At 45.4% G+C, this 57,671-nt stretch carries 50 protein-coding genes and 1 pseudogene; 9 read left to right on the top strand and 42 right to left on the bottom strand.

Going from position 1 to position 57,671, the window contains the following annotated elements; translation table 11 throughout:
* Positions 1–48: 48 nt before the first annotated feature.
* Complete coding sequence (locus A6049_RS04545) at positions 49–663, top strand: TetR/AcrR family transcriptional regulator (RefSeq protein ID WP_240321306.1); 615 nt, start codon at positions 49–51, stop codon at positions 661–663.
* 255 nt (positions 664–918) lie between these two features.
* On the opposite strand, the gene A6049_RS04540 is transcribed toward A6049_RS04545, so the two are convergent.
* Positions 919–1,194 carry a hypothetical protein gene (locus A6049_RS04540; protein ID WP_063563467.1) on the bottom strand — a complete coding sequence of 92 codons (276 nt, stop codon included), beginning with the start codon at positions 1,192–1,194 and terminating at the stop codon, positions 919–921.
* 130 nt (positions 1,195–1,324) lie between these two features.
* Here A6049_RS04540 and A6049_RS04535 point away from each other — a divergent pair, with 130 nt between their 5' ends.
* Complete coding sequence (locus A6049_RS04535) at positions 1,325–1,957, top strand: nitroreductase family protein (RefSeq protein WP_063563466.1); 633 nt, start codon at positions 1,325–1,327, stop codon at positions 1,955–1,957.
* Between the two features lie 211 nt (positions 1,958–2,168).
* Positions 2,169–2,633: an AraC family transcriptional regulator gene (locus A6049_RS04530; RefSeq protein WP_063563465.1), complete on the top strand. Its 465-nt coding sequence runs from the start codon at positions 2,169–2,171 to the stop codon at positions 2,631–2,633.
* Between the two features lie 94 nt (positions 2,634–2,727).
* On the opposite strand, the gene A6049_RS04525 is transcribed toward A6049_RS04530, so the two are convergent.
* The 3 genes from A6049_RS04525 to A6049_RS04515 form a co-directional block, all read right to left on the bottom strand.
* Positions 2,728–3,972 carry an aminopeptidase gene (locus A6049_RS04525; RefSeq protein WP_063563464.1) on the bottom strand — a complete coding sequence of 415 codons (1,245 nt, stop codon included), beginning with the start codon at positions 3,970–3,972 and terminating at the stop codon, positions 2,728–2,730.
* A 111-nt stretch (positions 3,973–4,083) separates the two neighbouring features.
* Positions 4,084–5,625, bottom strand: a complete 1,542-nt coding sequence (locus tag A6049_RS04520) for an acetate--CoA ligase (RefSeq protein ID WP_240321313.1) — start codon at positions 5,623–5,625, stop codon at positions 4,084–4,086.
* 343 nt (positions 5,626–5,968) lie between these two features.
* Positions 5,969–6,973 (bottom strand): aldo/keto reductase, encoded by a 1,005-nt coding sequence (locus A6049_RS04515; protein WP_063563462.1) that lies wholly within the window; start codon positions 6,971–6,973, stop codon positions 5,969–5,971.
* A gap of 203 nt (positions 6,974–7,176) precedes the next feature.
* On the opposite strand from A6049_RS04515, the gene A6049_RS04510 reads away from it, so the two are divergent.
* Positions 7,177–8,022, top strand: coding sequence for an AraC family transcriptional regulator (locus A6049_RS04510; protein ID WP_063563461.1), 846 nt, complete (start codon positions 7,177–7,179; stop codon positions 8,020–8,022).
* A gap of 86 nt (positions 8,023–8,108) precedes the next feature.
* On the opposite strand, the gene A6049_RS04505 is transcribed toward A6049_RS04510, so the two are convergent.
* The 13 genes from A6049_RS04505 to A6049_RS04445 all read right to left on the bottom strand — a co-directional run bounded on the left by A6049_RS04505 (position 8,109) and on the right by A6049_RS04445 (position 24,166).
* Positions 8,109–8,507, bottom strand: coding sequence for an Asp23/Gls24 family envelope stress response protein (locus tag A6049_RS04505; RefSeq protein WP_063563460.1), 399 nt, complete (start codon positions 8,505–8,507; stop codon positions 8,109–8,111).
* A gap of 33 nt (positions 8,508–8,540) precedes the next feature.
* Positions 8,541–9,620 (bottom strand): AI-2E family transporter, encoded by a 1,080-nt coding sequence (locus A6049_RS04500; RefSeq protein WP_063563459.1) that lies wholly within the window; start codon positions 9,618–9,620, stop codon positions 8,541–8,543.
* Positions 9,621–9,719: 99 nt separating this feature from the next.
* Positions 9,720–11,171: a sensor histidine kinase gene (locus tag A6049_RS04495; RefSeq protein ID WP_063563458.1), complete on the bottom strand. Its 1,452-nt coding sequence runs from the start codon at positions 11,169–11,171 to the stop codon at positions 9,720–9,722.
* Positions 11,149–11,856 carry a response regulator transcription factor gene (locus A6049_RS04490; RefSeq protein WP_063563457.1) on the bottom strand — a complete coding sequence of 236 codons (708 nt, stop codon included), beginning with the start codon at positions 11,854–11,856 and terminating at the stop codon, positions 11,149–11,151. The genes A6049_RS04495 and A6049_RS04490 overlap by 23 nt, the downstream gene beginning before the upstream one ends.
* A gap of 220 nt (positions 11,857–12,076) precedes the next feature.
* On the bottom strand, positions 12,077–13,504 hold the full coding sequence (locus tag A6049_RS04485) for a 4-hydroxyphenylacetate 3-hydroxylase family protein (RefSeq protein WP_063563623.1): 1,428 nt from the start codon (positions 13,502–13,504) through the stop codon (positions 12,077–12,079).
* Between the two features lie 196 nt (positions 13,505–13,700).
* Positions 13,701–15,653 carry an ABC transporter permease gene (locus A6049_RS04480; protein WP_063563456.1) on the bottom strand — a complete coding sequence of 651 codons (1,953 nt, stop codon included), beginning with the start codon at positions 15,651–15,653 and terminating at the stop codon, positions 13,701–13,703.
* Entirely contained in the window at positions 15,628–16,398 is a 771-nt protein-coding gene (locus A6049_RS04475) for an ABC transporter ATP-binding protein (RefSeq protein ID WP_063563455.1), read from the bottom strand. The genes A6049_RS04480 and A6049_RS04475 overlap by 26 nt, the downstream gene beginning before the upstream one ends.
* A 277-nt stretch (positions 16,399–16,675) precedes the next feature.
* Complete coding sequence (locus A6049_RS04470) at positions 16,676–17,662, bottom strand: sensor histidine kinase (RefSeq protein WP_063563454.1); 987 nt, start codon at positions 17,660–17,662, stop codon at positions 16,676–16,678.
* Positions 17,659–18,363, bottom strand: coding sequence for a response regulator transcription factor (locus tag A6049_RS04465; protein ID WP_063563453.1), 705 nt, complete (start codon positions 18,361–18,363; stop codon positions 17,659–17,661). The genes A6049_RS04470 and A6049_RS04465 overlap by 4 nt, the downstream gene beginning before the upstream one ends.
* A gap of 74 nt (positions 18,364–18,437) precedes the next feature.
* Positions 18,438–19,766: a beta-N-acetylhexosaminidase gene (gene nagZ, locus A6049_RS04460; RefSeq protein WP_240321305.1), complete on the bottom strand. Its 1,329-nt coding sequence runs from the start codon at positions 19,764–19,766 to the stop codon at positions 18,438–18,440.
* A 330-nt stretch (positions 19,767–20,096) separates the two neighbouring features.
* The gene (locus A6049_RS04455) at positions 20,097–21,197 is read right to left on the bottom strand and encodes an NADH:flavin oxidoreductase (RefSeq protein WP_063563452.1); all 1,101 of its coding nucleotides are present in this window, start codon (positions 21,195–21,197) and stop codon (positions 20,097–20,099) included.
* 323 nt (positions 21,198–21,520) lie between these two features.
* Positions 21,521–22,834 (bottom strand): hypothetical protein, encoded by a 1,314-nt coding sequence (locus tag A6049_RS04450; RefSeq protein ID WP_063563451.1) that lies wholly within the window; start codon positions 22,832–22,834, stop codon positions 21,521–21,523.
* Between the two features lie 282 nt (positions 22,835–23,116).
* Complete coding sequence (locus tag A6049_RS04445) at positions 23,117–24,166, bottom strand: 2,3-butanediol dehydrogenase (protein WP_063563450.1); 1,050 nt, start codon at positions 24,164–24,166, stop codon at positions 23,117–23,119.
* A gap of 418 nt (positions 24,167–24,584) precedes the next feature.
* On the opposite strand from A6049_RS04445, the gene A6049_RS04440 reads away from it, so the two are divergent.
* Positions 24,585–25,622: a LacI family DNA-binding transcriptional regulator gene (locus A6049_RS04440; RefSeq protein ID WP_063563449.1), complete on the top strand. Its 1,038-nt coding sequence runs from the start codon at positions 24,585–24,587 to the stop codon at positions 25,620–25,622.
* A 147-nt stretch (positions 25,623–25,769) separates the two neighbouring features.
* Here A6049_RS04440 and A6049_RS04435 read toward each other — a convergent pair whose 3' ends face one another.
* The 3 genes from A6049_RS04435 to A6049_RS04425 all read right to left on the bottom strand — a co-directional run bounded on the left by A6049_RS04435 (position 25,770) and on the right by A6049_RS04425 (position 27,804).
* On the bottom strand, positions 25,770–26,744 hold the full coding sequence (locus tag A6049_RS04435) for a D-2-hydroxyacid dehydrogenase family protein (protein ID WP_063563448.1): 975 nt from the start codon (positions 26,742–26,744) through the stop codon (positions 25,770–25,772).
* A gap of 190 nt (positions 26,745–26,934) precedes the next feature.
* Complete coding sequence (locus A6049_RS04430) at positions 26,935–27,186, bottom strand: hypothetical protein (RefSeq protein ID WP_063563447.1); 252 nt, start codon at positions 27,184–27,186, stop codon at positions 26,935–26,937.
* 33 nt (positions 27,187–27,219) lie between these two features.
* Positions 27,220–27,804, bottom strand: coding sequence for a TetR/AcrR family transcriptional regulator (locus A6049_RS04425; protein WP_063563446.1), 585 nt, complete (start codon positions 27,802–27,804; stop codon positions 27,220–27,222).
* Between the two features lie 245 nt (positions 27,805–28,049).
* Here A6049_RS04425 and A6049_RS04420 point away from each other — a divergent pair, with 245 nt between their 5' ends.
* Complete coding sequence (locus A6049_RS04420) at positions 28,050–29,270, top strand: MFS transporter (RefSeq protein ID WP_063563445.1); 1,221 nt, start codon at positions 28,050–28,052, stop codon at positions 29,268–29,270.
* A 6-nt stretch (positions 29,271–29,276) separates the two neighbouring features.
* On the opposite strand, the gene A6049_RS33180 is transcribed toward A6049_RS04420, so the two are convergent.
* From A6049_RS33180 to A6049_RS04360, 13 genes and pseudogenes are all read right to left on the bottom strand, one after another.
* Positions 29,277–29,438 (bottom strand): hypothetical protein, encoded by a 162-nt coding sequence (locus tag A6049_RS33180; protein WP_161490544.1) that lies wholly within the window; start codon positions 29,436–29,438, stop codon positions 29,277–29,279.
* A 27-nt stretch (positions 29,439–29,465) separates the two neighbouring features.
* On the bottom strand, positions 29,466–29,915 hold the full coding sequence (locus A6049_RS04415) for an SRPBCC family protein (RefSeq protein ID WP_342671810.1): 450 nt from the start codon (positions 29,913–29,915) through the stop codon (positions 29,466–29,468).
* 269 nt (positions 29,916–30,184) lie between these two features.
* Positions 30,185–31,099, bottom strand: a complete 915-nt coding sequence (locus tag A6049_RS04410; RefSeq protein ID WP_063563443.1) for a phosphotransferase — start codon at positions 31,097–31,099, stop codon at positions 30,185–30,187.
* Between the two features lie 107 nt (positions 31,100–31,206).
* Positions 31,207–31,375, bottom strand: a pseudogene (locus A6049_RS34535) (IS1595 family transposase); the annotation flags it as partial.
* A 321-nt stretch (positions 31,376–31,696) separates the two neighbouring features.
* A complete protein-coding gene (locus tag A6049_RS04400; protein WP_063563441.1) occupies positions 31,697–32,788 on the bottom strand; it encodes an HD-GYP domain-containing protein in 1,092 nt (363 codons plus the stop codon).
* Positions 32,789–33,065: 277 nt separating this feature from the next.
* Complete coding sequence (locus A6049_RS04395; RefSeq protein WP_063563440.1) at positions 33,066–34,901, bottom strand: UbiD family decarboxylase; 1,836 nt, start codon at positions 34,899–34,901, stop codon at positions 33,066–33,068.
* A 277-nt stretch (positions 34,902–35,178) separates the two neighbouring features.
* Complete coding sequence (locus A6049_RS04390; RefSeq protein WP_095205963.1) at positions 35,179–36,516, bottom strand: sensor histidine kinase; 1,338 nt, start codon at positions 36,514–36,516, stop codon at positions 35,179–35,181.
* A complete protein-coding gene (locus tag A6049_RS04385; RefSeq protein WP_063563439.1) occupies positions 36,513–37,181 on the bottom strand; it encodes a response regulator transcription factor in 669 nt (222 codons plus the stop codon). The genes A6049_RS04390 and A6049_RS04385 overlap by 4 nt, the downstream gene beginning before the upstream one ends.
* 45 nt (positions 37,182–37,226) lie before the next feature.
* A complete protein-coding gene (locus A6049_RS04380) occupies positions 37,227–39,191 on the bottom strand; it encodes an ABC transporter ATP-binding protein/permease (protein ID WP_063563438.1) in 1,965 nt (654 codons plus the stop codon).
* Positions 39,192–39,394: 203 nt separating this feature from the next.
* Positions 39,395–40,687 carry an amidohydrolase gene (locus A6049_RS04375; RefSeq protein WP_063563437.1) on the bottom strand — a complete coding sequence of 431 codons (1,293 nt, stop codon included), beginning with the start codon at positions 40,685–40,687 and terminating at the stop codon, positions 39,395–39,397.
* A gap of 80 nt (positions 40,688–40,767) precedes the next feature.
* Positions 40,768–41,061, bottom strand: a complete 294-nt coding sequence (locus A6049_RS04370) for a hypothetical protein (protein ID WP_063563436.1) — start codon at positions 41,059–41,061, stop codon at positions 40,768–40,770.
* 88 nt (positions 41,062–41,149) lie between these two features.
* Positions 41,150–42,247, bottom strand: coding sequence for a saccharopine dehydrogenase family protein (locus A6049_RS04365; protein ID WP_063563435.1), 1,098 nt, complete (start codon positions 42,245–42,247; stop codon positions 41,150–41,152).
* Positions 42,231–42,938 (bottom strand): class I SAM-dependent methyltransferase, encoded by a 708-nt coding sequence (locus A6049_RS04360; protein ID WP_095205962.1) that lies wholly within the window; start codon positions 42,936–42,938, stop codon positions 42,231–42,233. The genes A6049_RS04365 and A6049_RS04360 overlap by 17 nt, the downstream gene beginning before the upstream one ends.
* Positions 42,939–43,067: 129 nt before the next feature.
* Between A6049_RS04360 and A6049_RS04355 the strand changes: the two genes are divergently transcribed.
* Positions 43,068–44,183 carry a helix-turn-helix transcriptional regulator gene (locus tag A6049_RS04355; RefSeq protein WP_063563433.1) on the top strand — a complete coding sequence of 372 codons (1,116 nt, stop codon included), beginning with the start codon at positions 43,068–43,070 and terminating at the stop codon, positions 44,181–44,183.
* Positions 44,184–44,328: 145 nt separating this feature from the next.
* Here the strand turns inward: A6049_RS04355 and yidC are convergent, their stop codons facing one another.
* From yidC to A6049_RS04345, 3 genes are all read right to left on the bottom strand, one after another.
* Positions 44,329–45,195: a membrane protein insertase YidC gene (gene yidC / locus A6049_RS04350; RefSeq protein WP_063563432.1), complete on the bottom strand. Its 867-nt coding sequence runs from the start codon at positions 45,193–45,195 to the stop codon at positions 44,329–44,331.
* Positions 45,132–45,482 carry a hypothetical protein gene (locus A6049_RS32460; protein ID WP_177031107.1) on the bottom strand — a complete coding sequence of 117 codons (351 nt, stop codon included), beginning with the start codon at positions 45,480–45,482 and terminating at the stop codon, positions 45,132–45,134. The genes yidC and A6049_RS32460 overlap by 64 nt, the downstream gene beginning before the upstream one ends.
* A gap of 92 nt (positions 45,483–45,574) precedes the next feature.
* A complete protein-coding gene (locus A6049_RS04345; RefSeq protein WP_063563431.1) occupies positions 45,575–47,221 on the bottom strand; it encodes a DUF4153 domain-containing protein in 1,647 nt (548 codons plus the stop codon).
* A gap of 134 nt (positions 47,222–47,355) precedes the next feature.
* Here A6049_RS04345 and A6049_RS04340 point away from each other — a divergent pair, with 134 nt between their 5' ends.
* On the top strand, positions 47,356–49,134 hold the full coding sequence (locus A6049_RS04340; protein WP_063563430.1) for an ABC transporter substrate-binding protein: 1,779 nt from the start codon (positions 47,356–47,358) through the stop codon (positions 49,132–49,134).
* 61 nt (positions 49,135–49,195) lie between these two features.
* Here A6049_RS04340 and A6049_RS04335 read toward each other — a convergent pair whose 3' ends face one another.
* Entirely contained in the window at positions 49,196–50,545 is a 1,350-nt protein-coding gene (locus A6049_RS04335) for an FtsW/RodA/SpoVE family cell cycle protein (RefSeq protein ID WP_063563429.1), read from the bottom strand.
* Positions 50,542–50,877 (bottom strand): PadR family transcriptional regulator, encoded by a 336-nt coding sequence (locus A6049_RS04330; protein ID WP_024631897.1) that lies wholly within the window; start codon positions 50,875–50,877, stop codon positions 50,542–50,544. The genes A6049_RS04335 and A6049_RS04330 overlap by 4 nt, the downstream gene beginning before the upstream one ends.
* Positions 50,878–51,176: 299 nt before the next feature.
* Here A6049_RS04330 and A6049_RS04325 point away from each other — a divergent pair, with 299 nt between their 5' ends.
* Positions 51,177–51,761, top strand: a complete 585-nt coding sequence (locus A6049_RS04325; RefSeq protein ID WP_063563428.1) for a P-loop nucleotide/nucleoside kinase family protein — start codon at positions 51,177–51,179, stop codon at positions 51,759–51,761.
* Between the two features lie 176 nt (positions 51,762–51,937).
* Here the strand turns inward: A6049_RS04325 and A6049_RS04320 are convergent, their stop codons facing one another.
* The 4 genes from A6049_RS04320 to A6049_RS04305 form a co-directional block, all read right to left on the bottom strand.
* Positions 51,938–54,100, bottom strand: coding sequence for a hypothetical protein (locus A6049_RS04320; protein ID WP_063563427.1), 2,163 nt, complete (start codon positions 54,098–54,100; stop codon positions 51,938–51,940).
* A gap of 309 nt (positions 54,101–54,409) precedes the next feature.
* Positions 54,410–55,375 (bottom strand): sugar phosphate isomerase/epimerase family protein, encoded by a 966-nt coding sequence (locus A6049_RS04315; protein ID WP_063563426.1) that lies wholly within the window; start codon positions 55,373–55,375, stop codon positions 54,410–54,412.
* Between the two features lie 107 nt (positions 55,376–55,482).
* On the bottom strand, positions 55,483–56,679 hold the full coding sequence (locus tag A6049_RS04310; RefSeq protein WP_063563425.1) for an ROK family transcriptional regulator: 1,197 nt from the start codon (positions 56,677–56,679) through the stop codon (positions 55,483–55,485).
* Positions 56,680–56,902: 223 nt separating this feature from the next.
* On the bottom strand, positions 56,903–57,671 hold a 769-nt coding region (locus A6049_RS04305), incomplete at its 5' end, for a YitT family protein (RefSeq protein ID WP_063563620.1).

Genomic DNA, 57,671 nt, shown 5'->3' with positions numbered 1-57,671 from the left:
ATTCAATGGATAAGTTGTCATAAAATATTCACGGAGGTAATGATGAAAATGAATACAGATTCACAACGCTTACCAGGAAGACCCAAACAAGCAGAAGATGATTTACCCGTACAAGAAATAATTCTTCAAACGGCCGCCAAACTCTTTATGGAGCATGGTTACGAACCTGTTTCACTCCAACAAATCGCTAAAGCTTGCAATGTGTCTAAACCATCCATTTATTATCACTTCACCAGTAAACCGGAACTTTTTAAGATCGCGGTTACGACCATGTTTAAACATGTGCACCAAGCTACGTCACGATTATTAAGAGAAGCAGACAATCTGGAAACAGGACTGCTACATGTGGCAGAAGCAAGGTTAGCTAATCCTCATGCGGAGATTGAGACTCTGCTCAAAGATGCGGAGAGATATTTGAGTGAGAAACAGATTGAGGAAATCAGAGCAGCGGAAAATAAAATTTACGTAGAGCTGGCTGATTATTTTAAAGATGCGATGGATAATAACCTTCTTCGAAGCAACAATTCCATGCTTCTCGCGCAAACTTTCTCAACAATGATGGTCATCGGCAATAAGGTAGATACATTAAGAGAACATGATTCCACTTTAAATTTAGGTAAGGAGATTGTCGGAATTTTTTTGCGAGGTACAATGGTGAGATGACTGGCCTCCAGACTTATATAAAAATGGCGTTCCTCTCTCCTCGTTCGGGGTTGGAGCAGAAGACATGGAGTGTAAAAAAAAGATGAGACGTGTATGAGAGGTTGAAGAAGCGCCTGCAAAATGCTAAGGAACCTCAGACACGTTATAACGGGGTTTAGGCCATATGTAACGTTTTTGGAGCATTTTAGGAAATAACGTGTCCGGTGTCCCTTGCAATTGAAAAAGAGAGCCAGGGGCCCATAAGCCGTCTATTCCTTAAGTAAAGAACATGCTCATGATGCCTGAACCTTCCTGCCGACCTGCTATTTTTCTGAAAACGACTGGCAGCCTCTTCACACTCTCCGTCCCGGCCCAGGAACCAACGCCAGCCAGAAGTGCATTATGAAACAGATACAGTGCAACATTGTAAGCGAGGGTACCCAATACCATCTCCACCACCAAAAAACGTTTCAACGTGGAGGATTCGATGACGTATACCTGAAATTCATTTCGCGACTTTCCAGCTCTGTACCTAGTGATGAATGTTTTCATGAATCACCTCTTCTGTTTTATTTTATCGTATGGTAGGCAGATCTTGTCTTATTCGAAAATAATACTTACATAAAGTAACTTAGTGTGTTATAGTCAGTTTATAAACCATACATAAGCGAGGGAAACTACCATGAGTGAATTGGAGAATCTGGTCAAAAACCGTAGATCGGCCGTTATTTTTGAAGAAGGAATTGAGATTCCAGAGTCAGAATTGCAAGAGATGTTTGCCTTGAACAAATTCGCACCTTCCGCCTTTAACCTCCAGCATACGCACTATCTTGTGCTGACGGACCCGGCTCAGAAAGAAAAAGTCTATGAAGCTTCCCAGCAATATAAAGTAAAAACGGCCTCTGCGGTCATTGTTGTCCTCGGCGATGTCAACGCACACCATCACATCCGCACAATCAATGAGGGCCTGCTGAACCTTGGTGCGATGACTCCGTTTCAATACGAGCAAGAATCACAGAGTGTCATCGAATTTTACGAAACGCGGGGAAGGTTCTTCCAGAGGGAAGATGCAATTCGTAATGCCAGCCTGTCAGCGATGCAATTGATGCTTATCGCTCAGGATCGTGGTTGGGACACCTGCCCCATGATTGGCTTCGACGCGGAAGAGTTGCAACGCAGTTTGGATATTCCCGACCATTATGTACCTGCCATGCTAATTACAATCGGCAAAAAGTCCGAAGCCAAACAACGTCCGCGCGGATACCGCAAACCGATTAACGAATATGTAAGCTTCAACAAAATGCATGCCGAATAACTTGGGAATGTGACATCCGTAACTTTTCACTGATTCCATTACAAAAGAGAGGTCGATGATCAGATCATCGGCCTCTTTCCTATTTCCCCAGAATAAACAAATCGCACGTCAAACCAATCTCTCTTTCCCCAAAAATACATATGAATATTTTTTTATACCATGATAGCATTCGAGATGTAACCCATAATCGTAACGAAAGGAATGAACTCCAATGGAATTCCACATCGAAAACCTGACAACATCCCGAATTGCTTATGTACGACAAGTCGGTCCGTATGGTCCTGCTAACAGTCACGCGATGGAAACATTAAAGAACTGGGCAAGATCCCAAGGCCTGCTTACAAGCTCGACCATCTTGTTCGGCATTCCGCAGGATAACCCGGAAACCACCCTCCCCTCTCAATGCAGGTATGATGCATGTATTGTCATATCAGAGGATTACTGCCTGGATGAGTCGACTCCCCAACTTGAAGAAGCTGAACTTCCTGGCAGGCAATATCTGGTTTGCAAAGTCAAACACACAGCAGAAGATGTGCAGCAAGCCTGGACCGAGATTTTCCCGTATTTGCAGAGCAATGGTTGTACCATGGACAACAAACCCATCTTGGAAAGGTATGCCGGTGATCTGCTTCTTCTGGATTTTTGCGAAATATGTGTACCCGTTAAGCCGCTATAAATCATTCATAGTTGTTGAGGATGCCAAAAAGAACGAAGGCGACTTCAATGTTGAAGTCGCCTTTGTTTCTAACTTATTGCCTTGTTTTCACCAATTAAAATGCCCAGTTCCCTTTGCGGAATACAGGTTCCACCGTTCCATCCTGCAATTCACCATCAATGTCGAGTTCTGCGGAGCCGATCATAAAGTCCACATGGGTCAGACTGACGTTGCATTCATGTTTCAGCAATTCCTCATTAGACATCGTCGTACCATCCTTCATATTGAATGGATATGCACTTCCTACGGCCAGATGGCAAGATGCATTCTCATCAATACCGGTATTATAGAAAATACGATTCAAGTTGGAGATTGGCGAATCATGCGGCACGAGGGCAACTTCGCCAAGATAACGTGCACCTTCATCGGTGGCAAACAGGTTTTTCAGATGCTCTTCACCCGAAGCTGCTGTAAACGCAACAACCTGTCCATCCTTAAACGTAATTCTCATCTGGTCTACAAGTTGTCCATTCAGGTTCAGCGGCATCGTGCTGCTGACAAATCCGTTGACTCCACTGCGCTTCGGCATGGTAAATACTTCTTCTGTCGGCATGTTCGCAACGGTATACACACCTTGCTTGTTTTCGCTACCGCCGCCACCCCAGATGTGGTTGTTCACCAGTTCGATTTTCAAATCCGTTCCGGGTGCGCGGTAGTGCAGGCTTTTATAATTTTTCTTGTTCAGCAAATCACTCATGGCATTCAGGGTGTCCAGATGTTTTTTCCAGTTCTGAATAGCGTCTCCGCCATCGACACGGTTCATTTTGAAGATGGTTTCCCACATCACGTTAATGCGATCTTCCTCTGGAATGTCGGCAAACACTTTGTTCGCCCACGCCTTGGTTGGCGCTTTGATCAGACACCAGCTAATTTCGTGGTTACGCGTATATTTCGAATATCCGCGACGTGCATGAGCCGCCGCTTTGGTTGCACGCGACACGTTGTCGGAATTGATGCCTTTGTACAATTCAGGGTCAGGTACTTTGATCGTGAGCGTAGCGCCGCCTGTTTCTGCAAACTTCTCCATCATTTCCGCCTTCCAGGCCGGGTAATAATCGAAGCTGTCATCAGAGCCATGTTCAAAACGACTGCGTGTAATATCGTCATCATCAAAATCAACCTGTACATACTTGGCGCCAGCCGCATACGCTTTTTGCACGATCAGACGGGTGAATTCCAATGTTTCGATGGGTGCCGTTACGAGCAGATCCTGGCCTTTCTGAATATTTACGCCGATTTTGACAACCAGCTCTGCGTATTGTTCCAACGATTTTTCGAAGGTTTGTTCAAAATTACTCATGGTTGTGTTCACTCCTATTTCATATTTAAACGAGTATTGCTGCACAATGATTTGAGATCTGCCCAGTGGCCGTTACAGTGAAGGATCGTTCTTTCGAGCACTGTTTTTCATTTAAGCCTTGCGTTTTTCCTGCTCACGCAGCTCGATCCGGCGGATTTTACCTGAGTTTGTTTTTGGCAGATCGGCTACAAACTCGATTTTGCGTGGATATTTGTAGGGTGCTGTCCATTCCTTCACATGCTTTTGCAGTTCACGCGCAAGTTCCGGTGATGCGAGGGACTCGTCTCTCAGCACTACAAATGCTTTCACTACGTTACCACGGATCTCATCAGGACTTGCTACGACCGCACATTCCTTCACGCTGGCGTGTTTCATCAGCGCTTCTTCCACCTCAAACGGTCCAATCGTGTAACCTGAGCTGATGATGATATCGTCACTGCGACCTTCAAACCAGAAGTAGCCTTCTTCGTCTTTACGTGCGCGGTCACCTGTTACAAAATAATCCCCACGCTGATTCGCTTCCTTCCGTCCCTCATCCTGATAATAAGCACGGAACAAGGCTGGCATATCCTTATGCACAGCAATATCTCCTACTTCACCAGCAGGTACAGGTTGTCCCTCTTCATTGACGATCTCAATAAGGCCTGGTGTAATGGACTGCCCCATAGAACCGATTCGTACGGGAGCCTCTTTTAAACTGCCGATCAGCAGCGTGCTCTCGGTTTGTCCATATCCGTCCCGAATCGTCAGGTCAAAGTGACGCTGGAAAATTTCAATTACTTCCTGATTCAACGGCTCACCAGCAGACACGGCGCTGCGCAGTGCGGACAGATCATGGTGACCCAGATCATCTGCTTTGGCCATTAACCGATATTCCGTTGGCGTACAGCACAAGACGTTGATCTGATGCTCCTGCAACAGTTCCAGATAACGTTTCGGTTGGAATGATCCATTGTAGACCAGTCCGGTAGCTCCTCTTCCGAGTACAGACAGGAACGGACTCCAGATCCATTTTTGCCATCCCGGTGCTGCCGTTGCCCATACCGTATCCGAAGGCTGAATATCCAGCCATAACGATGAAGCGATCCGCAAATGGGCGTAACCCCAACCATGACTATGTACTACGCCTTTTGGATTGCCAGTCGTACCGGAGGTATAAGCGAGAATAGCCATATCGTCACGATGTGTTTCTACTGCAGCCATCGAATCAGATTGGCCTTGCATTAACTGGTGTACATTGACCCAGCCTTCTCCAGGTACGCTATCATCACCATTTGGTGATGCAACGATGCGGTGTGCCAATGCTGGCAGATCTGCATCTATCTTTTCAACTTCAGCAGTCGTCTCAGACCAGACAATGACAGCCCGGGCATCGGAATGCCGAAGACGATACTCCAGATCTTTCGCACGCAGCATTTCGGAAGAAGGAATAACAGCAATGCCCAGTTTCAGGCAGGCAATGTATATAACATAGGCAATAATTCGGCGTGGTACCATGACCAGCACCCGGTCGCCCTTCTCCAAACCAAGATCACGCAAGCCTCCAGCAAGACGATTTGCCTGCTTCAATAACTCACCATAAGTGATCTCTTCCAATTCTTTATGATCGCTTAGCCATCTAAGTGCAACCCGATCCGACGGGTGATTCTCCATCTCGGATGTCAGGTTATAGGTTTCAGGCGAAATCCACTGTTGAAAATTCAAATGGAGCCTCTCCTTCATATTTCAAATGTATAGCATCTATATATTATACCCTAAATCCTAGGACCTGGTGCTATGATATAAAATAGTTTAAGAAAAAAATAAACACAGGTCAATTAAGACGAAGCTTTATAAGGTCTATCTCTACATATAAAGAAGATAAGTAAGACAAAAAAGGTGTCCTCCCGACTAAAGGAAGACACCTTAGTTATCCCAATATATCTAGAAAATATAGATTGATTTAATCATTGTAGACATGACTCTGAATCTCCAAAGTCGATCTCTGCGTTACAATCTACCAAGCATAGTTTCCGATGCCATCCAAGATGCTTTCGATTTCATTTAGCTCTTCTGTCGTCAGATCTGGTGCCTGAAGTGCGGCTACGTTTTCTTCGATCTGGGACACACGGCTTGCGCCGATCAAGGCAGAGGTAACTCGGTTACTACGCAAAATCCAGTTCAGCGCCAACTGGGAGATCGTTTGACCTCTACGTTCGGCAACCGCCTGAAGTGCTTCGAACTTGGCGATCCGTTCGTCCGTATAGGCTTCTTTTTTCAGATTGCCTGTTGGATTAGCGCGCTCTTCCTTGATCTTGTCCACATATTTATTCGTCAACTGTCCCCGGCCAAGCGGACAGAATGCGATCGATCCTACGCCGTGCTCATCCAACACATCCTGCAATCCATCCTCAATCCAGCGATTCAGCATCGAATAGTTTGGCTGGTGAACCAGACAAGGTGTTCCGAGACGACGCAAAATAGTAACTGCTTCTTTCGTCTGTTCGGCATCATAGTTGGACAAGCCTACATACAGAGCTTTACCCTGTCTAACGATATGATCCAGCGCAGTCATCGTTTCTTCGAGCGGTGTCTCCGGATCTGGACGGTGATGATAGAAAATATCTACGTAATCCAGTCCCATCCGGCTCAGACTTTGATCCAGACTAGCAATCAGGTTTTTGCGAGAACCCCATTCGCCGTATGGACCGTTCCACATATGATAACCTGCCTTGGTTGAGATGAGCAGTTCGTCGCGGTAAGGACGCAGATGTTTTTTGAGAATGACACCAAAATTCTCTTCGGCTGATCCTGGAGGTGGTCCATAGTTGTTGGCCAAGTCGAAATGGTTAATCCCCAGATCGAATGCGCGCAGGATCATCTCTTCCTGAATATCCAGGGTGCGGTTTCCACCGAAGTTCTGCCATAAGCCTAGTGCTATTTGCGGCAGTTTAATTCCGGTTTTGCCAGAGCGGGCATATTTCATTTCACTGTATCGTTGTTCACTCGCAGTATAAGGCATCGTTAATCTCTCTTTTCCTGTAAAAGTTATTGAATACCCTTTCATCTTAGACACTTTCCATGTAAAACGATATGGCATTTCACTACAACGATATGGAAAAATGATTGGTATCTTCATCAAATGACATTTATAAAACGATTCCTTTTCACCTTTTATATGTTAAAATGCAAGGTATAACGACCTCATAACAGGAGTGAATAGCCTTGATTACGTATATGTGCAAAAACAATCACTTTCAGGAGCTGCAGCTCCTTCATTACGGCACAGAAGCTTGCGCACCCGGTCACCACTTCGGCCCGGCCATGCGGGATTATTACAAAATCCATTACATATTGGACGGCAAAGGTACCTTCGAAGTTGGAGGCAAAAAGGTTACGCTGCGCAAAGGTCAGGGGTTCCTCATCGTGCCCCATTCTGTCGTTCATTATGAAGCAGATCAGGATGATCCGTGGGAGTATAGCTGGGTTGCTTTCCAAGGAAGCACCTGCCCTTCGTTATTACAGCAGGCCTGCCTGTCTGAGCACCATCCGATCTTTGAGATGGGTAATGACGATGACGAGATGCGCTCCTGTCTGCACCGCATGATTAGCTCTCGCAACACCCATAAGGGGTGGGAGATCAGCATGACGGGATTACTCTTTCAGTTTTTCTCCATTTTGATTGATCGAGCCGGTGAGGACAGACCTATTCCACTCCAGGACTATACGAAAGAAACCTATGTCACTCAGGTGATGGATTTCATTGAGATTAATTATGCTAATACCATAACCGTACAGTCCATTGCGTCTCATGTTGGCTTACAGCGCAGTTACTTGTGTTCTCTCTTCAAAGACAAGATGGGCACCAGCATTCAGTCTTATCTGGTCAATTACCGCATGCGCAGGGCGGCTGAGCTGACGCTGGATCCGGCTTTGACCATTGGGGATATCTCCCGTTCCGTTGGATATGCCGACCAGCTGCTTTTCTCGAAAATGTTCAAAAAAGTTATGGGCGAAGCCCCTACGTATTATCGCAAACACAAAACAGCACCTTCCCATTTATGCAGCTAATGGGAAAGTGCTGTTTTGTGTTTTTACACAGGATATCACTACCTGCTTATGACTGAATTCCATTTGTTCGTTTTAATCGTTCTGCTTTAAGCATGCTCCTGCATGGTCACGCCTACCACTTGAACTTTAATTTCATTCACCATAATGCCTGTTAATTGCTCGACAGCTTGCTGCACATTATGTTGAAGTTCCTGACAGACTTCATGCATCTTTTTGCCAAATTGAACATTGATTCGCAGTTGGATAGATGCTTGGTCATCTTTTATCGCAACGTCAATCCCTTTTTGCAAGCTCTTTCCGCTGATACTCTTTGCGATTCCTTCGGTAAGACCAACAGACATGGAGGATATTCCCTCTGTAGTCTGAGCGGCCATGCCAACAATTTTGGATACTACATCGTTGGAAATATGAATGGCGCCCATTTGAACAGATTGTGGCTCAATATACTCAGGTTCAGTGTATGGTTGTGGGATGATTTCAGACATGATTTCCACTCCTTCTATATCATTTATAAATGTTTAAGCATTCTGCCATTTGTCCTTGAAGAATAGCTGATAGATTCGTACCAAAATAATCTTAACGATCATGTAGACAGGGATGATAATCAGAATGGCAATAATGCCGCCCAGATCCCCTGCACCCAGCACCAATATAATGGTGGTAAGCGGGTGAATATCGAGTTTTTTGCCGAATACATACGGTGCAACCAGATTATCCTGAATTTGCTGTGCAACCAGAATAATAATGAGTGACCAGATCGCAACCGAAGGGGATACCACCAGTCCCATAATGACAATAGGAACGGAGGACAGAATCGCCCCGATAAACGGAACAAAGTTCATAATGACCGCAATCACGGTTAACAGCAGTGCATACGGGAGACCGATGATCAGGAAACCGATATACATCAGCACGCCCAAAGCCAGATTCACGAGAACTCGTCCCACGATAAAGCCGCTTAACGCCTGATCGATCTCAAGTACCACATCACGACTGTCTTTTTGGAAACGTTTAGGTGCAATGTGCACCAGCTTACGACCGAATTTCTCTCCCTGCTTCAACATGTAGAACAAGATGATCGGAAAGGTAAACAGAACAATCGCAAAGCTTGAGATGAGTGAGAAGAATCCACTCACATAGTTCGTTACAAAGGTGAAGCCTTTGTTAATGTAATCCGTAATCTGCGAAAACGGGGTCGACCCTTCCGGGAACAAAGCCGTAATGGCACCGTTCTGCTCGAGCTCTTTAAGCTGCAAACTCAGTGAATTGATTAAATTTGGTGCGTTTTCTACCAGGTTGATCAACTGCTCGCGTAGTGAAGGCCATAACCCTATAATAAACAGGGCGAACAGTATACCAAACACCAGATAGATCAACAAAATGCTAAGTGTGCGATTCAGCTTCTTTTTTTCCATGTAATTGACGAGCGGCCGCAGCAGATAATAAAAGAATACGGACAACATCATCGGCACGGTAATCACCGTAATCATGGTAACAAGCGGTTGGAAAATAAAGCTGACACGTGATAACAGATAGATATTGATTAGTATCAGTGCCAGTGCAATACTGAAACGTACAAACGAATTTACTTTGAACAAAAAGTTTCCCCTCCACTTAACCTTTTCTATATGAGCATTTTGCAAATGGTGATCAGAATGACAAATGTTTATGTCAACCTTATCCTTTATGTCGGTTCTTTATTTCGGAATCTGTATAGTGAACACCGTCGTCTCTCGTCCACGCTGGGAAAGTGTTAATCGTCCACCCATTTTCTCGGTGTTCCGCCGCGCAATTGCTAGTCCAAGCCCGGTACCCCCGGTTCCCGTACGAGCCTCATCCCCTCGCACAAATGGATCAAAGATGGTTGCCCACAACTCTTGAGGGATACCCACACCGGTATCAGCAACCTCGATAATCACATGGTTGTCCAGTGGGATTAACTCCACACGCAGCTCCGTCCCCCGCGGGTTGTAGGACAAGGCGTTTGTAATCAGGTTCTGAATCACTCTGGACAACAGTTCCGGATCATACCTTGCATAGATCTCTTCATCAGGAACGAGCACATGCAGGCCAAAATGGTTCTGCTCAATCTCACCATATGTGTCGGCCATAATTTCACGTACAAATTCTCCGATTTCCCGCTGCTGAATGTGCATACGGAAGTCAGGTGAATCTACTTTGAGCAATTCCAGCATGTTCTGAATCATGCGCGCAACCTGAACGGACTTGTTGTAGATATAACCCAGATATCGCTGCTGCCTGTCCTTATCTTCCCCCCGCCCTTCCACCAAAGCCTGGGCGTATCCTTGAATACTCGTGATCGGGGTCTTGAGATCATGTGACAGATCCACAATTAAGCGCTGTTTGCTCTCTTCGGCATAACGTTTCTCCGCAGATGTATTCTCAATGACGTCCGCCATATAATTGAAGGTTTCTCCAATCTGGACAAATTCCCTCTCTGCCGAGATGGACATGCGCGTACTATAATTCCCTTGGATCATCTGGGTAAGACCTAGAGAGAGAATACTCAGCGGTTTTTTGATTCGACGGGCGACCCAGTAGCTGTATACAAATATCAGCAGCAAGACCAATCCGATCCCGATCATAATGTAGAACGATAACGGATGCTTCAAATTGGTAATCAGTTGATTATCATTAATTCGTACACTGACCAAGTCACGCGGAATCTTCAGCAAAACGTACTTTGCAGCTCCCTCTGTTGAAAGCGGACTAATGGAGTAATAGTAAAGCTGTTCATTTCGGTTTTCGAGTCCTGCATATAGCTCAGCTTCACTGTACTGAGTGAACGTATCCTGCTTGTCCCCGATATAACGAATGACCCTGCGATCCGCATCCAGCACTTCAATCCATCCCCCACTGTCCTTGAGACGCTGAATTTCGGTATTATTGGTCTCATCGGAACTACCGGACAACCATTCGTTCTCCAGTTCTGTCACGTACACATGTGCCTCCACATTCAGATCAGGATCCACCACCTGATCCGAAATGCGGAAATCAACCACATCCAGATTAATGATAAAGTACACGATGGCTACCAGTAACAACAAAAAGAAGTTGAACAGCAAAAAGTCCAGTGTCAGGGACGTTTGCAATAGTCTCTTTTCTCTAGCTTTCCATGGGCGCTTCAATTTTGTATCCCAGTCCCCTTATCGTTTTTAAATATTCCGGTTGCCTGGAGTCGCGCTCGATCTTTTCCCGAATGTTACTGATATGTACCATTATCGTGCTGTCCTCGTGAGCGTAATAATCTCCCCAGACGGCTTCGTATATTTTTTTACGGGTGAAGACACGGCCTGGCTGCTCAAGCAGAAGCTCCACGATTTTGTACTCTGTTGAGGTCAATGTCACAGGTTTACCCGAGCGAAAAAGGATACATTGGGATCGATCAAGCCTAAGCTCACCCAGCACAAGATTTAACTCTTTAGCAGCAGGCACGTCAGGTGCATCAAATTGATTGACTCTTCTGAGCAAAGCTTCCACTCTGGCGACAATTTCCAAAGGATTGAAAGGTTTGGAGATGTAGTCGTCGGCACCCAGTCCGAGTCCAAGGATTTTGTCATGGTCCTGGCTTTTGGCCGACAGGAACAGAACGGGCATATGATGTGTGGACCTGATTTGTTTGATCAGCTGGAGTCCATCCATTACAGGCATCATAATATCCAGTATGACCAGATCAATCTGAGTTGAACGGATACACTCTAGCGCCTCTACTCCATTAACGGCTGTCACAATGTTGTAGTCCTTCTCAAGGTACAGCTGAAGCAGTTCCACAATTTCGGGTTCGTCATCTGCAATTAATAGTGTGTATCTCATGCGAATCCTCTCATTCCTATTTCAATAAATTCAGTTTTCATTCGAATTCGTATCCGTACATTCCATTTGTTATTGTTCATATGTCTATACGTTACTACTATATACTACGTCTCTTAAATCAATCTAAACCATTTCTAAAGATAACCTAAATAAAAAGCCCAGGCATCAGGCCAGAGCTTCAAATATAAAGCTAAAATAAGTAAAGTTTCAGTACCATTCATCACTTGTTACGTAACCAGGGTTCCACCCGGGCATGTAATCGGTCCTTATCATATTGCACATACTGACTCGCCCGATTGCGTACCGGGTCACCGGCATAGAAACGTTCATACAGATCATGTCTGGCTCCCAGCGGACTTCCTGTCAGCTCCCAGGCGAGCTGGAATAACCGAATCTTCTCTGGTGCCTGCATCGTTACGCCTCCAAGATACTTGTTCATCATAGGGCTGATACTTCCTTCCAGCTCCAGCTTCCCGGAAGGAATCTGAATAAGGCCACCTGCAGCTATAGTCTTCAAAATCTCAACAGCACGCGGGTAATAATGGTTCCCCAGATTACGGGCTGTTTCGATATATTTGAATGATGGTAGCCAGTTCCCATGAACATCCGGGGCAGCCTGTGCCTCAGATGCGATGATGAGTCCTTCAATCGTATGCATCTGGCTGATCATCTCCCCAAGCTGTTCCTGTACATTCAGGAAGGCATCCACTCCAATCTCCTTGGCAATGGAAGACGTGATGGCTGTAATGAACTCCAGCTTCGAATGCAGCCGAATAATGCTCTGATGATAAGCCAGACTGGAGGATGCCACGTTGCAGCGAATCTGCCATACCGCTTCCGGATTGTTGTGCAGCAGTACACGCTCCCAAGGTACAAATACGTCGTCAAAAAATAATACAGCATCCATCTCATCATACTGACTACTGAGCGGATGAGCAGTATCTGAATCTAATGTTGCAAAAGATTCTCTACATACCATATGTAATCCTGGACTTCCTGCTGACACTATAACCATATGCGCCAATTCCGGACGATGTCCAGGAATTCGCTGAATCGGATATGCAATGATATCGTCCGCATATGGAGCAGCGGTCGCTACCATCTTCGCCCCACGGAGGACAACACCCTCTGTATTGGTACGAATGATTTGAAGTATCGCATCTTCATCTTCCCCTACAGGCAGAGCACGATTAATTTGCGGGTCACGCTGGACAATGGTCAGGAAGGCATCCTTCCGTTTTGCCTCATCATAATAGGCAGCGATTTTACCTCCATATGCCGGGTCATATGCAGCCATCGCATCCCGTGTGGCATACCATCCGGTCAGGCGGGATCGGGCATAATCCGAGAGACGGCTCATTACCCCGTAGGTGCGATCAGACCACAATCGAAAGGCTGCCGCCCTGCTGCTGATCTCCTGAGCATTGCGGGGTACTCGAAAAGCCTGATGTACATATCCATTCGTCTGCTCATCCCAATAAGCCACTGTTTCTCTCGTGTCCGCACCATCCACCAGATTGAACAGACTTTCAATCGTTTTTAAAGTTCCCCGGAAGGCAGAATGCTCTGTTACGCGAATACGTTCTCCATCCAGCCATACATTCCGTTCATCGTTCAACCGTTGCAGATAAGCTTGTCCACGGGACATCGTTATGCTCAATGTAATCCTCCTTCTCAGTTAGAAAGGCTAGGAAACTCAATGGTGATAATGTTTTTAATCATTTCGAGACTCAAGTTAACTAAAATGATACATATTGTATCTATTGAAATAGTACTTTGCTTTGGAGGAAAAAGTCAACAGACACCGAACTTAAGATCCGGTGTCTGTTCTATTCAATTTATTATTAGATCAATTTGGCATACATATGACGCAGATAGCGCCAGCGTACCAGAAGGAAGAACAGAATCTGCATAGATGCAAATACGAGGAAAATGCGCAAAGTATAACCCATAACAGAGAAATCAACCAACTGCTGTAATGCAACAAATGCAACAGAGCTGTGGATAATGGCCAAGGCTATTGGCAGGAAAAACATCAATACCAGTTGTCTGGTTACGATGTTGCGAAGCTCCGGGCGACTCAGCCCCATCTTACCAATCATGCGGTACTGCTCTTCATCCCGTTCCAGATCAGCATATAACCGGAAGTAGGTAAAACTTGCAGCAAAGGTGAAAAAGACAATGCCAATCAATCCACTTAGAATTAGGATAATACCATTAGTTTGTTTGGAATTAAGCCAATCCAGCACGAGAGCGCTGATCTCGAAGTATCCCTGACCATCTGAGTCATTTTGAATGGATTCAATCAGATCAGGAGCAAACTTCCGTGTTCCCATCCAATCTGTCACAACAAATTGAGTTTTTTTATCGGGATAATAATTTTCATCAGCCTCGATTTGAATATTAAATTCCTTATTCATCTTGTCGTACAGCTCATTGGATACCACATAAACTTCCCTTTTGAATTCAACAGGGATGACGATATCGGTTGCAGGTGTTGTTAATCTGACCTTTTCCTGAACTTCCCACATACTGATATTTTTCTGAGATGAACCCTGCCCGGCTTCTGCTCGTAATGTCTTGCGACTCGTAAGATTGCCCGGAGTCATAAAGGCATCGTTAACATTCTCGAGAGTTCGCTCTTGGTAACCGAGCGCCTTGGCAAGATGATTATATTCACTGAGTTTGATAATATAGTTGCCCTCGTCATCAAATAGCGGAATATAACTTCCTTTCTGATACGGAACTTCATTATCAATTAAAGTCTCTTCGATCTTCCTGATGTGGCGTTCTGCACTGGAGGTATCCCATGAATTCTGGTAAGTAAATGCATATGGATTTGACATCGATGACAATCCCGGATCAGCGATCGCCAGCATCGTGCCAATGCCTGTAAAGGCGGAAGCCGAGATCACACTTACCATAAAAAACATGACCGCATTATCTTTCATTCGATAGGTAAGTTCGGAAAGAAACAGCAAATTTGTTTTGCGGAAAAACAAACGCTTATTGCCTTTGAGCGCCCGAATGGCATACACACTAAGTTGGGTGAATAACAGATACGTGCCTGCAATAACCAAAACAACACTACCAAGCAGCAAAGGGAAAGAGTATGTGATCCATACAAAGGCAAATACACCCGCATATCCACCCCCAATGAGTATGACGGAGAGAAGTGCTAAAAGACGAGAAGCCTTTGGCTCGGGTTTTGGTTTTTCCTCTGATTTTACAAGGTCAATCAATGACCCTTTTCGCATCAGCAGCGATGAGCTCAGCGCAATCACAACAAACAGCAGCAGAAATGCTCCGACAGTAAGTGCGATTGCTTTTAATGGAAAATAGAATCGGAGACTTTCTTCCACCGCCAGCATCGAACCGCAGATCAACAGGATCAGCTTGGCAAAGATCATTCCTAATCCAACGCCTGCCACAATGGCGGCAAGTCCAATGCACAAGTTTTCCATGAATAACAGTCGGTTCATCTGTTTACGTGTCATGCCAATGATTTGAAATATGCCGAATTCTTTTTTACGCGTCTTTAGAAATGAACCTACGGAATAGAGCAGAAACAGAAACGAAAAGATGAAAATAATGATCTCAGCAATCAAAAACCCCTGATTCGCAAGCATGGTCACTGTCCCACTTGAACCCTTCAGTCCATCCTTCAGATCTGGGTGAAACAAAAGAAGTGCATACGTAAAAAAGATCATGACGGAAAACGTACTGCTCAGAAAATGGGCCAAATAAATTCGTTTGTTCCGAACAACATTATTAATGGCGAACTGGCGAAAATTCATGTCCTGAGCCTCCCATCAGGGATAATACGTTGATGATTCGTTGATAGAATGTCGATCGGTTATCTCCATAATGAATTTCGTTGTAAAGTCGTCCATCCTTAATAAATACAACCCGGCTGCAATAACTTGCCGCAACAGCGTCATGCGTGACCAACAGCATGGTGGCCCGATCTTCCTGGTTGCGGCGTTCCAGCATCTCCATTACATCACGCGCTGCCTTCGAATCGAGATTTCCTGTAGGCTCATCGGCCAGCACCAGCTTGGGAGAATGGATCAGGGCTCGTGCGATTGCTGTCCGCTGGGCCTGACCTCCGGAAATTTCATACGTACGTTTGTTCAGTAGAGATGCGATGCCCAGCTTCTCTGCAAGTCGATCAACACGTTCATTCATCTCCTCAATCGGTACTCCATCCAGCGTAAGCGGCAGGACAATATTTTCTTTAACCGTGAGTGTGTTGAGCAGGTTAAACGACTGAAATACGAACCCCAGCTCTCGGCGTCTGAACAGAGCCAGTTCATCGTGATCCAGTTCAAACGGGTTCTTACCCGCGATCTTCAGTTCCCCTGAAGTAGGGTGGTCAATGGTTGAAATCATGTTTAGCAACGTTGTTTTGCCGCTGCCGGATGGACCCATGATGCCGACGAATTCACCCTCCTGAATACTGAGATCAATTCCTGACAAGGCTTCGTATGACACGATCCCTTTATAAATTTTGCTAATCTGTTTCACTGAACATATCTCCATAGGTTAATGGCTCCTTTTAGATTTCAAATTTGAATTAAACCAAGTTGAACTGAACTTCATCGCAAATCGAGGTCGTTCTCTACTTTCTGACTTCAGTCTATCGAAGTTTCGACCATTCTCCTATGGATTAACCTTTCATCTTCATGACATTATTGTAAGGTTACATGTCTCTCGTCGCCTTTTGGCGTGTTTCTTCTATGTAGAAAACGATAAAGACGCCGATCCCTGTCAGGGCACCAGACGTCTTCTCATTTCGTTCCGCATTATGCGCTTATATTTAGATTTCAAAAGTAATGGTTACCGTTGTCCCTTCTCCCTGAACGGATGTAAGGTCGATCCGATGGTTCATTCGTGTCAGGACATCCTTTACAATATACAGTCCCATCCCCGTGGATTCTTTAAAATGTCGCCCATTCTCTCCGGTGAAAAAAGGCTGGTACACGCGGTTGAGATCCGACTTGGGAATACCCACTCCTTGATCCTTCACTTCAAGAATGATGGACCGTGTGGCTTCATAAGCCTGGATGGTTACCTTTTGCCCTTTTCCCCCGGAAGAGTACTTGATGGCATTGGATAACAGCTGTACGAGGACAAACCGAATCCACTTCGCATCCGACTGAACCATTAACGCAGAATCAATTTTCATCTCGGGATACACGTGATTGCGAATGAAGAATCGTTTCAGTTCATGGATGGCTTCTTCTCCGGCCGCCTTGAGGGATACGGGCTCCACACTGAAATCCTGTTCAAATGTCTCCAGCCGCGCCATGTATAGCACGGTTTCCAGTCCTCGTCTCATCTGGTCTGCTTCCTCTCGAATGCTGATGAAACGGGGGTCCTCATCCTCCTGATCCTCAACCGTCAGTTCAATGACGGACAAAGGTGTCTTCATCTGATGAACCCATTGATTCATAAAAGTCAGATATTCCTGTTGACGCTGTTCCAGACGATGCAGATGTGCATAATAATGACCGTACTGTGAGTCCAGCAGTTCTGACAATGCCTGTGGCAAGGGAGCAGGCTCATTCAATGGAACAAATTCTTTTAGATCATTCATTCGATGGGACATCCGGGAATAAAACATGCGATGGGACAGATACCGATAAATGAGATAGGCTGCGTATAGGACTAACCCCAGAGATACCGCATACGTGGCCGTTAACCAGTGGTCGTAGCCGTCGTACCAGAAGACCGCAACCACGGTGAGCAGCACAACGATTACCCAACAAGTCAGTACAATATGTTCTTTGATAAACAACTTCATGAAGGCGACGATGCCTTCCAATTACTGTTGAGTCGATAACCTGAACCTCTTACCGTCTCCAGCGCATCTGTAATTCCCAGCTCAGTCAATCGTTTACGAACGCGGGTCACATTCACGCTAAGTGTATTATCATCCACAAACGAATCGTCCCACAGCTTTTCCAAGATGGTTTCACGACTAACCAGTTTGGGACTGCGACGCAGCAACGTCTCCAGCAAAATGGTTTCTTTCTTGGTCAGTTGTATCTTGCGGTCACCGAGCTCCATCTCCAATCTTTCCAGATAAACAGTTAGTCCATCCAGTTCCACCTTGCGCTCTTCATGACGCGTAGCGTAATCGCCATACACCCGGCGCAGCTGACTTCGAATTTTGGCCATGACAATCTCATGCTCAAACGGCTTCGTAATATAATCGTCCGCACCGTTCTCAAGCGCCATGACCTGATCCATCTTGCCACTTCGGGCCGAGATGAAAATAATCGGACATGTGGAAATGGAACGAATTTGGCGACACCAATAGAACCCATCGTAACTCGGCAAGTTGATATCCAGCAGCACGACATGCGGCTTAATTTGTTCAAACTGCTGAACGACTTGCTCAAAATCCTCAACCGCAACGGCCCTGTCACCATATCGGTCGATATGGGATTGAAGAAGACCCGCAATCTTCGGATCATCTTCAATAATCATTATCGTATACATAAAAAAGGTCTCACCTCTAACCTGTCGTAATGGAATATGCAATTCTCTTTCCAAAATCATAACACAGGTTGGTACTATCGGGCATCGACCTGCTTGCGCCAATCCACAATGTCAGCGTTCAGCTGCTTCAAATCTCCTGACGGCTGCTCCTCATCGGACAAGTTATACTTCTGCTTCAAAGCCAGAATTCGATATACACTTTCATTAATTCGGGATTCTGAAATCTCCCCTGATTTCACCGCACTCTTCAGCGTATCAAAAATAGTCTTGGCACTCTCATAACTGTGAGCTACCAGCAGAATATCACTTCCTGCCTGAACTGTCGCTACGGCGGCATCGTTCAACTTATAATTTTTCGCGATCGCACCCATGCTCAGATCATCTGTGATGACCACACCGTCATACTTGAATTTGCCACGCAACTGCTGACCAATAATGACGTCCGACAAGGATGCCGGATGGTCGGGATCAAGCTTGGGAAACAGAATATGGGCTACCATAACCGCTTCCACCTGTTCCTTCACCGCTGCCTCAAACGGAATCCACTCCAGCTGGGCAAGTTGCTTCTCCGTTTTGTTCACGACAGGCAGATCCAAGTGGGAGTCCACTGACGTGTCTCCATGACCGGGAAAATGCTTCACCACCGGAATAATCCCTTCGCTGCGCAGCCCTTTCATCTCAGCTATGCCCATTTGTGAAACCAGACTGGCCGAACTTCCAAATGAACGATCCCCAATTACCGGGTTATTCGGATTACTATTTACATCCATCACTGGAGCAAAATCGACGTTAAAACCTACCAGCTGAATTTGTCTTGCTAACAATTTGCCCATCGTTTCAGCCAAATCAGCATCCTTCGTCTTCCCCACTTTCCCATTGGAAGGTATAGACTCTACCGTTTCTGGCATTCGACTAACTTTGCCACCCTCCTGATCCACACTCATGAAAATTGGAACTGGATTGGAACGATTGGCATCCTTAATGGATTGCACGAACTTTGCCGTTCCTGGCACGGTCGAGACATTATTCGCATAGAAAATAATCCCTCCCACCTTCTGATCCGTGATCATCTGTTTCGCTTGAGCATCCAAAGTGGTTCCCTGAACACCCGCCAGAATCATTTGTCCGATCTTCTCATCCAAAGACAATTGGTCGAGCTGCTCTTCTACCGGATCCTTCTCTTCCTGTGGAGGCACTGTATTCTGTTGATCATTCTGATTGATTGCACCTGTGTTTGAATTCGCATTGGTCTCCGTTCCGGCATTATTGTTATTTTGCTCTGACGAGAAAGGCTTCTGTGACTGCCCACATGCGGATAAGAGCAGCATTATTCCGAATAGCAGGCACAACATTTGAAGCGTGTTTATGTGTTTGTTTTTTAACTTGCGATTATCGATATACAAGGATGGTCATCCTCCTTAAGCATTGTTGTCATTCAGTCTGAATGTGGTTCAGGCATAACCTTATCATAAGGTGGTTCATTTTCAAAATGGAGACGGCTCCAGTACAAATTCTTATGATGCAGCCTAAAAACGCAAAAAAATTTCCCTTTTTGGGCTTAAAGTGTGCTACTTCATGGTGTTGTTCCTTAGGGCGTGTGTGATTGGAGGGGAGGAGCAAAGGTGTCAGCGGTGCGAAAAATGGTTTTCTATTGTGAATTTTTCATATGTTGAAATTATTATTATAGGGAGGTGAAAAAGCCGCCTTTCGGCGGCATCAGGTTTGTTTTCAGTTTAGAGTGTTTTCAATGCTTCTGCTGTAAAAGGAACAATTTCGGACAGGCGCCCTTCGCGAACTTTGTTTGGCCATTCCGGATCACTCAGCAGTACACGCCCCAACGCGATCAAGTCAAATTCATTATTTTCCATTTTCTCGTTCAACTGATCCAGATGAGCGTCACCTGTTCCCTGGTTTTCGTTCGCTCTGTCCACGAATTCCGCTTCGAGACCTACCGATCCAACGGAGATCGCCGGCTTGCCACTTATTTTCTGTGTCCAGCCTGCAAGATTCAGCTCTGAGCCATCAAATTCTGGCAGCCAGAATCGACGGGTAGAGCAGTGGAAAATATCTACACCTGCAGCCGTGAGGGGTGCAAGGAATTGCTCCAGTTGTTCTGGTGTTTCCACCAGCCGTGCGTCGTAGTTCCCCATTTTCCATTGGGAGAAACGAAGTACGATCGGGAAGTCAGGACCTACTGCAGCGCGACATGCTTCAATAACCTCAACAGCAAAACGCGTGCGCTGTGCCAGATCGCCTCCATATTTATCCGTACGACGATTGGTTTGCTCCCAGAAGAATTGATCAATCAGGTAGCCATGAGCCCCGTGAAGCTCAATACCATCAAAACCAATGCGCTGCGCATCTGCTGCTGCTTGGGCAAACGCCTGGATAAGACCCTTGATCTCGTCCTCTGACAATGGTTCTCTCTCAGGTTCACCTACCATGCTTATTCCCGATGGTCCTACCGGTTCAGCTTCTGCATTAGGCAGGTCCCCTGAACGGCGGGCTGTACCCACATGCCACAATTGTGGCATGATTTTGCCACCTGCCTCATGGACTGCTTTGACTACATTTGCCCAACCCTGCAATGATTCTTCGCCATGGAACAGCGGTATGCTCGCGCCACTAATGGATGAAGGGTGGTTAATACCCGTTCCTTCCGTAATAATCAGCCCTACACCTCCGGCTGCTCTGCGACGATAATATTCCACGACCTCTGGTCCGGGTACTCCTTCGGGTGAAAATCCACGAGTCATGGGTGCCATGACGATCCGGTTGGACAGGGTAAGCTTGTCCGAGGTAAATGGTTTAAACAAAGCTGACGGTACATTCATTGTGTATTGCTCCTTTACGATTAGATTGGAAGAAAAGATGTACACTTTCTTGCACATGCTATTGTATAACTACCACAGATGTTAATCAGTGAGTTGGTTAAGATATATCACCTTTCTATTTTATAGTTTCTGATTTTTATTTTCAAATTTTCGATTTAAAAGGATTATTAATCTCTTGAACATAAAAATAGAGCAAGCTCGATGTAGCTTCATCTAAGAAGTTCTACGATCTTGGCCTGCTCTGTACAATTAACCTAAACGGCTCTCTCTGTAACCAAAAATGTGGATGAAGCATAGTATATAATCCATAATCTTCCTTACATTTAATTAGAATTAACAGGGATATCATTGCGATTAATTCTGAGTAATTTGCCTGATGAAGTCGATAGAACGTCGGGGTCTGTGCCCAGCCCAAAGTAGAAATCACCTTCGTGTTCTTCAAAAGACTTGGCGTACGTGTCCTGGTTAAAACGGAGGATTTCATTCCATGTGTTCAGATCTGTCGATTGATACACCCGGTTTATATAGAGATTTGCACTTTTGCGAGTGTAGGTAAGCACATAGACTTTCCCTTCTCGAAGCAGTAGATCCGTAGGAAGAGCTAGAGTATCTGGCAAAATGACGCGCGCTGCCTGATTAATGTCGGTCATCACATTCAAGGATTTGGGTAACAGTTGCCCATCATTGAATACCCCTCCGGCAATATAAAGCAGCTTATTGTTAAAATTAATATTTTTCCCTATTTTATTATACGGAACTGTGCCCGTTTGATAGGATAATCCTGGGAGCATTTTGCTACCATAAATGACCACGTCTTTCTTTTCAAGCTTCTCATTAATCTCTAATACATTAGTCTTATCGCCCCAAATTTTATTGGCAGGATACATCATGCCTGATGCATATAATTTGCCCTTGATTTCAAATAGCGTATATGCCCTGAAGCCAAACGTATTGATGGTGGCGAATTTTTGCCAACTTTCGCCTTGATCATGAGAGATTAATACGGTCGGTTTCTGCTCGGTACCCAGCGCTGCAAACAGTTTGCCCTGATAGGACGCCAAATCGTATACGTGTACACCTAGCGGCAGATTGCGATACTTTGTCCATACATCTCCATCTAACCGGTAGAAGTTTCCCATATCCCACTGTTCACCATCCGAATCATTTCCGGGAATATACAATTTGTCGTTCAGCACTTTATAAATATCAATCTGTTCCTCATCTACAAATAATTTGGTCGAAGGAACGATGCTCGGATTGCTATTGGTGACGGACTGGGTTATAAATTTGGGATTGGCTGTATCGTAATAAATGACTGGAATAGGACCCGCATTAGGTGAAACACCTAAATTACTGCTGTTCCCATGACCCATATATATTTTCCCTCTGTACAGCTGCAAGTCCCAAACATTATTGGCATACGGTGCTTTCTTAAAAGGTTTTCCAAGCAACTCAATCTTGGACGTCACATCAGCGGATGTGATAGGCGCACTGGACACCTTGGCAAGTGCCCGTTCGGCAGTTGGCTGATGATCGGTTGAAACATTGTTTTTGGGTTTCGAATTACCCATAAGCAGCCAGCCCATGCCTGCAACAATCGTCAAAATCACGGCTGCCCATTTTGTATTGCTCTGCATGTCCGCTTCCTCCTTCATTTTTATGAAATAACACCTTTACATCAAAATGATACAAATTGTATCTTTTCATATTATGTAAAACGAAACGTACTTGCAACAAATTCCGCCCGTTCTGTGCAAAAAAAATAGACAATCGCATCCGAAGATGCGTTGTCTATTTGTCATTCATTCATTGTGGTTGCCTACCGCTTGCACATCAGTTCCAGTTGAGTTCCAACCGGGCACGTGTTGCCATCCGCTGACTTCCACTCTATTACTTGGCTTGTGATTCGCTTGGTAAATTTACTCAGCTTTCACCAGAATTTTAACCTGGTTTTTCTCTTTCAGCAGTGCTTCAAATCCATGCTCTACCACTTCATCCAGGCTGATTCGTTTGGTTACCAGCTTGTCTGCCGGGAAGAAACCTTTAGCCATCAAGCTAATCACAGCCGGGAATACGTCACGGTAACCGATAATGCCATTGACCGTACGCTCCTTCATGACAATGGAGTTTGGCAGGATCGGTGCTTCCTGTTCAAAAATGCTGACGATCATCAATTCACCGCCAATACGCGTTGAATCAATCGCTTGTTGCAGCACCCGTGGAACTCCGGTTACTTCATAAGCTACATTCACGCCACCTTGGGTGCGTGCATGAATTTCTTCCACTACTTTGTATTGTGTAGGATCAATAACAATAGCGCCAAGTTCTTCCGCTTTGGCTTTACGTTCTTCGGATAATTCCACAACATAAATATCCGATGCACCAGAAGCTTTCAACGCTTCAATAACCAACAACCCGATTGGACCCGCACCAAAAACGGCCGCAGTGTCGCCGACTTTCAGTTTGCTTTGACGAACAGCATGAAGAGCTACTGCGGAAGGCTCCACCAACGCTCCCTGCTCGTACGAGATGGAATCAGGAATGGCATGAACCATATATTCCTCAGCCGTTACATACTCCGAGAAACCTCCGCCTCCCCCAGCCAGACCCAAGAAACCCATCTGATCGCACAAATTATATTTCCCTTGTTTACAGGCTTCACAATGACCACATGCATAGATCGGTTCCACCACAACGCGGTCCCCTGCCTTATAACGTGTCACGCCTTCTCCTACTTCAACGACTTGTCCTGAAAATTCATGCCCCATCACAACAGGTGCTTGTTCCCCTGTTAGCGGATGCGGTGCTTGAGCCGGAATGAAGATCGGGCCAGCAGTGTACTCGTGCAAGTCACTGCCACAGATACCACACCACTCCACTTTTATTTTAACCTTTCCCTGTTCAGGGCGGGGTTCATCAATATTTTCGAGACGCAAATCTTTTACTCCATGCCAACGCAATGCTTTCATTTGTTTCATCTCCCAGATCATAAGTTTTGATATAATCGGAAACGTTTCCGTAAGTTAAATATGTCACATTTTAAATAGGCTGTCAAACATAATTTGTCACACATATGTCTATCTTATGAATTTTACGTCGATAATTCTGGTGTAATAACAGCGTTTTCAATATATCGATCATTTTTTGCTCTGTGGCTTTCTGTCCGTTCTCGTGTATATGTTTAATTCAATGGATATAGAATGCGCGATTTTTCTCTATTTATCCATTTGGTTCTTTTGGAAAACCAACAGACATCTCTGTCCTTTCAATCGTATTCACGGGATAGTTATTGGCTCAAATGTTATAATCAAGGTATAGGATTGTCTTTGCATTCGTACATATTTTCAAAATTCGGAATCGTTTCCGATGAAGTGAGGTTAACTAAACGTGAGTAAAGATCAGAAGATTACGATCAAGGACGTTGCAGAACTTGCAGGTGTAGGTATCGCTACCGTCTCCCGAGCCATTAACAATTCCGATGGCATCAGCAACAAAACACGGGATAAAGTCTTGCAGGCCATTGAGGAGCTTGGATTTGTCCCCAATACCTCTGCCCAGAGTTTGAAAATACGGCAGACACATCAGATCGCACTGGTTGTTCCCGACATACGCAATGCTATCATTCCCGAGATCTCTTGGTCTGTTGAACAAACGGCGAAGCAGCATGGGTATCATGTGGTTCAAATCAATACGGCGGGTAATGCACGAACGGAACTGGAAACCATTCGTACGATCAAAAAATTGCATGTGGACGGGCTTATTTTCATGCCTTTGGCATATCCCAAAACATTGCCTGGTTTAATTGATAAAGCTCCCCTTCCCATTTCCATGATCAATTACGGTAAAAAGCTGGACCCTGGTATGAAAGCTGATGTCGTTTCTCTTTCACAGCCTGAAGGGAAATTGGTAATGGAACATCTGATTAAGATTGGACGGACCCGCATTGCATACGCCGGTGCTCCCAAAGACATTATTGAAGAGCGTTATCGGGCTTATGAGCAAGCACTCGGACATGTAGATATCTCGCTTGTTTACTTCGGAGAAGATTTTTCATTGAATACGGGAGCTAATGCAGCGGATTATTTCTATGGACTGACTCACATGCCAGATGCCGTATACGCGATTAACGATATGGTCGCCATCGGACTGGTAAATCGGTTTAAAGAACTCGGCGTTCGTGTCCCTGAAGATATCGCAGTTGTGGGCGTTGATAATAACCAATGGACTACCGTTACGTCTCCGCAGATCAGTTCAGTCTCGATTATGGGCGAAGAAGTGGCCCGACTTGCTACGGAATTACTGTTAAAACGGATTCGAGAGATGAGCACCACGGATTACGAGCATATTCAATTTGAGCCACGGTTAATTGTGCGCGAGTCCAGCGTTGCCATGATCCGCTCATCTTCACAAGGACCACGCGCATAAGAATGATTGCGAAGAAACCGGATTTAATGGACAGTCCAAACCTTCGATAAACACAAAAAGGTGCTCACCAGGAATGAATTTTGTCCTGAGAAACACCTTTTTTTATCTTCATTCACACCCTTTTATCTCAAACCCACCTCCGAGCAATTACTTCTTCGAAAGCAATTGTCTAATCGGTGTTCCTTTCATAAACATCTCAATATCCTCTACGGTATGGTTAAAATAAATGGCATAGTTTCCTTGAGTCACATAACCCAAATGCGGTGTTGCCAGAAGATTTGGCAGTGTACGCAACATATGATTCACAGGAAGAGGTTCCTGTTCATATACGTCTAGACCGGCCCCGGCAATCCACTCATTCTGTAAAGCTTCGACCATCGCCTCTTGATCCACAATGCCTGCACGGGACGTATTGATCAATAAAGCAGTATTTTTCATCCGTTGCAGCTCGGCTCGTCCGATCAGATTACGAGTGCGATCACTGAGCACCAGATGAATGGAAACAATATCGCTTTGTTCCAGCAACTGTTCCTTCGTCTCTGCCCACTGGACTCCCTGTTCCTCCGCTCGTTCCTGTGTCAAATTCTCACTCCAGGCGATCACGTTCATGCCAAAGGCTTGTGCAATCTCTGCCATCCGGCTGCCAATCTTGCCTAAACCGAGCAATCCCAGTGTCTTTTCGTACAAATCCATGCCAACTGTACTTTGCCAATTCCGATTGGAACGCAGTGCGTTATTTTCAGTTACCAGCTGTCTGGACAGACCCAGTATCAGCGCCCATGTCAGTTCCATCGGCGGGTTCGAGCTGCCTTCCGTGCCACAGACGATTACTCCACTTTCTTCCGCGGCCCGGAGATCAATGGAGGCATTGCGCATGCCGCTTGTAATCAGAAGCTTGAGCTTGGGCAATTGTGTAATCACGGATTCAGGAAATGGTGTACGCTCACGCATCAAGACAATAATTTCAAAATCCTGCAGTTCCTGAACGACCTTCTCTTCTGATCCCAAATAGTTATTGAACGTCTGAACCTCAACTCGATCCAGGATAGGAGTCCAATCCGCTGAAGAAAGGGCTACATTCTGATAATCATCCAATATGGCACAACGCAACTTCGTCTGCATGGTTGAATCTCCTCCTCATATATGTGCATCATCAAACATTCTTTGAACATGTTACCCGAATATGTAAATCATAGTATACACCCTAATTTAATCTATACCCTATCTGTATTGTATCAACTCAAGCCCTCATCTGCCCAATGTCCTCAGACACAAAAAGAGCAGGAACAGATTCCCGCTTCTCGCTCTCACTTCAGAACAGCTTGAAAAGCAGCGCCGTCATCAGTATGGCCATCGCCACTTGAAGCAAGGACCGTATTTTCCAAAAAATCGTATCTAATTTTGATTGATCATTCTCTGTTAGCGAACCCACAATAGCAATAAAAGCAAGCATGCCAATCACAATCAAACTGAACTGGATGATCCCCATCCCGCCGTATGTCGTCAGAAGCACACCTATAATGTATAAAACGACAAGGTAGATCCTATGAAAATAACGCTCCATATGAACACCCTTTCTAAAAATGAAATCCTTCCCTCATTCCTCAAGCAACGATAACGTAACCTTAATACTCTGCTGCACAAATGAGCGATCCGGCTCCGATTTCATCATCACGGTCAATCCAATCATCGATACAACCAGAGACTTGGACAACGCACTTGCGTCGAGATCATTAGACAATTCCCCTGTTTCCTGCCCCCGTTCAATCGTCTCCTTGAAAATCGCCCCGAGATACATCTGGTGCTCGCGTGTCAGAACAGCGAATTTGGGGTCATGTGGAGCCAGTTCAACCATCGTATTGATGCAAAAACAGCCATGACGAGTATCTGTCACATCCCCTTCTGCTCCAATATGTTCAAATAAGGCACGGAAGGCTTCTTTTACAGAGGATGTATGTTGAAGCCTGGATCTGACCTGCGCGGCATGCAAAGTTGTATATCTGCGAAGTGCCGTTTCAAACAATTCCTTTTTGTCACCAAAAGCCGCATAAAGACTGGGACGTTGAATTCCCATGGCTGTTGTCAAATCACTTAGGGACGTCGCCTCAAATCCCTTATCCCAAAAAATCTGCATCGCTGCTTCCAGTGCCTGATCCGTATCAAATTCCCGTTGTCTAACCATGTATTCACCCTCTTTATGTATCGATCAGTATACATCTATTTTAATCTAGATCCAATTTTCATGTCAAACTTATCTTTATTTATAAAAGAAAAATCAACCATTCCATTTTATTTCTTGACATCGTGTCAAAGCGTGAAGTATGTTTATTCGGAATCATAATGTACTGATCGGTATATTTAAATTCAACCGTGTTCTTACCGCTCCCCCTAACTTACCACATTCGAATACAGAAAGGTGAATCATCCATGCAAAATCCATCTCATCAAGCACATCCCTTCAGCGAAGGACGTCCAGGCATGTCCCGACTTGTCGCGCTGTTATTTGCCCTGTGCAGCGGACTGGCGGTAGCCAACATTTATTATGCCCAGCCTTTGCTCGACTCCATTGCTGACGAGTTTAGAATCTCTCATTCCTCTATTGGAATCGTTATTACCGTAACCCAGATTTGTTACGCCCTCGGATTGTTATTACTGGTCCCACTTGGTGATCTATTGAACCGGCGCAAGCTGATCATGATCCAGATGCTTTTATCCGTAATCGCCCTGGTTACTGTCGGTACCTCATCATCCAGCCAGGTTCTATTCATTGGAATGGCCGCCATCGGGCTGCTTGCCGTGATTACACAAACACTCGTTGCCTTTGCCGCCTCCCTGGCTGTACCTTCAGAACGAGGGCGTATCGTCGGTCTGGTCACAAGCGGAATCGTCATAGGCATATTACTGGCGCGAACCATAGCAGGCACCTTAAACGATTGGATCGGCTGGAGATCAGTCTATCTCTTCTCTGCCAGTCTGACATTACTCGGGATTATCGCACTGTTTCTTGTACTCCCAAAACACGAACCCAAGCGAGAGAAACTCAGCTACACCCAATTAATTGTTTCAGTCATGCAACTGTACCGTGAGTTGCCTATTCTGCGAACACGCGGCGTTCTCGCCATGTTAATTTTCACAGCCTTTAGCACGTTATGGACTTCCATGGTGTTGCCACTTAGTGCTCCGCCACTTTCCCTGTCACATACTGCTATTGGAGCCTTTGGTCTCGCGGGAGCTGCTGGTGCCCTGGCTGCTGCACGTGCTGGAAAACTGGCTGATCGGGGATTGGGACAAAAGACGACGGGCGTCGCTCTGGTCATATTGCTTCTATCCTGGCTGCCCATTGGCTATGTTCACCACTCTTTATGGCTGCTTGTAGCTGGGGTAATTATGCTGGACCTTGCCGTGCAGGCCGTACATGTCACCAACCAGAGTCTGATCTATGAAGTTCGACCAGAGGCGCAGAGCCGTTTGACGGGCGCCTACATGATCTTTTATTCAATAGGAAGTGCTACCGGCTCCATTGCGTCTACTCAAGTATACGCATGGGCAGGTTGGACTGGCGTTTGCTGGCTGGGTGCAGGCGTGAGTGCCGCTGCGCTTCTGTTCTGGACCATTGATCGATATATCCATCGGAATTCGGATCAATAAAAGAACTTAATCCAGCTTATTCCATACCACAATAAACAGCGTGGCTAACGGACCAAATAACAGGGAAATCAGAAACCAGTTACGGCCACTTCTGTTTTTTCCCTGAGCAAGTCCGGCATTAGTAAGGGCAAGTGTGCCCCAACCTACAAAATATTCGTTTTCCATCAACTATCATTTCCTCCTTACAGATCGGCCCTATCTATTCTCTAGTAACGCCTTTAGCTTCAAATTACGGCTCTCCAGGAAAGCCTGCATATACCTCTTGAGTACAATCCGCTCTGCAACCCAACCCAGAACACCAAGGGGAGCTTCGAATCTCAGTGTGTCCCTCATACAAGTGGTCTGCTCTCCAAGCTTGCTAAAACTGTGTTCATGTCTCATGCTCTTGAAAGCACCTTTCTCCATCTGATCCACAAAGAGATACGGCCGATTGTACGCGGCGATCCGGGAAGTCAGCTTTTGCCTTATCCCGAAATGGCTCGCTTCGAAAGTTACCGTATCGCCTTCACCAATTCTGCCCGTTGTAACACCCGCTACAGCCTGCTCACGGGTATGTTTCCAGACGGTCCGGGTATGAATATCAATGTCCCGCGCATAGTCAAAGCATCGCTCAATGGGCGCATGTATTGTAATCTCGGTTACCACTTCAATCAAGGACGATCACTCCTTTTCCGCTTCCTTTGCCTAAAGGCTATGTTAAATTCTAATGTTGATATCTGACCATAAGAAAACCGCATTCGTTGAAAAGGTGGTTTATTGCTATCGTGTCCCGTTAGCGCAAGGACTTACTCTGTTGAATTTCGTGTTCCTCAACATAAAGCGGCATCAGAGAAGGCGGATCGTACCTTATCGCGGCCTTTAAACGAAAAATGGTGCCGATAGCCTAGCCCCACAGCCGAAACGAAATAATGAGTCTAATCCGACAGTGCCCGCATGATGTTGGATTTCGCCTCTACCGCAATTGCTTCATTCCCATCATCGACCGCTTGCATTAAGACCAGTATGGGGATGTATACCGCGATCAGCCGTGCCAGCAGCTTCGTTTCCTCGTCCGCTCCTCCGTACGTTTCAAAAAACACGCCGCGAGCGTAAGATGGTAAAAAGCTATAAGCAACGCTCAAATCGCAAGCCGGATGGCCTACGCTCAGATCGCCCCAATCAATGATGCCGGAAACGATCCCGTTCTCATTTACAAGCATATTTTTGAAATGAAGATCGCCATGTAGCAGTGCATTCACCGCCTCGACACGGTCCTTTTGCAGCCTGCTAATATACGCTTCGATCACACCGGACTCCTCCGGCGACAAGTGTTCAACCACCTTCGATAGAAAGCCCTCCAATTTCACTTTGCGCGATGCTATGTCCGTCAAGTTTCGATGATCTTGCTGAACTCCGCACTTCAGCGCCGCCTGCACCGGAAACTCATGCAATCTCCGCAAAAATTTCGCCAACGTCTCTGCCGATAAAGCCCGGCGTTCTTCCGTCAAACCGATTGGGAAATCTCCTGACACGTAGGCATAGCCAAGAAATGGTGCCGGGTATTCGTCACTTGCTTCGCCATAAAACAACGGTTTCGGATAGGGGATGGTCATATATGCCTCCAGCTTCGGCAGCAGCTTCCCTTCCATACGAATAGAGCCAACTGCAATCTTTCTTCTTGGAAACCGGAACACATACTCGTCACCGATGAGAAAAACCGTATTGTCCCAGCCCCAGCCCAATCGCTTTACTTGCTTCGATGACAGCTGAGGGAATTGTCTGCCGATCAGCGTCCGCGCCTGCTCTTCGTTAACCTCCCACTCCGCATCCCATACATTCGTTCCTCCCATGAATTGTCTGCCTCCTCGTTCCTTACGTTATTTAGATGTTTACATTCCCTGGAATTTACGCATAACTGCCCGTTAGCTTAACAAGAATAAGTAGAAAGCCGAGTCGGTCACAGTAAACAGACACAATTTGACCAACATATTTTTCTTATTCGACGCGGTATTCTCATACTTGCTGTCTAAGTAACGAAACCACGCCAAGTAATTCTGCAAATACTTTGTTGCAACACCATTGATGCGATCCATCCATTTCTTCAAGCGGCTGTGGTAGCTGTTGGTTCGGGACTGCAAAAAGTAGATAAGTTCTCGCTTACCATTATCGTCCAACGTATCAGCAAGCTTTTTCAGTTCCTTTAAATCCATGGGCAAATCATCTCCGAACAGTTATATTGCCCTTACCAAAGAACACTTGTTCGTAATTTTCAAATATCAACAACAAAGTTTAACATACGCTTCCCTAAAAAGGAAGATTAAGGTCTTTGCAAAGTATAGTCCTGGTCACCATGAAGAACAACGCAGTTCATGATCTAAATGAAAAACGGGTCCCCTGTTATCTTATAGGAGGCCCGTTTTCTGTATGAATTCATTTGTTATTCAAACTTAGATAATTAATTCATTAATGGCAAGAGTGCGTTCTTTGGACAGATCACGATATTGTTCCGATTCCACCTTGATCAGTGGTTTAAAAATATCGGATGTATTGTTCATGACAATAACACCCCGCTCGCCGTTGCTCAGCAGTACTTGTTTACCAATAAAATTAGGAAGCAGATGCTGCATCAAGGCTTGAACCGGCTTCTCATTCAGTTTGCCGAATCCCATCGCATAAATATCGCGCAAGTTATTGATCAGGTTCGGATTGCTGCTTCCGTGACTGCCGGATCTCATCCCAATGTATATGTCAGCGACTGATACGATCTGTGTATATGGATGAATTTCGTCTTTCTTCAGTTGCATCGGATATCCGGTACCATCCTCCAGTTCATGATGCTGAAGAGCTACCAGCGCTGTAGCCTCATCGGTCATGGAACTTTTGATAATATCATGTCCATAGATCGTGTGACGCTGCAATTCGAGCTGTTCATCTGCCGTTAACGGTTCCACCTTGTTGCGTATCCGATGAGATACCTTGCATTTGCCGATATCGTGAAGATAGCCCCCACGACTGATCTGATAACTTTCTTTTTGGGAATAACCAAGCCAGTTAGCTAGGTAAAATGACAACAGTCCAACCTGAATGGAATGTGTGTAGTTATTGACATCATCCCGTTCCAGCATCATCAGGAGATGCACGACATCCTTTTGCTCGTCCAATCCCTCCACCATCGGTTGAAGCGCATCGTCCACCATTGTTGCGTTGAACTTGCCCACAGTCAGCGCTTCGAGAAACGCGGATTGATAATTATGTACAGTTTGTATAAATTGGGATTTCATTTCTTCTTCAGGCGGTTCTTCCTTGGTGCTTGTGCTTGCTCCAGATGCAAATTTTGCTGCAGCAGCAAAGAATTCCGCTTCCGTGATCTCTTCCTCGCGTGGTTCAATATCCACATAGTCTACGCGGTGCTGCATCAGCAAGGTGATATCTTCACTTTTGATCACAGTACCCTGACCCAGAACGTGTAATCCCGCTTCGCTGAATGTATCCGCAGTTAGACGGTCTCCATCTTGCAGGTTCATAATATGGATTCTCAAATCGGTATTCCCCCTGAACAATCATTTATAGTCAACAGTACCCGTTAGATCGGGTCCCAAAAATCCCTATACTACTTTATATCGATAAATACATTCTTTTTCTCCATAGTCCAAACGACCTTAATCGTAAAAGGAAATACGAACGTATAAGACTTTATTCTCAGTCCCATTTTCAAAAAAGTCCCGGTTTGAATTTGTATTTAGATATCTGGCATATTGCTTTACACATATATAACCAAAAAGCCCAAAAAAATCTTTGGGCTTTTACTGAATTCAACTAAATTTTGATTGAACTCAGGCTCGCTCCCTGTACGAAAAAGCGTTCAATCCCTTTCTCAACAGATGGGTCTGGAATTAATGGTGGTGCCTGATGCGGCTTCACTCTGGCATCGATAATGATCTGGTCACAGCCCCAATGTTTATAGTTGTAACTGCTGTTCACACCGTACATATCATGGGACGGATTACTGCGGGTAAATGTCGCCCACAAGAAGTTGCTGAGATTCGCACTCAGGAAAGAACTATCGTCACATAATACAATCATTGGACAAGAAGACAGGTCTCCTTTTTCCTTCAGCATGTCCGTAAATGCCTTCATTTCTTGTTCTGTATCCGCATAACTATTGAATGGCGCACCCTGAATAGCTACAATTCCTGGCATCACCAGCTGCGGATTACTATAACCTCGGATATCCTTCAATGTCTCCGGTACTTCACGGCACAATTCCCGTTTCTTGTCCCCATAGGCTGCAAATACAACCTTACTGCCGCTGTTCAACCCGGTTCCCGAGTAATCCAGCGTATCGATCGTTGTGTTGGTATGGAAATGAATGTCCCGTTGCAGATCCATTCGTTCCAGGATATACGTCAGGAACTCCACTTCTCGGTGCGTATCCAGCGGTTGCTGATCTTCTGCTGTGATAAACAAATACTTCGCCAGACTGAGCTGGCCTGTACCCAGAATACGACTCGCAATCGTCAGCAGCTCTGTTGGCTGTTTTACCGTCTGATAGGGCGTATACCGCTCACTTCCGATCGCGAACAGAAGCGGATGCACTCCTGCTGCATCGACAGCATGGACTTCTTTCACACCGGGAACTTCCTGTTTAATGGCATCACCCGTAATTTCGTGAATCAGGTCCCCAAATGCAGTATCCTCTTGCGGAGGACGACCCACCACGGTAAATGGCCAGATCGCATTCGGCTTGGCGTACACTTTATGCACTCTCATTAGTGGGAACGGATGGGTCAGACTGTAATATCCAAGATGATCACCAAACGGTCCTTCAGGCTTCGTCTCGTCCGGGTAAATATCACCCGTGATGACAAAATCGGCGTCATTGCTGATGCAATACCCATCCTTATAGCTGTAACGGAAACGCCGGCCCGCAAGTAGCCCCGCGAAAGTCATCTCACTGAGTCCTTCAGGCAAAGGCATCACTGCAGAAAGTGTATGTGCCGGCGGACCCCCAATGAATATACTCACTTTCAGGGGTTCTCCCTTTTTGACTGCTTTGGCCTGATGAATACCAATTCCGCGATGGATCTGATAATGAAGTCCAATTTCCTTATTCAGTTCATAATCATTACCACTTAGCTGTACCCGATACATGCCCAGATTGGAGTTCATGATGCCTGGCTTGTCTGGGTCTTCCGAATAGACTTGAGGCAGCGTAACGAATGCTCCACCATCCATAGGCCAATGCTTGATCAACGGCAGATCCGAGATTTGAATCTCTTGCGCGGTTACAGGCAAACTGATGGACTTCTGCTTAGGTAGAGCCTGCCACGCGGCAAGACCGGTGCTGATATGCTGAAAAGGCGTCTTGAGTGCCTTCATTGGATCATCCCGGACAGCCATGACACGTTGTACACCTTCAAGCGTTCCACGGAACATGAATTTGCTTCGTTCCAGTGTACCGAACAGGTTCGAAACAGCCTGGAACTTGGAGCCTTTCACATTTTCGAAAAGCAGAGCTGGGCCTTTCGCCTCATGCACTTTCATATGTATCGCTGCCATCTCCAAATGAGGGTCCACTTCTTCCTTCACTCGAATCAAATGTCCATGCTGCTCCAGATCATTAATGCAATCTTCCATATTGCGATATTTCATTGGATGGCTCCATTCTGTATATAATAAATTGTTATGTTCATATATTCACATAGATGTGCAGGGGTAGCGGATAGAATAAAACGTTGAATCTAATTTACTCTCGTCACCATATAAATGGATTGATACTCACATCTCTTCTATCTTATCAAATCATCTGCCACTAAACAAAACAATATATCAGATCTTTCACGCAGTGCTCACCAAAAAGCAATATTTAAGCAACAGGGTCTTGTATTCTAAGGACCAAGATTGCTTCAATATTGCTAATTGAGCTTACTTAAGATGTAGTCGAAGGTCTGGGGATCGTAACCGTAAACTGCGTTCCTTCTCCAACCCTGCTCTCCACATCAATTGTACAATCATGCAATTTCAAAATTTTAATCACGATGGAAAGCCCTAATCCATTGCCTCTAAGTGCACTGCTCCGTGCTTTGTCCACCATATAAAATCGATCGAAAATATACGGAAGGGCCTCCTCGGGTATTCCTTGTCCTGAGTCTCTAATCGATACCTTCACGAATGACGTGGACATCTCGATTTCGATGTGAATGGACCCATCGGTACCCGTATATTTTATCGCATTGTTGATTAAATTCTGCCAGACCTGCTCAAACAAATCTTTATCGACCGTGATCTCGCAAGGCAATAAATCCAATTCAATTTTGATATTTTTGTGCGCCCACTGGGGCTCCGCTAATACGATCGCTCTTCTTAATTGTTCATCTAATTGGAACGTACTGAGATTAAACGGATGGTGCTCCGAGTCCAGCGAGGCTAACCGAAGTAAATTATCACTAAGCCTGGAAAGGCGTAATGTTTCCTCGTATATGATATCCAGATGCTCTTTCTGCTCTTCCAAAGGGATGACACCATCTTGCAGCGCTCTTGTGAATCCTCTAATCGATGTTAGTGGGGACTGCATTTCATGAGAGACATTACTGACAAAATCATCACGCACCGAGTCTATTTTTTGCAACTCACGGGCCATATGATTAAAGCTCTCCATCAGCTCACCAAACTCATCTGGATTATTATGTTTCAACCGGACAGACAGATCGCCTGAAGCCATTTTCTTAGCTGCAGCAGTTAGCCTTTTGATCGGTTTCACAATGTACCCAGACATGAACATGATTAATAAGCTTCCTATGACTAAGACAGTTAATAGCGATATAAATAATGTACGTTTCACATTATGAAAAATCGATGAAAAATTAATTTTGATCAGGAGCGCATCTTTTTCTTCATTCATCCTGGGAACACCAACAATCGCTGTCTCATCTTTATTGGATAGAATAAACGCTTCCGTAGTATTTTCATCGAATAATTCATTAACTTTATCAACTGGTAGTGAAGCAAGCACTTCACTTTGTTCATTCACGGAGTTTATGTCCAAGCCGTATCGTGCAAAGATATCCAAGCTTGTTTTCACTTTTTCCGGATCATCAATCAGATTTATCATCGTAGCTATGTCTTCGGCAATCGTAACCATAGAATGATTTGGTGTGTTTTCCTGAGACCGCATATTTAATATAAAGGAGAGAATTAAACTGACGATCACAATACCAAAAAAGGTAACTACGATTCGTAGACGCAGGCTTTTCCTCACGATTTTCATACACTCTCCAAACGATATCCAAGTCCTCTTATCGTCGAAATGATCAACTCAGGGATCGGTTCAAGCCGTTCTCGTAACCTTTTGATATGCACATCAACGGTACGCTCATCACCTTCATAATCGATTCCCCATATATCTTCTATAAGCTGTGTACGTGTGAATATTTGCCCTGGCAAACTCGCCAGAGCAAACAACAATTCACATTCCTTCTTTTTCAATTCAACCGTTTGAGCTCCCGCCTCCACTGTCAAATTGCTCAGATCAATCGTTGCACCGCCTATATGAATAACATTCGATGAAATCTTGTTGTATCTCTTCATTAAAGATTTCACACGCAAAATTAACTCCACAGGATCAAAAGGTTTTACTAAATAATCGTCTGACCCTGCATTGAATCCTCTGACTTTATCCTTGGATTCTCCTTTGGCAGTCACCATTAGAATGGGAATATCCAGATAAGATCGAATGTCTTCGGTCAGTTCAATACCATCTACTCTTGGCATCATCACATCTACAATCGCTAAATCAATTTTGGTATGAGACAAAATGTTCAGTGCTTCTTGGCCATCCGGCGCTTCCACGACGGAAAACTGATTTTTTTCGAGATAAATTCGGATTAATTTGCGGATATGGGAATCATCATCCACCACAAGAATCGTGTTCATGTATCCATTATCCTTTCCGCAATTTTCATTATTCACAACTTAAATTTATTCGTATCGTAAGGATTCCATCGGGTCCAGCTTGGCAGCCTTCGATGATGGCATCAAACCAGCGATGATACTAATCACTGTACTTACAACGATTCCGAACACAATGTAGTATCCCGATAAATTTATTAGCTTAGCTCCAAAAGCGTTGTCCAAGAGAATATTCAACACATAACTAATAATTATCGCAAATACTACCGCAATGATTCCACTGAATACCCCCAATAGAGCAGATTCAGAAAAGAAAATTCGCTTGATGTCCTTCTTTCTTGCTCCAATCGCACGAAGGATTCCGATTTCCTTCGTTCGTTCCACGACACTAATGTAAAGCACAACCAATATCATAATACCGGATACGATTAACGAAATGCCTGCAATACCAGACAGAACGATCGTGGCCATGTTCACGTATGTCGTGATATTTTCCATGATTTTTGCCGTCTGGGAGCCTGAGAAGCCCGCATCAACAGCTGCTGCATTAATATCATTGACATATTTCATATCGGTTGCATAAGCGTTAACCTGAATTGGCCCAATCGTTATTCCTTTGTCCGCATACATTTGCTCCAACGTCTGTGATGAAATGTAACCCGGTGATTGCTGCATTGGTGATCTTTGATCTGACGCTTCATAAATACCAGATATGGTTATTTCTTTCTCCAAAGTTACCGGTTTATTATTGCCATCCATCTCATTAATATATAGAAACACAGACTTGCCGATCATGGATTCAGCTTGGTCATTTCCACTTAATTTATTCGCCGTATCGAGGGGTAACAACATCTCATTTTCTACCGGAAGCTTACCCGTTGTTAGCGTTGCTGGATCAAAAGCATCCGTTAACGTGGTTAACTGCGTAAGTGCCACACTTTGCTTTGAATTAACCATAGTCGATTTGCCTGTAATGGTAGTGATGGTCTCTACATGATCCACATTAGGGAATTTGCGAATAGTCTCAATGTCGGCTGTTGTAAAAGGTTCGCCTGCTGCCATCAAGGCTTGCGGGCCTTGCATATCTTTGGCATCTGCACTGGGCTTCGTTATATCCACAAGCAAAGGGTCCATACTTGAATTGATTTCGTCGTTCATATATGTCGTTATTCCATTACCCAAGGAGAGCATCAGGAGTACGCTTAAAATCCCGATCGACCCACCCAATGCAACCAGTACATTACGCTTGCCGTTGAGTTTCATATTTTTGAGAGCCATTTTGAAAGAAGCCAGTAAGCCCAAGTTTCTGGAAGCACCACGACTGCCTTCATAAGTGGTCAAGGAACGATCTTTTAGATGGATATCATCCTTAATCCGTCCCTCCTCAACCTTCACAATACGCGTACCGGAATCAGCTACTTTCTGCGAGTGAGTTACCGCAATGACCAGCATCCCTTTTTGCGCAATACTGTCCAGCAGAGCCAAGATTTGATCCCCGTTTTCCTTATCCAAAGCACCTGTTGGTTCATCCGCCAAAATAATGTCTGGATTGTTCGATAGTGCACGAGCAATGGAAACCCTTTGCTTCTGTCCACCCGACAGCTGGTTAGGCCGTTTGTTCAGATGATTCTTCAGCCCGACCTCGGTCAAAATATCTATAGCGCGCTTATTGCGTTCCTTTTCACTTGTGTCCGTCATTTGCATGGCAATCGTAACGTTCTCCAGCACAGACAGATGCGGGATCAGATTGAAATTTTGAAACACAAAGCCGATATTATTCTTCCGATAATCATCCATTTCCTTTTCAGTCATAGCACTTAAGTTCTTTCCACGAACAAGGATCTCCCCTTCAAAATCGGAGTCCATTCCACCAATAATATTCATAAGGGTTGACTTTCCGCAACCCGATTCACCAAGGATCGAGACGAATTCTCCTGTCTCAAAGCTCAAATTCACATCATGGAGCACAGGAACCTTTTCCTTACCATACAGCGTGTATGATTTCTTCACATGTTTTACTTCTAATATAGTCATCTTGATCTCTTCCTCTCCAAGTCATACACCCTATCTATATTGGCCATTTCACATTCTAACAAATTTGTGTGAACTGATAATGAACTGGACAATTCGCGTCTGCCTGGCAAAAGAATTGTAGCTGTCAAAAATCAATATGTAAGGAAAAGCAAACGGAGCCCTACATTCATTAGGACTCCGTTTGCTTAGTTCCGCTTGGCACATTAAATCCCTTCCACAATACGCTTCGAACGAACCTCTACTTGACGGAAAAGTTCTTCCTCATCTATCGTTAGCAGCTGCCTGTCTCTCATCAACACACGACCATTCACAATGGTGGTATCTACATCGGCGCCATTCACGCTGTATGCTAGCAATGATTCCAGCTCATGAACCGGCTGCAAATGCGGTTTCTGCAGATCAATCAGAATCAGGTCGGCCTTGCGCCCAACTTCCAGCACACCTACTTCATCCTGAAGGTTCAACAGACCTGCACTTCCCCGTGTAGACATGTGTAGTACCTCTCTTGCCGACAACCGGGTAGGATCACCATAATCCAGCTTTTGCAGCCAGGTCGCAGCCTTGATCTCTTCAAACATATCGATGGTTGTCGCACTGCCTGCCCCGTCAGTTCCAAGACCCACATTAATTCCCTGTGCAATCATCTCGGTAATTGGGGCAATTCCGCAGCCAAGCTTCAGATTGCTGACCGGATTGTGCGCTACTCCACCACGCATGCCTTTCAGTCTGCCAATATCTCTGCGATTCAGGTGTACACCATGGGCAAGCAGTACGTGTGCTTTTTCGAACATACCTGCCTCTTCCAAATACTCCGTTGGCGTCATGCCATAGCGTTCACGAATCTTCACAACTTCCTCTTTCGTCTCAGCCAGATGAATGTGGATAGGCACATTCTCCTGTTCCGCCATCGCAATGACTTCCCGCAAAGGTTCTACTGGGCAAGTATAGGGAGAATGCGGGCCATACATCGTCGTAATTCGACCCTCAGCCTTACCCGACCAACGTTGTACCAAATCGACCGCTTCCTGTAATCTGCGCCCTCCGTCATCCTCCACGAATACCATTCCGCGTGTGAGCGATGCCCGAATGCCGGTTTCCGTCACCGCTTCTGCGATTTCATTCATGTGAATGTACATATCAGCGTAAGCTGTAGTTCCTGAACGGATCATCTCGGCGATGGATAATTGTGCTCCCCAGTATATATCTTCGGGTGTCATCCGGGCTTCTGCAGGCAGCATCTTACGGTCAAGCCAGTCCATCAGCTTCAGATCATCCGAGAATGCTCGTAACAGACTCATCGGTGTATGCTGGTGAGCATTGATCAGGCCCGGCATTGCCAGTTTATGTTGACCATCCATAATGTCATCACCCGGTTGAGCCTGAATGTGGGGAGCAATCTCTGCGATACGGTCGCCTACAATGCGAATATCCCCCTTAAAGGGGGAATCGGTGTCTTTCATCGTTAAGATTGTGGCTTGCTGGATTAATATACTCATTCGTTTCACAACTCCTCTAGGTTTGGATTGCCTTACTTCCAAATCCGAGGATAAGCCTTCACGTAACGGCAAGGTCAAGACTAAGTTAATTTTTGAGTCGTCATTGTTCTGAAACTTTGGATAAAAGGTTTGGGATCTATGTTGACCATATAAGGATAGACTCCGGTGCTGGTATGTAGATAGAAAAAACCACCTTCATTCCCCATTCTCCGAAAGGACATGTCGAACACTTCCGTAATATTAAACTCGCGGTATTTCGTTACAATCTTGTCCGAGTACAGGATCATGGACCGATCGCTATGCAGTACTTCCTGTGCGAGCCCCGTCACTTCTCTCTGTACTTTGTAATAAGGCAATACAGCAATGCAGTTCATGATCTGCCTCCGTTCTAGCATGATTATTTGTTCCATCATAGCAGATCGGAGAGCCTGAGCAAAAAAATGATCCAACAACATATATGATTTACGTAATCTTCGTTGTTACTTTCAATGGAAAACGAAGTGTTTCCTGAATATGCTGCAAGGAAAGGCATTGTTCAATGTGAAAAACACCATGCGGCAGTTCCGTGAGATACATTTTCTCCGCTACTGCTGCCGCAACTGCTGCTGTTGCATCTGCTTCACGCTCACCAACCAGCAGCTGCTCGACATGGACTTGTTTGCCCTTTTTCCATCCCACTGCATCTACCTTAACTGCAAACATCGGCTCCCCTCCGGGAATAACCCCAAAAGCCTTGACCGTACCATTACGAAGGGAGGGAATACGCAGTAGTGTGAACAGCCCCATACGTTTCGAAATTGCCATGGATCTAGTCATCCAACGGGAATCGAGACATAACCGAGTGGAAACCGTTGGAATATCAAGTGTACGAGCAACGACGTGTTGATCCGAAAAGTTAAACCGATATGCTTTCCTTCGGCCCAAGTCTGCGCCAAAATCAATCCATTTACCATCGTGAAAACTTTGCACTTCCGCTGGCTTACCTTTTTTCATGACCTGATAGGTAGCATTCATCTGATCCACAGTCCACTCCACCGCGGCTTTTCCGTGTTTTTCACCCAGCCCCAGCATGACAGTAATGTCCGCTTCGTCTACTTGCTCCATATGGGCACCTGCTTCACGCACAAGCAGATTGGTCACCCCAGGCGACAGTCCCACACTAAGCATGGCTGTTGCTTTGGAACGCTGCATTTTGGAATGCAGCTGTTCGACCTGACCCAGAAAGTCATAATTGGCTGAAATATCAATATAATCTGTCCCTGCTTTCGCACAAGCCTCGACAAATTGGGTATCCGCCTGGTCCACACACATGATCACCAACTTGACCGATTGAAGCACAACAGGGTCAATCGCTTTTCTTACATCCAATTGAAGCGGCTGGACTATACCACCCGTAGATCGGCTGAATTCCTCAGCCCGATTCATCCGCGTACCTGCCGCCCATACCTTGCCGGGAAACAATCGTCCCAGTTGCGTACATATCATTTGCCCCACCTGACCATATCCGCCAACAATCCAAATCTGATCTTTCACAGACTCTGTTTTAGTCTCGTTTCGCATAATACCCCTCCACCCAGAATGCTCCGAAATAACGTGTAATGTGCGAAAATCCGCATTCTTTCATCAGCCCAATCATTTGTTCAGATGAGATAGGATCCGATTCTCGTCCAAGGGAAGCTGCAAACCGCTCCCATTCTTCCTGCTGAATACCATTACTTAACATGTGATCCTGCCAGGCTTGCATCATGGTTGGATATACAGGCGAATGAAGATCGGCATTCACTGCTGCAATAATGAGTGGCGCCCCAGGCTTGAGTCTGGCCGCTAGATTGGACAGGAACCGTCTTTTGGACTCGATCCCCTGAATAAAATGCAGCATTAGCATACTTGTTGCCCCGTCGTAGACCTCACCTTCCGGTAACGCTTCAAGCGTCATGGATTTAAGTTGCACTCTGGCTTCGATCCCCGCCTCCCGGACTCTTCTCTCTGCTAACTGAAGCATCGGCTGGGAAGGATCTACTCCAGTAAACGTCCATCCCGCATGGCGAGAACCAAGCAGAGCTAATTCCTTACCTCCACCTGCTCCGACAATTAGTATCTCATCTTCGTTGTTATCCATGATAGAAGCGGCAAGCAGTCGCTCCATCAGATCATGCATATGAGAATAACCCGGAATTTTCAGGGCTATCGATTGTTCGTAACGGTTTTCATCCGCCGTATCCCAGCTCATAGATGGTTGATTGTGGTCCATCGATACTACACTCCTCATGGATTCAAGTTAGACTTGACTCTTCGTTCGTCTAATTTCATTATAGAATGATACGCAGAGCGTACAATCCCAGAACAATGGGATATCTGCATGTGGAGAGGAGAAAGCTTTATGACATCTCGCATGGAACCGAACCAGCGACTCATTACTTCTCTCGAAAAAGGAACCTGGACCTCTCGAACCTACCGGGAAGCTGTCCTGAAACAAATTCAGAACATCGTTCCCTATGACGCGTATTGCTTCACAACAGTTGATCCACAGACTCTTCTCTCAACAGGTGCCGTGACGGAAGATGGCATTGAAGCCATTCATGACCGGCTGTTCGTTAATGAATACATGGAAGAAGACATACATAAGTATGCTGATTTGATTCACAGCGGCGACTATACAGCGATCCTTCATGCATCGATAAGCGAAAACCCTATTGCAAGCGCTCGGTATCATAACATCCTTCAACCCGCAGGTTTCGGTGATGAACTTCGGGCTGTACTGGTGAGTGGCGGAGCCTGTTGGGGGTATCTAACCCTATATCGCAAGACGGAACAACCCGTATTCACGGAAGAGGAGCGACTAAGCATTCAGGCCTGGACACCTTCTATTGCATTGATGTTACGATCCACAAGTCTGACTCTTATGGACGAGATTAAGAGCGGAAGTCCCTCGGACCCTGGTATTATGATCACATCGGACGCTTTCGAGCTGTTATCCGTGAACGCTCCCGCTCAATATTGGCTATTACAATTACGTTTACTGGAGCAGGTGGGACCAGATGTATTGCCGCGCCCAGTCCGTGCAGTCAGTTCGCATTTACAGCGTCAGATTCGTACAGATTCCGACCTGATAGTTGCGCAAGAACCTATCCTTCATTCGCCTTCCAAAGTTTGCATTCAACTCCTGGATGGCCGTTACCTTGTGCTTCATGCCAGCCGCATGCAACAGTTTTCAGGTCCGGATCAGATTGCGATCAGGCTTGAACAGGCTATGCCGCAGGACTTACTGCCATTACTTGCAGAGAGTCATCGGTTGTCCATTCGAGAACGAGAACTATTGGGTTACGTGCTGCGCAGTTATTCTTCCAGAGAAATTGCGGAAGCGATGCATATATCAGCTTACACGGTACAGGATCATTTAAAATCCATTTTTGCCAAAACAGACGTATCCTCCCGCCGTGAGTTAATTTGGTATTTCGTATCCCGTTTCCAGTTGTCCGATGAACCAGCTATTTGAATGTTATAACTGGACATACAAAAAAAGATGCCTTGTCCCATGGGACAAGGCATCTTTGCGCTACATGATGGTGCAGAACATCCGTTATATCAACACATACGTTAAATTTATATGATTCTAGTGCACCAATCTCATGAGTGAAAACTTAGGACTTAGCGGGCTTCGCAGGTTTGATGTTTTTGTTCTTTACCTGCACAGCCACGGGCTCTTTCGGGTGTTCAACCGGATACAATTTGCGGAACAATAACGTCTGCAAGACCAGGAATGAACCGCCGATCGTCCAATACAGCGGCATCGCTGCAGGTGCCGACAGCGAGAAAAAGGCCATCATCAAAGGAGAGATGTATCCCATGATTGCGAATTGTTTTCGTTGTTCTGGCGCCATATTGGCTTGCGAAACCTTGGCTTGGATCAGATAAATAATAGCTACAACGACTGCAAGCACATAGTCAGGCGCTCCTAATTTGAACCACAGAAAGGAGTGAGATGACAACTCCGGCGTAAGCCGAATAGCCGTGTAGATACCTGACAGAATGGGCAACTGAATCAGCAGTGGCAAGCATCCGATATTCAGCGGATTGAACTTGTGCTTCTTATACAGCTCCATCGTTTCCTGCGAAAGCTTCTGCTTATCGGCTGGGTCGTTTTTGCCCTCATACTTTTTCTTGAGCGCATCCATCTCCGGCTTCATAGCATTCATGATCACTCGGGTACCTTGCTGAGATTTTGCTTGTCGCATCATCAATGGCAACAACGCAAGACGGATAACGAGGGTAATCACAATAATGGCTACCCCATAACTTCCATTAAATATCGTTGCGATGTGCTGAATGAGATACGACAGTGGAAATACAACATAATGGTTAAAGAACCCCGGTGTTGATGAATTAATCTCTGAGACGTTGTTACTGCATCCAGCCAGTAGCATCACTGCAAAAAGAATTGCAATCAGGCCATAGATCCGTCCCTTGCCAGATGTAAAAGTGAACCCCTTGCTTGTCTTATGTTCCATATATATCCTCCTCGTTGATTTGTAGAAAGTACATACAACGAGGAATGGCAATCTGGTTCATCTTCATCCGGGGATTCTCTTCGTCTGACGATTCGACTTAAAGCTTCAGGTCTGTGTTGTCCGTCCAAGGACAAGGTTGGCAATCCAGGTTCCAGACCACCTCCGGCGCCACCTTCCATCCAGTACTCTGTAATGCCGCAATGCAGATGGGCAATATAAGCGTAACTGACTGTGAAAATGAGTCCGAGTGAAAATATATACGGTATCAATTCCTGAAGTTCAAACAAGGGATTCACCCCCTTTATAGGTTAGTTTTTATAGTATAACACTTACATATGGATTTTGCATAAATTCATTGCTGGAAAACAGGTAGATGAATTCATTTCATTCTCAATTTGGACAATTCTAGCTTAGCTCTATGTCTTGCCATATTAAAAGAAGCCCAGGAACTGTCTGTTTCTTCCAGGTCAAAGTTAGCTTGATGCTCCAGCATTTCCCCTTTCAAATCCGGGTACTCCCTCTGGGCAAACTCTCGCAGTATCGGAACGGCATCTGCAGATAAACTCGTCAAGTAGGATGCATCAATAATGCCTGTCTGATGATATCGTGTAATATTAAGCTCTGCAATCCGATTATCCATGCCCACATAGTTGACTGCCACATAGGCTGCTAGGGACAATACAATATACCAGCGGATCAACGGTATGGAGGTATAACGGATTCGAAGAGCTGCAATAAGCAGCAGTAGCGCCAGAAAAATCATGAATGCATGTACGAGAAATCGAATGTAGGTATATCCATAAGCCTGTTCATACAGGTTGAGGCGTATAAACGCCGAGTACAGCATGATTGCGGAACAACCCACCAGGACAAAGAGCAGCACCTGATGCACAACAGAACCTATTTTGCCGCTTGAACGCGTGAACTGAAGGGCGATGATCAGAATGAAAAAATTAATGCCTGTTACCAGTATCAGCTCCACAAATCCACTTCTTGCATACTCTGCGTAGGACAATTCTGACGGAAGATGTCCCTCACCCGCCCCAAAAAGATAAGAAAATTGTACAAGCACAAACAGAACATACACACAGTTGATGACCAACAGCATCGTGCCCACAATGATGGGGTCCAATCTTAAAGGTTCACGATGAGCTTGAGTAGAAATTGCCTCAGGTGCGGGCTTATTTGCTGGCTGATCCTCTATGATTGAGTTCAAGGAAGGACTCTCCTGTATGGAATTCACGGAAACATCTTCTCGCTTTTCGATTTCTGAAGTAACCGTAATTGCTTTTCCATTTTTCCAATGTGCATTTTCTCTCTTATCTGCTTCATATTGCATCGGCTGCACGAAACCCCATACATAACTGAACAATAAAACGCCCGCGATGAGAATCCAGATCACTCTCGGAAATCCTGGTGTCAGTGTCATTTGATTTAACCATTCCGGAAAACCGGATAAATACTCATTAAAAATCCCATCTGCTGAGGTCAGCAGTGCTACAACCACGATGACGATGGGAACGGATGCTATAAGGCCAATGAATACTTTGAAAGCAGCCGTTTTCTGCGTTTTACCTAGCCTACGTCCTCCTGTTTTCACAACAATGCTTGCGACCGTTCCCCAATGACGGATGGATTGTGGCAGCAAATGGTCCATCGCGGTACCGATCAATCCAATGTCCCACCATTGTCTCTGTTTTCTGCCGACCAGATAAGTCATATGTAAGATAATAAGCCCCGGTACGATCAGGAAATTAAGGATACGCAGCGGTTCATTGTCGTATAACAGAAACGTTAGCGCCAGCATCAGCACCACCCCAGCCATAAAAGCATCAATCATGGTCAATCGCCGCATGCGGTCCCTGGCAAACAAGAACATAAAGCCATAAAAGAGGATAACAAAGATGGGATAAGAAACACCAATATCCTTGCCATAGAACAAATACTGATGAATGATAGCTAACATTAATGCGGATAGTAGCGTAATTAAAGCGCGGTTGGGTGAAGCCATTATTTTATCAATCATGGGAAAAACCTCCATTAAACTTTCTAGGTTTAATTCTAGATGATAAAATAAGAATATAAATAGAAATTAAAAACGATAAAACTTCTTATTTTATTATATTGCATCAGCTACAACCTCCAGGAGGAATCAAAACCTTGAAATTACATCAGCAATATTTGCTGCTTCATAGCCGGTTTGGTCAACTATTAGAACATGAAGTAACGCTCTCTGACCTTGCGGAACTGCTCGAGTGTACACACCGTAACACATTAACAATCGTCAAAAAAATGGTTGCCCAAGACTGGATTCGGTGGGTGTCCCAGCGCGGACGTGGACGGCGTTCTACGCTGACCCTACTTGTTCCGGCTGATCAAATTGCAGCAGAATACATGATGCAGGCCATGAATCGCCGCGAGTTGCAGCAAGCCGCCGAACAGGTTGGTGCTTTCTCTAGTTCTACGACAATGCAGGATCACCTAAACCAGTGGCTGCTTGGTTATTCTGGACACCATACGGAAGCTGGTAGCCATAATGAGCGAATTGATACGCTCAGGTTACCGATCCGCCAACAACTGCACGCCCTTGATCCCCTTTTTATCAATTTGCTGGCAGAATCTTTTGTCACTAGTCATGTGTTCGATGGGCTGGTTCAACGTAATGAACACGGAGAGATTATTCCCTGTCTGTCTCATACCTGGGATGTCAGTTCAGATCGGAAAACATGGTTTTTTTATTTGCGTAAAGGGATTACTTTTCACAATGGACACCTGCTGACAGCCGCGGATGTGGTGTATACATTTGAACGACTGCAATCCACAGAACGGCGGACATTATACCGCGATGTGAGCAAACAAATTCTATCGCTTGAAGCAACAGATCCCTTGACCGTTTGTTTCAAGCTCAAAGCCTCTCACGAATTGTTTTTGCCCTTTCTTTCTACGAGCCGTGCAGCGATTGTTTCACAAGCCACTTACGGGCAACATAAAGATGGAGACAAGGAAACAGATGTATCGAATACCATGCAAAAGCCTATAGGAACCGGGCCTTTCAAGGTTACAACCTGGGATGATCACTTGTGCAGACTTGAAGCTTTTCCGATGTATTTTCAAGGCAGAGCCCATCTGGACCGTGTAGATATTCTACAAATCCCGTGGAGTGATCCTGCACATTTGGATGAAAAACAAGATATCGAATCTCCTTTCTTCCACCTTGTTCATAATCCATCCTCGTCTGAGGGTAGAGACTGGACACAGATTAGTGCAGGCGTGATGGTACGCAAATTACTCACTTGTAATACACAAAAAACCGGACCCCTAAGCGATCCGGATGTAAGAGCACATGTTCAGGCGTGTATTACTAAATTGTATGGGAATGGCATGAATGAAAGTAATGAAGGTGATCCAGGAGATGCTGATAAAGTGTTGATGAATGCAGAAGAATTGACTTATTTGTCTCAGCACTCTACTTTTGATCTACCTATCCCCTTACACATCACAACCATTCCTCAGTATCGGATGGATGCTAGACGTTTGGCATCGTCATTGGAAATGTACGGCTTCACATGTACTGTCCGAATAGGCACGATGGAGCAATTCAAAGGGAACCTGAGACTGGAATCCGATCTGATTCTCTTCTCCCTGATTCGGGACCGGGACGAAGAATTACGCAGGTACGATCTCTATCTCACTTTATCCGAACATCTGGAGGAATCTTCCAAGAAGAGTGTTCAAGAGATGCTGCAAACTGTTGTTGCTTCGCAAATAGTAGCAGACAGAACTGCCGAACTGGATCGGATCGAACAATTTCTGGTGCAGCAGAGTTTATTATTCCATTTAACTGAAAAACATGTGGAGACTGCCTACCTGCCTTCCGTTCGTGGCCTCTCCTTTAACAGCCAGGGATGGGTAAACCTCAGACATATCTGGTTCCCATGAATGCTCGTTAAATGAGCATAACAATCCATTCGTTTCTAGATGCGGTAATGATGTTGCATGCTTATAAACTGGTCATTGGGTCGGCATCCACCTTGTGCCGTATTTTTTCATTTCTCTTCGAAATGGTATCCTTCCGACGGTACACACCGAGGAGTAAACCGAGCATGGCATAATCAAACATCAGATGATTACCGTATCCAATAAAAGGAAAAGAAATACTAAGAATCGGAGCCTTCCCAGTGGTCATCGCCAACGAATAGATGATTTGCAATGCAAAAACGGCGGTGATACTGACAATAATCATACGACCAAAATCATCCCGGATGCGAGGAAGCATCTTCATCATACTGATAACAAACCAGATGATCCCCACCAATAACAGGATCCCGGCTGACCAACCAAACACATCAATGAGCAGAACACCTGGGTAATTATAATAACTCGTTTTAAACTTGTCGAACGTTGTATCAATCCCATTCCCCCACCAGCCGGATGATTGAATAACTTCAATAATGGAATTGTTGCTATAGCCACTCCCGTAAGGGTCATCCTGAAGATTCAAAACGACAGAGAGCCTCTCCAGGCGTCCGTATTGATCTGCAAAAAACAATAGCAGTACAAAAATACTTCCTGTTATAACAGCACCTATGACTGTATAAAGCCATTTTTTCGTGAGCCAGCCAAATATAATAATGCTCATTATGCCAAACAGAAACAACCGAACCCAGTCCAACGTTTGAAACAATAGTACTGCGGGGAACATTATCATTGCAATGTAGGTCAAGATGGATTGCATATTACAATTGGAACGAAGCTTGTCCAACATAATGGCACCTATAGCAAGTGGCAAAATCCACACTGAAGCTGTGGTAAGGTCTATCGTTAATCCAAATAAGCCCCAGTACCTGCTATTACCATGAATATCCGTTGTTATCATTGGACTGATCCACAACATGACATTAAGTAGAATATAGATCCACCAGGCAGCTCTTTTCAACTTACGATAATCAAAGTAAATAAAGAACAACATCATCATTACACCTATAACGGTATACACCACATGCCCCAGATATAAGGACTGATACTTTTCATCTGCGACATTCGTCGTAAAAATCCATATCAGTAACAGGCTAGTTATAGACAAACCAATTAATCCAACTAACAGCCCCCAATGCATACGATGACGATGCAATCTGTGCATACTTTTGCCCACCACTGCGGGATCACCCATCTGATCAATGGCGTATGCAGCTGCCTCTTCCTGGCTCAGTCCCTCTTGCTCCTTGTCCAACATCATTTCTTCCATGTGGTTGCCAAGCTCATCACGCAGATCAGTATGTACTTCACGTGCCTTAACCTGACTACACAGTTGATCAAGATAATGTTTAATCTTCTCATGTCGATCCGTCATGTTAAGCCTCCTTCCCCAAGCACCCGATCCACGGCACCGCGGAATAAAAGCCACTCGGCTTTTTTATGCTGTAACGCCTCCACACCCTTGTCACAAATGGAATAATATTTACGTTTCCTACCTTCAACCTCCATCCAGTAAGACTCCACCCATCCCTCAAGCTCCATCGCGTGCAGAATGGGATATAACGTACCTTCCTTCAAATTAAACACACCTTCGGATTGACGATGGAGTTCCTTGATCAATTCATAACCGTAAAGCGGCTGTTCCTTCAGTAGCGTAAGAATCAATGTCTCCGTGCTGCCTTTAATCATTTGTTTGTTTACCTGCAAAGCTGTCACTCCCTTTGGTTCATGCTTCCACGTCCAATAACTACATACACTTTTACCACACTTCTTAAAACTTCAACATGTACCTAATAAATCCACTTGGCTACATACATCGGAAATCTATGCATAGTAAAACTAGGTATAATATTACCTGATCCTTCCTTTTCTGTCTAGCTATCAATTGAAGACGTTTGTGATAAAATAAATAAGTCATTTCACACCTGAGGTGTCATCACGAATCTCTTATTCTTACTTAGACATTACATATTCTTTCTATCGATTATGAGGAGGCAATTCAAACCATGAGCAAACTGATTTTCTTTCTTGGCGGGGCCGGGAGCGGCAAAACAACCCTTGCCAAAGCCCTCTCGCGTAAACATAAAGCTGCTTTTTTGGATATGGATATCCTGCTGCGTCCAGCTGCTGAAGCAATAATGACCCTACAAGGACTCGATCCATCCGATCGGGATTCACCGGAATACAAACGGCTGTGCCGTGATTTGGGATATCGTATTACGATGGATGCTGCACTGGACAACGTGCAATTGGGTATCGATACGATTGTTGTAGGACCCTTTACCAAAGAAATCGGAACTCCAGACTGGATCGAGCAGGAACTCGCACAGATTGGACGTTCCCTGGATGACACAGATGTACGTGTGGCCTATATTTATCTTGCAAATGAAGCGTTGTATCGAGAGCGGATTACAGCCAGAAAATCCCCGCTGGATGAGTGGAAGCTGGAGAACTGGGATGCCTTCACAGCTTCACTTGCCCATAAACAAGTAGCCTGGCCCTTGCCCGCCTCAGCCGTGGCTTACATTGATAATTCAAATGAGAGCCCTGATATCGCTTTTACTGAAGTCGAACAACGAATGTACGAATAAAATGTGTAATGGAATGGAACGACCTTCATTTTCTCCATTCAATTTCATGCTACCTATAGGCTCAGAAATATATAATCCACACCGAAAGGGGTATTTGTCATGGTGACCCGCGCAGGTCGAACGTGACAAATACCCCTTTTACAATGATCTATGACCAAACATTCGAACCTACATCGTTACAAAAACTGCTTCATAATATACTCCTGCTCCAGAGGTGTAATCACAGTGCGCTCCACGGGTGGGCCTTCTGTCAGATACTCTGCCACTTCAGCCACACGATTGGATTCCAATTCCGCTGTAAATACGAGATTGGCCATCCCTAATGTCTCAACCAATGTTCCCCGCGCTTTAGCGTGAAGCATGAATAAGGTATATAAATCTGGTCGTTTCATCTCCGTCATTGCCCGGGTGATCAAAGCCAACTCGGCTATGTTGTCTCCCATCGGATGATACACTTTAGGCTGTCTCTTTAAACCAAGATCGCACCACAAAATGCGCCGCTCCTGTATATCAATAATGGCCGGAATACAAATATGGGAATCTGCCGTCAGATCAATTCGCTCCTGCACCGTTGAGGGTTCGAACATCTCATCCGACTGTGGGGCCTGACGCATCATCCAGCCAGCATAACACTCCGATAAATCCTTGATAGCATTATCCCTGAATGCGTTAACCATGATTACAATATAACGTGCCCCTAACCTAGAAACGGACGGCAAATGCAGATCCATATACTTCGCCGCTCCATCCGGTGCAGTCACCATAAACCCACTATTTGCAGCTATATATTCATTCGATTTCAGAGGGGTCCGGGATGTTTGGTCCATATAACGCCAATCCTCATCATACAGTACACCCGACAGATCGGTATCCACACGTTCGATTCGCTCATCACCGCTCAGGCCTTCTCTCCACCACAGAAAAAAACGAACGGTATCTCCTGTGGGTAACGATATCCATGACGCACGCGATAGAGCTCGAAGAGATTCGCTTGACCGGCGTTTTCCCCATGGAACTGAAAACTCTTGAAGTCTTTCATCAATATAGACATTACCGAGTGGTGGAAGCACGGCAAACCGTTTCAACAGTGTATGCTCTACCGCCGATATCACCGCATGAACATCCTCAACGTTGAGGGACGGTAGCGGTTGAGTGGAGACATACAGATTTGCCGTGTTGCCTTTGCGGAAAAAGCTCCTCCTGACCTGAAACTCCGTGCGTGTGCTGAAATGGGCCAACACTCCAAGCAGCGCCCTTGTCGAAACCTTCTCTTCCACAGTTTCCATTTTGCCGATCACTTGCTGCACCGGAACACCGGAACGTATCATTCGGTCCAGCTGACCGACCATCTCTCCCGGACGTTCCGCAAGCGTCTCCAGAATAAGCTGGTTATCTTTCTGTTCAAATGCCCGCTCCACTCGGCCATGAAAGGTAAGCGGTCGTTCCCCACGTCGCAACTGGTCCAGCGCCACTATTGCCCCTGGATAACGGTGACGATATTCACCTGGATGCAGTCGCTCGGCCAATCTCTGCCAGCGCCCTTTATATCGAAACAAATCTTCCAGCGGGTTCGAAGCACCCTCCAATAAAGCAAGTATTACCCGACGTTCAGATCGAGTAAATGAACGGAAGCGGGTGTTCTCCTTCAGACTGACATCTCCATCGGAACACGCTACCGCCAGCCGCAATATATCTGTTGCCGTGCGCAAATGTCGCTGGAGTTGCTTCACCGAAGCACGCCCCGCCTTTAATAAAGCCGCGCAATAAACGGCTGCATTTTCCCTCACAGGTATTTGCCCTGCCTCTGGTTCAAATGTGGCCCAGCCTTCGTACTTTGTTGCAAACCAGGTCAACTGCTCTCTTGCAACTGGCATTAACGAAGATTTTGCTGTAAGCAGGTCCATTCCTACTTGGTAAAAATCTGCTTCACTGCCGAGATGAATCACACGCAGTCGCAGCTTGTTCAGCAGTAATATGCGCTGCTCCTGTTCTTGCTCCTTTTCAAGAAGCTGCTGTCTCCAGGAATGCATCAAAGCATTTAAATAAAATTTACTTTCCTGAATATTCATTTTCCGCTTAGGAAATTTCGGATACACGAGGGTTTCCTTTAAATTGATTCCTTTCATCTTTCGAAGCTCTTCTATCAATTGCTCAAACCAGAAAACGAATCTGTCACGTTCCCAGGTATTCAGCACATCTATCAGTTTCGTCGAAAACGTATATCCCAGCGATTCCAAATTTCTCAGTGCAGTCGCCAATATACGCACAGGCAGCTTGCCCTTGCGCTCTGCAATGATCACTTTCAAATTCCTGCTGAAATAGATTGAGAATAAGTCCATCACTTGTACTCTCCCACATGACGATAATATATTCAGCATTGGTATACTTGGCCTAGCTCGTGGCGGTTCTTCATATGTATAACACAGTCCAAAAAACTAAAAAAATCAGGGAAGCGGCACCCCTAATACCATTGTAAGAGTTCAGAAGGAAGGGATACCATAGCCTGATTAATGCATATTATATCTTATAATTACAGATTAGAAAATATCACATCGGAAAGAGAGCGGCAGAATACCACTTAACCCAAAAGGTAAGATTATTCTGACCGCTCTCTTTATGTTTATTTTCACCGCTGTTCTCTTGCCAGATTATCCGTGCTGCCGTGCCGCTTGACGTCCGGCGATACGAGCTGTAATTAACTGGTGACTCTCATCAATCTCTTCCGGTGTGCAGGCTGCTTTCAACTCATATACTTTGACCGGAGAACGATCAATGATGTCCAGAAATGAATCAAAAAATGCCATGTCCTTACTATGGATATAAGGACACCAATGATCCGACAAGCCTACCGTCTCATGAATATGTACCCCGACGACATGGTCGATCAATTCATTTGCTTCACGTACATTGTCATAGAGCCCCATTCGATCCATCATCATACCGTGACCAATATCGTACCACAATCCGAGTGGTGCCCCTTTCATGCTGCGGATAAGTGCGCCCGCCTCCTGCAGCGTCGGCATTTGGTAACAGCGAGATCGGGTTTCAATGCCAAAATTCACCCCATACCCGCGCTGTTCCGACAACTCGCACACTTCTTCCAGACTCTCCTGAATTCGCTTCAGGTAATGTGCACTCCCCGCCTCGCGCTTCTCAATCATCTCTTGCCATAACGATTGATAGTCCGTGGAGTCCGGCCCTTGATCGTGATATATCTTTTTCAATGCTTCATCAATATTATATTCAAACGGCACCTCGCCTGGATGCACGACAACTGCCTTCGCACCATACCGATGTGCATATTCAGCTGAACCGAGCAGCAGTTCAATGGCCCGCTTACGACGAGGCTCATCGTCGAAACCGAGCAGAACCGAATCGGTTCCATAATCGGGATCAGCTACATGCGGAAACGTATTGTGCACACTGGATATGCCGATTTCTCCCCGTTCAATCATCGGTTCAATCGTTTGCAGCAATTCGTCCGTCACGTTATAATTCAGCTCCACTTGTCTGAACCCTAGGGATTTGATCTCCTCGATCATGCCCTCACCCGTAGTATGACGTTTGATGTTCCAGCAAGTTGAAAATGAATATTCCTTTTTGTCGGTAAACATAGCTTTGTCCTCCTATATGCGATGTTCAACCCGTTCAATGTCTAATGAATCTTCTCTATTTTTAAATCAGCCTAGCTGATGTTTAATTCAAATCTCATTTTGACCTTTTATTCCAATGCCTCATGCTGAAGATTCAACATCGTCTGTTGCAAGGCTACCTGCACTGCTCCAGTCACTACAGCCCGCTCGCCCAGCTCTGAACAGATCAGTTCAGGCTTCGCCGGGAATTGATCAGATACGATCTGTCTGAGAAACGGCAATAACACATCCCCATTTCCCCCGATACCTCCGCCAAGTACAATGAGATGGGGAGCAAGCACGACACAGATATTCCGCAGAGCCGAAGCAATCATTTGGCTGTATTGTTTCAGAATCTTCACAGCCTGCGATTCTCCACCTCGGGTAGCTTCAAACAGTTTCTCAGGAGTCAGGTGTTCACGAAGGTATTCTATACCAGAATCAGGACCCTCAAGAAGACTGGCATCCAACTGACGCTTGGTCAGTTCCATCAGACCTTCCGCTGACAAAACATCCTCCAATCGACGCCCCTCTTCCAACAACATCTCCGCGAGCTCGCCTGTCAAACCGCCCATGCCTCGTAGCAATTGCCCGTTCACCATGATGCCTGCACCCGTTCCAGTACCGATGGAGAAAAACACAAATAGATTGGAATCCGCTGCTGCTCCACCCCTGTACTCCCCCAGTGCAGCCAGGTTCACATCGTTCTCCAGGATCACTTCACACGGGAAGGCTCCCGACAATGATTCAAGCGAGAGCAACTTTTCCAATCCCTCTAACGGGGCAACGATTCGATCAATATCACCAGAGTCCGGCAGTACAACACCTGGAATGCCAAAACCAATACATTGGATTTGATCCCAATTCAATTGATTTTCCGTCAGTAATTCATCCATATGGCTTCGAAGCACATCAAGGATTGCCGTCCCTGCTCGATCACCGCTTTGGACCGATAATGTTGGATACGTTCTGTAATCCACAATCTCACCATTCAGATCAGAGAGTGCGATCCGAATTCGGGTTGCCCCAATATCAATACCACAGACATAGTAAGCTGTTTCATTGAATCGAATGAGTGTTGCTTTGCGACCCTGGGCATTGTCGGCTCTACCGGTTTCCAGCACCAGATTTCGTTCAATCAGATGTTCAATCGCCGACGACACCGTAGGTTTGCTGAGTCCGGTCTGACGACTGATATCTGCCCTGGACATCGCACCAGTTGCGATCAGCGCATCCATAATCAAATTCTCGTTCAGATTGCGGATATACTGCGGTGTGCCAGCCATTTTATCGCCTCCTTTTGTAGTTAGTTAAGTTTCTTAACGAATTAAATTTAATATATCATCGGCTTTAAAACGTGTACAGCTTTTTGTCTGTATCGGATGATATGATTTCAAAATCAAGGCCTGATCTCATCGTAATCATTCAATTTCGACTTTACATTATGTAAATCAAAAAAGCCGCAGTGATAAACACCGCAGCTCCTTACTTCCTTATATATACGTTTCATTACGATTTGGACAATTCAATGAATCCTTCACCAAATACGTCACGCACATCATGGATCGTTATGAAAGCAATTTCGTCCTCCGCTCGCACAATCTTCTTCAGCATTGGAACTTCTTGTTTACTAATGACAATATATAAGATCTCTTTCGGGTTTTTCGTATAGTAGCCATGACCAGACAAGACGGTAACTCCCCGATCCATCTTCTCAATGACCTGTTGAGCAATGGCATCCTGTTTGGTAGATATAATCGTAACTGCTTTTTTCGGATTGAGCCCTTCAATAATAAACTCCATCGTTTTGGTTCCGACGAACAACATGACAATCGTACACATCAAACCTTGCGGCCCTATAATGAAGAAAGACGAGAACGCCACGATCAGATCGAAGAATAACAGTCCATAACTGATGTTCCAATCCAGATATTTATTGGCAAGCCGGGCCAGAATAACGGTGCCCGCCGTTGTGCCGCCTACTCTAACAATCATGCCGATACCCAGACCGGCAAATAATCCACCAAAAATAGTATTGATCCAGAGCTCGTCTGATGCGATCGTCCAGCTCTCGGTTAGGTGCAGGAACAGCGAGTTAAATACCACCGCAATAATGGTATACACCGTTGTCGTTCTGTCCAGAAATTTGTACCCCACAAGTAGCAAAATACCATTCAGGAGCAAGTTCATCAGTCCAGGAGACCATTCAAAGAGGTAATACAAAATAATTGTAATCCCTGTAACGCCGCCTTCAGCCAGATCATTCGGGATGACGAAC

The organism is Paenibacillus sp. O199, assembly GCF_001636635.1.
GTDB lineage: Bacteria > Bacillota > Bacilli > Paenibacillales > Paenibacillaceae > Paenibacillus > Paenibacillus marchantiae.
The sequence above is the reverse complement of the archived record's forward strand: the minus strand, read 5'-3'. Positions and strand labels throughout refer to the sequence as shown.

What these genes read in the sequence shown, in the direction of transcription:
- A6049_RS04545 (WP_240321306.1), top strand. Translation starts at nt 49, where the DNA reads ATGAATACAGATTCACAACGCTTACCAGGAAGACCCAAACAAGCAGAA.
- A6049_RS04540 (WP_063563467.1), bottom strand. Translation starts at nt 1,194, where the DNA reads ATGAAAACATTCATCACTAGGTACAGAGCTGGAAAGTCGCGAAATGAA.
- A6049_RS04535 (WP_063563466.1), top strand. Translation starts at nt 1,325, where the DNA reads ATGAGTGAATTGGAGAATCTGGTCAAAAACCGTAGATCGGCCGTTATT.
- A6049_RS04530 (WP_063563465.1), top strand. Translation starts at nt 2,169, where the DNA reads ATGGAATTCCACATCGAAAACCTGACAACATCCCGAATTGCTTATGTA.
- A6049_RS04525 (WP_063563464.1), bottom strand. Translation starts at nt 3,972, where the DNA reads ATGAGTAATTTTGAACAAACCTTCGAAAAATCGTTGGAACAATACGCA.
- A6049_RS04520 (WP_240321313.1), bottom strand. Translation starts at nt 5,625, where the DNA reads ATGGAGAATCACCCGTCGGATCGGGTTGCACTTAGATGGCTAAGCGAT.
- A6049_RS04515 (WP_063563462.1), bottom strand. Translation starts at nt 6,973, where the DNA reads ATGCCTTATACTGCGAGTGAACAACGATACAGTGAAATGAAATATGCC.
- A6049_RS04505 (WP_063563460.1), bottom strand. Translation starts at nt 8,507, where the DNA reads ATGTCTGAAATCATCCCACAACCATACACTGAACCTGAGTATATTGAG.
- A6049_RS04490 (WP_063563457.1), bottom strand. Translation starts at nt 11,856, where the DNA reads ATGAGATACACACTATTAATTGCAGATGACGAACCCGAAATTGTGGAA.
- A6049_RS04485 (WP_063563623.1), bottom strand. Translation starts at nt 13,504, where the DNA reads ATGTCCCGTGGACAAGCTTATCTGCAACGGTTGAACGATGAACGGAAT.
- A6049_RS04480 (WP_063563456.1), bottom strand. Translation starts at nt 15,653, where the DNA reads ATGAATTTTCGCCAGTTCGCCATTAATAATGTTGTTCGGAACAAACGA.
- A6049_RS04475 (WP_063563455.1), bottom strand. Translation starts at nt 16,398, where the DNA reads ATGGAGATATGTTCAGTGAAACAGATTAGCAAAATTTATAAAGGGATC.
- A6049_RS04470 (WP_063563454.1), bottom strand. Translation starts at nt 17,662, where the DNA reads ATGAAGTTGTTTATCAAAGAACATATTGTACTGACTTGTTGGGTAATC.
- A6049_RS04465 (WP_063563453.1), bottom strand. Translation starts at nt 18,363, where the DNA reads ATGTATACGATAATGATTATTGAAGATGATCCGAAGATTGCGGGTCTT.
- A6049_RS04455 (WP_063563452.1), bottom strand. Translation starts at nt 21,197, where the DNA reads ATGAATGTACCGTCAGCTTTGTTTAAACCATTTACCTCGGACAAGCTT.
- A6049_RS04450 (WP_063563451.1), bottom strand. Translation starts at nt 22,834, where the DNA reads ATGCAGAGCAATACAAAATGGGCAGCCGTGATTTTGACGATTGTTGCA.
- A6049_RS04445 (WP_063563450.1), bottom strand. Translation starts at nt 24,166, where the DNA reads ATGAAAGCATTGCGTTGGCATGGAGTAAAAGATTTGCGTCTCGAAAAT.
- A6049_RS04435 (WP_063563448.1), bottom strand. Translation starts at nt 26,744, where the DNA reads ATGCAGACGAAGTTGCGTTGTGCCATATTGGATGATTATCAGAATGTA.
- A6049_RS04430 (WP_063563447.1), bottom strand. Translation starts at nt 27,186, where the DNA reads ATGGAGCGTTATTTTCATAGGATCTACCTTGTCGTTTTATACATTATA.
- A6049_RS04425 (WP_063563446.1), bottom strand. Translation starts at nt 27,804, where the DNA reads ATGGTTAGACAACGGGAATTTGATACGGATCAGGCACTGGAAGCAGCG.
- A6049_RS04420 (WP_063563445.1), top strand. Translation starts at nt 28,050, where the DNA reads ATGCAAAATCCATCTCATCAAGCACATCCCTTCAGCGAAGGACGTCCA.
- A6049_RS04410 (WP_063563443.1), bottom strand. Translation starts at nt 31,099, where the DNA reads ATGGGAGGAACGAATGTATGGGATGCGGAGTGGGAGGTTAACGAAGAG.
- A6049_RS04395 (WP_063563440.1), bottom strand. Translation starts at nt 34,901, where the DNA reads ATGAAATATCGCAATATGGAAGATTGCATTAATGATCTGGAGCAGCAT.
- A6049_RS04390 (WP_095205963.1), bottom strand. Translation starts at nt 36,516, where the DNA reads ATGAAAATCGTGAGGAAAAGCCTGCGTCTACGAATCGTAGTTACCTTT.
- A6049_RS04385 (WP_063563439.1), bottom strand. Translation starts at nt 37,181, where the DNA reads ATGAACACGATTCTTGTGGTGGATGATGATTCCCATATCCGCAAATTA.
- A6049_RS04380 (WP_063563438.1), bottom strand. Translation starts at nt 39,191, where the DNA reads ATGACTATATTAGAAGTAAAACATGTGAAGAAATCATACACGCTGTAT.
- A6049_RS04375 (WP_063563437.1), bottom strand. Translation starts at nt 40,687, where the DNA reads ATGAGTATATTAATCCAGCAAGCCACAATCTTAACGATGAAAGACACC.
- A6049_RS04370 (WP_063563436.1), bottom strand. Translation starts at nt 41,061, where the DNA reads ATGAACTGCATTGCTGTATTGCCTTATTACAAAGTACAGAGAGAAGTG.
- A6049_RS04365 (WP_063563435.1), bottom strand. Translation starts at nt 42,247, where the DNA reads ATGCGAAACGAGACTAAAACAGAGTCTGTGAAAGATCAGATTTGGATT.
- A6049_RS04360 (WP_095205962.1), bottom strand. Translation starts at nt 42,938, where the DNA reads ATGGACCACAATCAACCATCTATGAGCTGGGATACGGCGGATGAAAAC.
- A6049_RS04355 (WP_063563433.1), top strand. Translation starts at nt 43,068, where the DNA reads ATGACATCTCGCATGGAACCGAACCAGCGACTCATTACTTCTCTCGAA.
- yidC (WP_063563432.1), bottom strand. Translation starts at nt 45,195, where the DNA reads ATGGAACATAAGACAAGCAAGGGGTTCACTTTTACATCTGGCAAGGGA.
- A6049_RS04345 (WP_063563431.1), bottom strand. Translation starts at nt 47,221, where the DNA reads ATGATTGATAAAATAATGGCTTCACCCAACCGCGCTTTAATTACGCTA.
- A6049_RS04335 (WP_063563429.1), bottom strand. Translation starts at nt 50,545, where the DNA reads ATGACGGATCGACATGAGAAGATTAAACATTATCTTGATCAACTGTGT.
- A6049_RS04325 (WP_063563428.1), top strand. Translation starts at nt 51,177, where the DNA reads ATGAGCAAACTGATTTTCTTTCTTGGCGGGGCCGGGAGCGGCAAAACA.
- A6049_RS04320 (WP_063563427.1), bottom strand. Translation starts at nt 54,100, where the DNA reads ATGGACTTATTCTCAATCTATTTCAGCAGGAATTTGAAAGTGATCATT.
- A6049_RS04315 (WP_063563426.1), bottom strand. Translation starts at nt 55,375, where the DNA reads ATGTTTACCGACAAAAAGGAATATTCATTTTCAACTTGCTGGAACATC.
- A6049_RS04310 (WP_063563425.1), bottom strand. Translation starts at nt 56,679, where the DNA reads ATGGCTGGCACACCGCAGTATATCCGCAATCTGAACGAGAATTTGATT.